Raw genomic sequence first — 57,671 nt, 5'->3', positions numbered from 1 at the left:
TGATTTTCAAGGTAAGGGTCTAGGAAATATGGCTGCTAGAGCGTCGGCTTTGCACGGACATTTTTCCTGCGATAGCTCCATTGGCAAGGGGACGACAAATTCGATTTGGTTGCCAATGGAAAATCCGCATATAACTGAGATCAGGGTCACGTTAGAATAAATGATGTGGTACTTTAGATATGTGTTGCCTCGCGCTACAACCGTTTAGCTACCGAACCGGTTCTAATCCAAATGCGTAAGCGCGAGAACAATGTCGCGGAGTTGATCCGTTTGTTCATATACCGGCATGCCTTCGTTAGTCGCTTGTTCTAACTCTTTGACTTCATAGGCCCAGCGTTTGAGTAATTCGGACTTCATTGTTTTGGGCAAGTCTGTTGCGATCAACTGGTCAGGAGTTTCGAATACGCCTTCCGGATCAAGCAATGCGGCGTTCAAATCCAAACCATTTTTTATGGCGTCCGATCGCAGAGTTTCAAGATAGATGCGCCGGTCTATATATGATTTAACCTCAAGTTCCGACGGGAAGACTTTTCCAAAGGCATAATATTCGCTGTCACTGACTCGCAAATAGCTTTCTCCATTATAGGCCCGCTGCTCGGTATCCGAAACAATGCCTAGAAATTGATCCTCGAATATTTCCTGATTTTCGGGCAAGCCATGCACATGGACATCGCTACCGGAATGGGCGGATAAAATTCGCACCGCACGTTTTTCATCGCCGTCATTCCATGTCCGAACCCACAGCAATAGACCGCCATGGTCCAGTTGGTCGGCTATATACTCGGCATGGTGTTGGCCGACGATTTTGGCAAGAATGGTCCCAATCGCTCCGCCACCGCCGCCCGCGAGTGCTACGGCAAGCGCGGCAGCGGCCAGCGTCCCGCCAGAAGCAATGACCGGGACGAGACCGGCAAATGCGCCGAGATAGATGAGGCTGCCAATTATTGCCCCTTCGGCGTCACCAATAGATTCGACCGGAATATAGGCAGTCGTTGGAACTGCCGAATTATCTTCCAGTTCTGCGACTTTTTTAAATTGGCCGCCAAGTTTTTCTTCCACTGCTGTTATCGGGGCGAGCAGGCTGATCTCGGATCTGTCAAAACCGTGGCTCAGCAGGTCATCTATTGCAGATTGCAGATTTTTTTCCGATTGAAAGACGCCGACAGCTTCCCGAATAGTTGGTGTTTCGATATGCGCCATGATTTGTCCTTCAATTATTAGGTGGCATGCAGAAGTCGCCGCAATGCGCTTGTTTTGCCGTCCGCAAACTCTAGCTTGCCTGGGTCAGGCGCAGATAGGGGCGCAGTTCGTCCCAACCTTCGGGAAATAATTTTTTAGCTTCGTCATTGTTGATCGACGGTGGAATAATGACCTTTCCGCCCGGCAGCCAGTCGGCTGGTGTTGCGATGTGCCGTTTATCTCCAAGTTGTAGCGCATCAATGACCCGTAACATTTCATCAAAATTCCGACCCACACTCATTGGATAGGTCATAGTCAGCCGGATTTTTTTATCCGGATCTATAATGAACACAGAGCGCACCGCAGCAGTGTCACTCTCGCTCGGATGGATCATGTCGTAAAGCTTAGCAATCTTGCAATCAGGGTCAGCGACGATCGGGAACTGCAGGTCCGTATTTTGTGTATCATTGACATCCGCAATCCATTTCAGGTGTTCGGCAACACTATCGGTGGACAGGCCTAACGGCTTGGTCTTGCGGTTTCGAAATTCCTCTACGAGCTGTGATGTCCGGCCCATTTCCGTTGTACAAACCGGCGTAAAGTCAGCCGGATGACTGAAGAAGAAAACCCAACTATCTCCAGCCCAATTATGAAAATCGATATGGCCTTGCGTTGTTTCAATTGAGAAATTTGGCGCGATATCGCCAATATGTAAAGACATAGCTATTACTCCTTGATGGGCGTGTTCGCGGTATTGAACCCGAAATCTGATACAGATAGTTAAATGGCCAACCGGTGTGACTAAATCAGGGATAATACTTAACTGTCAGATCTGCGTCGAAATTGTAGACCTGTGCGTAGGCAATATTAGGGAAAGCGTTCTCCCATAGCAGAAATGCTCAGATAGTTTTCAGCCGCTCGGCTGTGTACATAAAATAGGTTATCACATTTGATGTGATGAGACTCTGGACTTATCACATTATAATGTGATATTGATGTGCCATAAGTATTGTAAAAGGGCATATATATGAGCAAAATATTGATAGAACAGCTGATCGATCTGATCGATTCCGGTACAGAAACCCGTACCGGCCTAGCACGTGCTGCCGGTCTTCACCCGAATAGCTTGCGCGCCTTGGGCCAGCCTGACTGGAATCCGACGGCCGAAACTCTCGGCAAGTTAGAAAAATATCTTTCGCGTGGTGGCAGCGGTGTGATGGCGACAGCGGAAGAAATTATCAATGAAGCGCGTAACGGTCGCATGTATATTCTGGTGGATGACGAAGACCGCGAAAATGAAGGCGATCTTATCATTCCCGCCCAGATGGCGACGCCTGATGCTATTAACTTCATGGCCAAATATGGACGTGGGCTAATCTGTCTAGCGATGTCAAAGAACCGGGTCGAAGAACTAGGACTCGACATGATGAGCCAGAATAACCGAACGGCCCATGAGACCGCATTCACAATCTCCATTGAAGCGCGCGAAGGCGTAACCACCGGAATTTCGGCCGCGGATCGTGCGCGTACCGTGGCTGTCGCCATTGATGGCACCAAAGGTATGAGCGAGATTGTCACGCCCGGCCACGTGTTCCCGTTGCAAGCTCGAAATGGCGGTGTGCTCGTGCGTGCTGGTCATACGGAGGCTGCTGTTGATGTATCCCGCCTTGCGGGGCTTAATCCGTCCGGCGTGATTTGCGAGATCATGAAGGACGATGGTGAAATGGCTCGCTTGGACGACCTTATAGAGTTTGCCCAACATCACGGTATGAAAATCGGCACGATTCGGGACTTGATCGCTTATCGTTTGCGCAATGATCATCTCGCTGAGAAGCGTGCCGAGGCGACATTCCACAGCCGCTGGGGTGGAGAGTGGAAGGCAATTACATTTTACAATACCGCGACCGAATCGGAGCAGATTGTCGTGCAAAAGGGGCATATTGACCCTGATCGCCCGACCTTGGTGCGGATGCATGCCACTTCTATGTTCGATGATGTATTTGGCAAAGCAGGAGACCATTCCGGCATGTTGGCAGAATCGATGAAAATCATCGGTGAAATTGGGTCAGGGATTATTGTATTCATAAGCCCTCGGACAGCGGATTTCTATTCTAGGCAAGTGGGGCGCCTAAATGGCGAAAAGCCAGCGGATATGGATCAGATTCGTGATTATGGCGTAGGCGCGCAGATACTTACTGAATTGGGCGTAAGCGATATGGAATTGCTGTCGAACACCAGCCATGATCTGGTTGGTCTTGATGCATATGGTTTGTGCATCGTTGGCCAACGGGCGATACCCAGCGGTGAACTTATCACTGAATTGGAGGCCGCATAATGGCTAAATTTCTGATCGTTGAAGCCCGTTTTTATGACCATCTAAACGATATGCTGCTTGATGGCGCAAAGGCGGCCCTGGAATCTGCGGGCCATGCGTTTGAAACTCTTACTGTTCCTGGTGCCTTGGAAATACCAGGGGCAATCTCTTTAGCTATTGATAGTGCCCAGTTTGACGGATTTGTTGCTCTTGGTGTCGTACTTCGTGGCGAGACATATCATTTCGAAATTGTTTCCAACGAAAGTGCGCGGGGCATTATGGCGCTGACCCTAGATGGAGCGGCAATCGGGAACGGTATCATTACAGTTGAGAATGAAGCGCAGGCTTTGGCACGGGCCGATAAGGGCCAGAAAGACAAAGGCGGAGAGGCCGCAAAAGCAGCGGTCGCCATGTTTGAACTGGGGCAGCGCTTTACCTAAATCTTTAGCGGTTGCCGCTCTTGCGTTTCATATAGCGAGGGCGTATAGTTACATATGAAACTATACGCCCTCGCTTGTAAGGAACGTACTGATGGCTGATCTCTTTGAAAACCCGGCAGGTCTCGACGGCTTTGAATTTGTAGAATTTTGTGCGCCAGAAAAAGGCGTCCTCGAACCCGTGTTCGAGGTGATGGGCTTTACGCTGATCGCGCAACACCGGTCCAAGGATGTACATCTTTGGCGGCAGGGGCAAATTAACCTCATCATTAACTATGAGCCTAGATCGGCGGCCTGGTATTTTGCCCGTGAACATGGTCCATCAGCCTGCGGCATGGCATTTCGGGTCAAGGACGCTCGCAAGGCTTATGATCATTTGCTGGCCAAAGGTGCAGAGCCTGTCGCGGTACAAACCGGGCCCATGGAATTACATATTCCCGCGATACGCGGTATTGGCGGGGCGATTGTATATCTCGTCGACCGTTATGCCGATGAAGAACGCGGCGCAGTGTTATCGATCTATGATATCGACTTTGAATATCTTGACGGCGTGGATCGCAATCCGGTTGGAGCAGGTTTTAACATTATCGACCATCTAACCCATAATGTTTATGGCGGACGGATGGCTTATTGGGCGGATTATTACGAAAGCCTATTCAATTTTCGGGAAATCCGTTTCTTTGACATTAAAGGTGAATATACCGGCCTGACATCCAAAGCATTGACGGCTCCAGATGGCAAAATCCGCATTCCGCTCAACGAAGAGGGCGAGGGCGGCAAGGGCCAGATCGAAGAATTTCTTCGAGAATTTAACGGTGAAGGCATCCAGCATATTGCGCTCATCTGTGACGATCTGATCGCCTGCTGGGACCGGCTTAAGAAACTCGGCGTGCCATTTATGACCGCGCCGCCCAATAGCTATTATGAAATGCTGGATGGCCGTTTGCCCGGTCATGGCGAGGACGTCGCTGCCCTGCAATCGCGAGGGATATTGCTGGATGGCACAACCGAAGGCGGGGAACCGCGGCTGCTATTGCAGATTTTTGCTGAAGCACAGGTCGGGCCGGTATTTTTTGAATTTATCCAGCGCAAAGGCGATGATGGCTTTGGCGAGGGCAATTTCAAAGCACTTTTCGAAAGCATTGAGCGCGACCAAGTCGCGCGCGGGGTGCTTAATGTGGAAGAACCGGTCCTATGACACAGCTGCCATCTCCTAGAATTAACGGCATCCATCATGTTGCCTATCGCTGTAAAGATGCCAAAGAAACGGTGGAATTTTATCAGCGTGTTTTGGGCATGCCGTTCACGGTCGCATTCTCGGAAGACTATGTCCCGTCAACCGGGGCCTATGACCCTTATATGCATGTGTTTCTGGATGCCGGTGGCGGCAATATTCTGGCGTTTTTCGAACTGCCTGAACAGCCGGAAATGGGCAGAGATCAAAATACTCCGGAATGGGTTCAGCATATCGCGTTTCAGGCGCCTACGATGGATGACCTGATGGCGGCAAAGGCACGAGCCGAAGCCGAAGGGCTGGAAGTCATCGGGCCAACCAACCATGGTATTTTCAAATCTATTTATTTCTTTGACCCCAATGGCCACCGGCTCGAACTGGCTTGCAATACCGGAACAGCCGAAGAAATGGCCGAATTAGAACGGGTCGCGCCCGACATGCTGGAAGAATGGAGTCGCACCAAAAAGGCTCCGCAACATGCTGCATGGCTGCATGAAAAGGCCCGTGACGAACATTAAACCTGCATGTTGATTGTTCCTGCATTCCGGCGCACTATGCTCGTTCATTGGTCACTCTTCAGCAACAGGTGGGATATTTATGAAACTCGCAACGCTCAAAAATGATTCACGCGATGGCCGGTTGGTTGTGGTCTCTAAAGACCTCACCCGTTGCTGCGAGGCGAATAATATCGCACCCACTTTGCAAGCCGCCTTGGACAATTGGGACGTTTGCGCCCCCAAGCTCGAAGCCTTGTACAGGGATGTGGAGCATCAAGTCGTACCTTGCGAACGTTTTCATGAGCGGGAAGCCCATTCTCCTCTGCCCCGCGCCTATCAATGGGCGGACGGAAGCGCCTATATCAATCATGTCGAGCTTGTCCGCAAAGCGCGCGGCGCAGAAGTGCCGGAGAGTTTTTATAGCGACCCCCTGATGTATCAGGGGGGCTCCGATGCCTTTCTGGCGCCCCGTGATCCGATTCCCTTGGGTGATCCGAAATGGGGTTGTGACATGGAGGGCGAAGTGGCCGTTATCACTGGCGACGTGCCTGCGGGCGTGAGCGCGGAAGATGCAGCCGGCCACATCAAGCTGATCATGCTGTGCAACGACGTCAGCCTGCGCGGGCTTATCCCCGGCGAACTGGCCAAGGGATTTGGCTTTTTTCAGTCCAAGCCGCCTAGCGCATTTTCTCCCGTATGTGTGACGCCCGACGAGTTGGGCGATGCGTGGAAAGGGTCCGTCATTCATCTTCCACTGCAAATCGATTATAACCGCGAACCATTTGGCCGCGCCAATGCCGGTGTCGATGCAACATTTAATCTTGCACAGCTAGTGGCCCATGCGGCCAAAACGCGGCCCTTATCTGCGGGTACGATTATCGGTTCGGGCACTGTGTCTAATCAGGATGCTGACGGAGGGCCCGGCAAGCCGGTGTCCGAAGGCGGGCTGGGCTATAGCTGCATCGCAGAAATCCGGATGATCGAGACAATCAACGATGGCGCGCCCAAGACACCGTTTATGAGCGCTGGCGATACGGTGAAAATCCAGATGCTGGATACGGATGGCCATTCGATATTTGGGGCGATCCGGCAGGATGTCGTCGCGGTTTGATGGGGTTAGTTGTTGGGTGATTTTGGTATCCACACTGATAGCGGGCATTGGATTTAGTTGATCCGAGCTTTCGATAACGGCAAACTTATTGCCCACGATAAGCCGCGGGGGAGGTGAGATGAATTATTCGGAACGCATAAAGAAACTAAGCTTAACTGTAACGTATTGGCTGTGTTTTCCTGCTCTCGCTCTTACTACAGCATGCAATTCTTCGCTTGTCGAAGAAGCCAAGCAAGCGGAAAATGACGGCAGGATAATCAGCAATGAAGCGATGTCAGAGTTGTACCCACAATCATTTCGTCCTGGGTCGCCAAAGTATTTAGAAAGAGATTTCGAAGCAGGGGCGGATTTCATTTGCGATGAAATTAAAGCTCAATATCAGCGCGATATATGCACGGAGGGAAAAATTAATTGGAGAACATAAACTCCAATTTGACGAATTCATTGATCATTTTTCATCCGAAGCACGCTCAAACCGGCACAGCCGTTTCATATTTGATTCGCTGCATCGCAAAGCTGGCGGATACATTGGATAAAGGGACCGCCTTGATCAGCTTTTTATATACCCGGTCATAGTCGGCGACATCGCGGACCAGCAGCTTGAGCAGATAGTCCACTTTGCAGATCATATGGTAATCCAGAGGACCACTAACCCTAGCCACTTCCATATGAAGTTTACAAAGGACACATGGTCCTTTTAGGCTGTTTAGTGCGCGGAATTTATTCCAAAGTTCACACAAACCACACCCCCTTTTGCGCGTGCGGGGATTTGTTTGGGATCAATATTCAAAGCTGAGAAAGAGCGTGATTAGAATAGCATGGCGGCGGCCTTGTAGGAAAGCGCTTGGCTCACTCTACCCTAGTCGGGTAGCTTGTGCGGGCGAACCCCAAGTTGCTCATACAAGAACCGCGTGGTTGCGTTTTCCGTCCGACTTGATCGTCACGGTCTTGCCAATCAGGTCGGTGTTTTCCGGCGTGTTTTCCAGCAATCCGATGCACGGAATTCCGTTCTCATCTTGCAACCAAAGCGTCGCCGCGCCAGCGACTCCCTTCACATAGGGCAGGACATAGCTTTTGATGATGCTGTCTCCCGACATGAAATGGGCTGGTTTAGTGCCTTTGTCGGGCCCCATGTAATTGGGCGTGGCGATCAAGTCCGGTGTCCAGCCTGCTTTCACTGGCTGTGCGGCATAAATGCCAACCGATTCCTTGCTGATCGCGCCGCCATTGGCCGAGATCATGCCGGGCTTGCTGCCATCTTTGCGGAGGGTCTGAATCATGGCCACAATGGCATGGGTGCTGTAACTATTACCGGGACCACCGAAAAAGCTCAACCCGCCGGTCAATGTATAGCTCGAAAGCGAGCGGTCCGGCTGCTTCAGCGCCTCTATTGCCAGCGATACGGCAACAGGGAAACAGCTATAAATATCGATTGGACCGATATCACCGGCATTCAAATCGGCAAGGTCCAACGCTTTGCCCACGGCCCAGTCAATGGCAGGGGACCGCGACAGGTCTATCTGTTCGCTGATAAGGGGCGCACTTGAATCTGCGCCGCTATGGAGAAACACCAACCTATCTTCTGCAATGCCGAGATCGGCTGCATGACCGGCGGTGGTCAGGATCACCGCCCCGCCTAATGCGACAGCATCCTGCGCGACCATCCAGCGGCGATAGGGATCGTTTAACTGATAATTGCCGCCGCCATCTTGCAGCAATTCTTCCGCGCTCCAGTTTTTTGCAAATTGGGCATGCTCGCGAGAAGTCGAAACAGTGGAAAAAGCAGACCATAAAGCGGCCATATCTTTGGCATAGCTTGCGCGGTCCATATTCAGACGGTTGCGCCGCGCATTTTCTAGTAAGCCATAAGCTATGGGCATGGAGATAATGCCGTGGCGTATTTCATATTTGGTAAGGATTGAGAAATCCGTACGCTTGTCGATAAAGTCACGGTCCGAAGGCTGATTCCAGTCCATCTCATGGCCGGATTTACGGGCCCGTTTCACTGTGCCAATGGCTTCAGAACCGCAGACTATGGCGGATTTGATCTTCCCTTCATAAAGCTGGATGGCCAGTTCGTTAATATGTTTTTGCGGGCTTTGACCGCCGACATCACCATAGACGAGCTGCGCAGGATCGAGCCCCGATGCCTGCGCTATGGCATCGGGTAGATTGTCTGGTGATCCATATTGATGCATTACGCCGCTGTCCTGAAACAGGCGGGTGGCGAGCAGGCAATCGATCGAGGCTGCAAGTTTTCCGGCTGCACCACTATCTGTAAGCGCGGCCTTGACCGCTGCGGATGCCAGATCAACGGGGGATGGCCATTCGAGACCCAGAGATTGTCCGCTTGCTTCGCCAACGCCTATTAATACTGGTGCTTGCCGATCCAAAATAGCCATGCTTGTTAGTCCCTCTAAATTAAAAGTTCATTGATCAGTTAAAACTGATAACAGACAGGTTGATGGATGCACCTGGTAAATTGAGGAAATAGCGATGAGCGGATGGCCGGAACTGAAATGGGATGTGGAACCAACCGGGCCTTTAAAGGGCTTGAAAATTGTGGACATGTCTACGGTTGTCCTTGGTCCTTTTGCTACATTAAACTTTGCCGATATGGGGGCAGATGTCATCAAGATTGAGAATGATCAGGGCAAGTTTGCCGGCGATATGATGCGCCATGCCGGCGATAGTCCTACCGGTGATTTGGGGCCCATTTTTACCGCGCTCAATCGCAACAAGAAATCGATCACGATCAATGCGAAAGACGACGACGACAAGGCGGTCATCATGGAGCTGCTGAAACATGCTGATGTGTTTTTTCACAATGTCCGGATGGCAGGGATGGAGCGGCTGGGGCTTGACTATGAAGCGGTTAAGGCGATTAATCCGGGCATCGTATATGTTCATTGTGCGGGCTTTGGCCAAGGCGGGGACTATTCACACCGGCAGGCTTATGATGATCTGATCCAGTGTGCCTCCGGCTTTGCATCCCTGTTCGAGATGCGCGGCGATAACGGACGGCCGCTCTACGCACCATCGCTAATTGCAGATAAAACCATCGGCCTTTTTGCAGTCAATGCCACGCTTGCTGCCATGTACCATAAAGAGAAAACCGGCGAGGGCCAGTTCGTGGAAGTGCCGATGTTTGAAGCCTTTACCTGGTTTAACATGGTCGAAAATCTGTGGGGCGAGACATTTATTCCTGGCAATGGCCGTCTTGCCTATAGCCGATCGGTTAATCCTAATCGCAAGCCTTATCCGACCAAAGACGGATATATTGGCTTGGTTCCCTATAGTGACGGACAATGGGAAAAGTTTTTTGAGCTGGGCGGGAAACCGGGTGTTTTTGACGAACCCCGTTTTGCAACCTATTCCGAACGCACGAAGAATATTACAGCGCTCTACGCCCTGATCGAGGAAATTGCGGCGACCAAAACCACTGACGAATGGTTGGTACTGATGGATGAACATAATATCCCGGCCATGCGCTATAACCAGATTGCTGACGTGCTCTCTGATCCGCATTTGGAACAAGTTGGCTTCTGGACCGAGCGTGAGGGCAAGAAAGCCGGCAAATATCGTTCGATCAAACATCCGGTTTATTATTCAGCCAGTCCGGCCAATGTCTATGCCGATCCGCCGATATTGGGTGCGGATAATGACGAGATCAGAAATGCTATCGGACATCCTAAAAAGGCGGATTGAATCGCGCTAAAGCCAGTCCCAATCTAGTGTCATAAAAAACCCGGAGCAATTGCTTGCCCCGGGTTTTATTTTGTCATGTACGAACCGCGCTAACGGACCGTGCCGTTGATCAAGAAGAATAATACATTTCAAACTCAACCGGGCTTGGGGCTGTTTCCCAGCGGCTGACTTCTTCCCATTTCAGTTCGGCATAAGCTTCAATCTGATCCTTGGTAAAGACATCGCCTTTAAGCAGGAATTCATTATCGGCTTCCAACGCTTCGAGCGCTTCACGCAGCGAACCACAAACCGTTGGTACTTCTGCTAGCTCTGCTGGTGGCAGGTCATAGAGGTTTTTGTCCATCGCTTCACCGGGATGGATTTTATTCTGGATACCGTCAAGACCGGCCATCAACAGCGCTGCTGCTGACAGATACGGGTTGGCAAGCGGATCAGGGAACCGGAATTCAACCCGCTTCGCTTTATCGCCAGCACCATATGGAATACGGCAAGAAGCAGACCGGTTACGGCTGGAATAGGCCAGCAATACAGGGGCTTCAAAGCCGGGAACGAGGCGTTTATAGCTGTTCGTGGTCGGGTTGGAAAATGCGTTGACCGCTTTGGCATGTTTGATCACACCACCGATATAGTGGAGGCACATTTCCGACAGGCCAGCATATTCGTTTCCGGCGAAAAGCGGGCTGCCTTCCTTCCAGATCGACATGTGGGTGTGCATGCCCGAGCCATTATCTTCTTTAATTGGCTTCGGCATGAACGTCGCTGTTTTGCCATAAGCATGCGCAACTTGCTGCACGACATATTTATAAACCTGCACGCGGTCAGCGGTTTCAACCAATGTACCAAAGGTAATACCCAGTTCATGCTGCGCAGCGGCCACTTCATGGTGGTGCTTGTCCATGGGCAGGCCCATTTCCATCATGGTGGCGACCATTTCAGCGCGAATGTCCACGGCGCTGTCGACTGGAGCTACAGGAAAATAGCCGCCTTTTACGCCGGGACGGTGGCCCATATTGCCGATTTCATATTCACGGCCGCTGTTGGTTGGAAGCTCGATATCGTCGATTTGGAAACCGGAACGGTCATAGCCGGATCCGAATTTCACATCGTCAAACATGAAAAATTCAGGTTCTGGTCCGACATAGATTGTATCACCAATGCCGGTGGACTTCAGATAGGCTTCGGCACGTTTCGCGGTTGAGCGCGGGTCACGGCTATAAAGCGATCCATCACCGGGTTCGACAATATCGCAAACCAATATCATCATCGGTGTCGCGGAAAATGGATCCATATACATCGCGTCGAGATCAGGGCGCAGGATCATGTCGGATTCGTTAATCGCTTTCCAGCCTTCGATCGAAGAGCCGTCAAACATAAAGCCTTCTTCCAGCATGTCCTCGTCTACAACTTCGGCGCACATGGACAGGTGCTGCCATTTGCCACGTGGGTCGGTGAAGCGAACATCGATCCATTCGATCTCATGTTCCTTAACCAGTTTGATGATATCTGCAGCTGTATTGCCCATTTATATTGTCCTTGGTTTAGTTTTGGTTTGGTTGTTGGTTTAAATTTATTGAGAGGCGAAGATTAAATGGCATCGCTATCGCGTTCACCGGTCCGGATGCGCAGCGCTGATTCGACAGGAATGACGAATATTTTGCCATCGCCGATGCGGCCGGTTTGGGCGGCGGTCGAGATGGCCTCGACAACCCGTTCGGCCAGATTGTCATCGACAACGACTTCCAGCTTCACCTTGGGCAGGAAATCCACGACATATTCCGCGCCGCGATAAAGTTCGGTATGGCCCTTTTGGCGGCCAAAACCCTTGGCTTCAGTAACGGTGATGCCGGATACCCCAACTTCATGAAGCGCCTCTTTAACTTCGTCGAGTTTGAAAGGCTTGATGATCGCTTCGATCTTTTTCATTTTAATCGTCCCTGTCCCGTTTGCTTTTTCTCTGGCGCACGCATGCGGCACCAGAGTCGGGCGCACTTGCCCAGAACAATTCAATTACCATGCCAGATTGGAATAGGGAAAAGAATCGCTGATAAACTGCTAAAGGCAAATGAAGAGACTTTCAATGCCGTCCAAAAAACAGGCAATTTTGAACGACGCAGCCTAAATTTTAGGCAGCAATCTCCCGCCCCGTCTAACGTGCGACAGGGGCGGTATCTTCGGCGACATGGGCCTTGGTCCAGTTGGACCGGTCAATCACATAATGGCGTAACGCTTCAACCTGATTGGCCTTTAGCTGCGTCAAGAAGCTCACCATGCCATGTTGTTTCAGCGCCCCGCCGGTAATGACGGAGGCCCATGCTTCCGCGCTGGGCAATGTGCCCGAGACACGCAGGTCAGGGGTGAAGCCATTGCCCACCGCACTGTCGCCATGACAGACGAGGCAAAAGCGGCCGTATAACGCCTTACCCTCGGCCACCTGTTCCGGTGTGCCGGTTGGTTCTGGCGGGTTCCAGACAATTTCGTCTTTCTTTGGTAGCGCGGGCAGGGTGGTTTTGCCGCCTAGTTTCATCACCACCAGTCGCGGGATGTTGGGAATTTTGCGGGATGCTCCGCCCGCAACTCCCGCTACCAATGGAAAGGCGCCGCCTTTGCTGGTGAGGAACGCGATATATTGTTCGCCATCGATCATATAGGTGGAAGGTGCCGCGACAATACCGGACTGCATATCCATGCTCAAAAGCTCTTTGCCACTATCCGCGGCATAGGCTTTGAACAGCCCTAAGCTAGTGCCCTGAAACACAAGATTACCAGCGGTTGTCATAGTACCGCCATTCCAAGCGGCTGGATAATCAACCGACCATGCAACCTTACCGGCCTTGGGGTCAAAGGCTACCAGCTTGCCCGTGGTGGCAGCAATAGCAGCCTTATAGATATCCTTGTCATCGGGCAGCTGGCCAACCGCCCAGCCGATCCCGACATTAAAGCCCAGCCGGTCGCGTTTTTTATCAATATCAGAGGTCGGAACTTCATAGCCCTGCGGGATTTGCTGGGCCGGAATATAGACGAGCCCGGTGGCTGGATTATAGCTCATCGGATGCCAGTTATGGGCACCCAATGCGCCCGGAATCGCAACAAAGGGCTTACCGGTTTTGTAGAACCGCGCGTCCGGATTTTCGATCGGACGGCCGGTTTTCATATCGTAGCCTTCGGCCCAATTGATATTCTCGACATAGGGCTGCGCGCTCATCAGTCGGCCATTGGTCCGGTCGATCACAAAGAAAAAGCCGTTTTTGGGCGCATGAAACAGCACTTTGCGCTTTTCTGTTAAGGTTGATACGGGGGACTTGTCCTTCGCGCTATTTTTGATGGCAACGGGCCAATCCACTTCGGCGATGATGATATGCTGGGTCGCGGTATAATCCCACGATTCCGCCGGTGTTTCCTGATAATGCCAGAGATATTTTCCGGTATCGGGATTTACAGCGACAATCGAGGACAGGAATAAATTATCCCCTTCTCCGCCGGAACGTAGTCCATGATTCCACGGATTGCCGTTGCCTACACCGAAATAGAGCTGATCCAGTTCTTCATCATAGACGATGCTGTCCCAGACCGTTCCGCCGCCGCCTGACTCTTTCCACTCGCCATCGCCCCAGGTCTTACTGGCGGCTTTTGCAAAAACCTCGTCACTGGCTGCGCCATCGGCTTTACCCTCGGGATTGGGCACAGTGTAGAACCGCCATTTTTCGTTGCCATCGGATATGTTATAAGCAGTAACATATCCGCGCACGCCAAATTCGGCTCCGCCATTGCCAATGAGCACCATATTTTTGACTACGCGCGGCGCGCCGGTAATCGTATAGGGTTTGCTATTGTCGGTGGTCTGGGTTTCCCAAAGCCGCGCACCAGTATTGGCGTCCAGCGAGATGAGCCGGCCATCTATCGTGCCAAAAAATATTCTGCCGCGGGAAATGGCGATGCCGCGATTGACCACATCGCAACAAGCATCAACGGCCTTTGCACCTGATACTTCAGGGTCATAGGACCAGATTTCTTTGCCGGTTTTTGCATCATAGGCAAAAATTTTGGACCAGGCAGTCGAGATATAAAGCCTTCCATCCACGACCACCGGAGTTGCTTCTTGTCCGCGCGCATCGGGCAGGTCTTTGAACCAGACAATGCCAAGCTCACCTACATTATTTTCGTTTATCTGATCGAGAGGACTATGGCGTTGTTCCTTGGAATCGAAGCCGATATTGCTCCATTCAGCATCCTCATTTGCGGTCGCTGTGCTGCTCTCATTCACAGTCTGGTTTTGGCACGCGGCCAGCAGACATGTTGCAAAAAATAGTCCTAAACGACGCATCTTTACTTCTCCCGAGCGGGCCAAACCTGCTTGGATTTAACCTTGATTTAACGGACTAGCTAAATTTGGGCGCTGCGGTCAAGGCTGATGCCTGTTTATGTATAGGGCGGGCAATCCAGACCAGCAGGGCTTTTGGTGAATATTTCGCATCCGGTTTCGGTAATACCGATACTATGTTCAAATTGTGCGGTCAGCGAACGATCACGGGTCACCGCGGTCCAGCCGTCTTCGAGCATTTTTACGGCATATTTGCCGATGTTAATCATCGGCTCGATCGTGAAAAACATGCCGGGGCGCAGTTCCGGGCCGGTGCCAGGGCGTCCGGCATGGACAACTTCGGGGGCATCATGGAACATCTGACCAAGACCATGGCCGCAAAAATCGCGCACGACGCTATAGCGGTTGCCTTCCGCATGGGTCTGGATCGCATGGGCGACATCGCCCATCCGGTTACCCGGTTTGGCTTGTTCGATACCGAGCATCAAACATTCATAGGTATTTTGTACCAGCTTTGCCGCCTTTACCGGTACTTTGCCGACCAGAAACATGCGGCTGGTATCGCCGTGCCAGCCATCGACGATAACTGTGACATCGATATTGACGATATCGCCTTCTTTCAGTTTTTTATCGCCCGGAATACCGTGGCAAACGACATGGTTGATCGAGGTGCAACAGCTGTGGGTGAAACCGCGATAGCCCAGTGTGGCGGGCACAGCACCTTCACGAAAAGCATGGACGCGGACCATATCGTCGAGTGCTCCGGTCGTTATACCGGGTACCACATGCGGCACGAGCGCATCGAGAATTTCAGCAGCGAGCCGTCCGGCTTTGCGCATGCCCTCGAAACCTTCCGGCCCATGAAGTTTAATCGCGCCAGTCCGGTTGTGCGGGGTGGCTTCTTCTACAGTCAAATAATCAGTCATGGGTGATATATAGCTATTGAGGGTCAGTTTGGCGATACCTGAAATTGTAACGCTGTTTGGCCTAAATTAACCAACATAAATTAAACGTGGCCGGCTAGGCAGCGACCCCGTCTGGAAGTCGATCACGCCCCGGAATGTCGCACGGCCACCGCGCGCTGATTATACCGCAGACTTTGCCAGTAATGTCCGCCCTGCGCGCTAGCTCCCCTTGATTTCAGGATGGATGATCTTTGCTGTTCCCTATCCACGGGCATTCGCTCTATAGAGTTGGTATGACTGAAAAATCACGAATCTATACCGCAGCGCTGATCATCATTGGTGACGAAATCCTTTCTGGCCGGACGCAGGACAAAAATATCGCGCAGGTCGCAAAATGGCTGAATGTGCAAGGCATCAGGCTCGGCGAGGTACGCGTGATTGCTGATGATATGGATGCCATTGCAGAGGCTGTGAATATCCTGCGCGTGCGCAATGATTATCTGTTTACTACCGGCGGGATCGGCCCGACCCATGATGATATCACGGTCGATGCCATTTCCAAGGCGCTGGGTGTGGATGTGGTAATTCACCCGACCGCGCGCGCGATACTTGAAAATTATTATGCTGATAAAGGCGGGCTTAACGAAGGCCGCTTGCGCATGGCGAGGGTACCCTATGGGGCCGAGCTAATCGAAAACCGCATGTCTGGTGCTCCTGGAATCATGATCGGCAATTTGTTCCTGATGGCTGGTGTGCCGCATATTACTGCCGGGATGCTTGATGCGCTGACCGGAACGCTGGAAGGCGGCGCGCCTTTATTGTCTGTCACGCTGGGTGCCTGGGCTCCGGAAAGCGAGATTGCCGATATATTGCGAGTTGCGGAAAAGGCGTATGAAAGCTGCGCAATTGGAAGCTATCCGTTTTTCCGTAACGGCACGGTCGGCGCCAATTTTGTCATACGATCGACCGAGCCACATGATCTCGAAACATGCCGCGTGGCGTTGAAAGCGGGATTGGAAGAAGCTGGCTATGAAGTGACCGACGGCGGAATTTAGGGTGGGCAGGATCAGCCCCGTAATTTTTACCATCCGCTCACCGTCTATCCTCACGCTTCTGCGACAATGTTGTCTCGACGCGACGTTGATCGGTCGGTCCGATCACTCTCAGGAAATTTACTGATTATATTATCTCTTCTGATGAGCCTAAAATCAGGTTCGAAAATTCAAAGGAGAGAAATATGACCAAATCTAAAGTGTCGCTGTTCGCCTTATTGGCTGCATCGATGACGCCGGTGCTGTTCGCCAGCCCCGCCCATGCAGAGCAGACCGTGATGTCCAACAAGGACTGGTGGCCACAGAATCTCGACCTTGCAGCGCTTCGCCAGCACGAAGCCCAGTCCAATCCCTATGGCGCAGACTATGACTATGCCGCCGAATTCGCCTCGCTGGACCTTGATGCTGTCAAGGAGGACATCCGCAAGGTTCTTACCACTTCGCAGGATTGGTGGCCGGCTGACTATGGTCATTACGGTCCCTTCTTCATCCGTATGGCTTGGCATAGTGCCGGCACCTACCGCGTCGGTGACGGACGCGGCGGCTCGGATGGCGGAGAACAGCGTTTTGAACCGCTCAATAGCTGGCCCGACAATATCAGCCTCGACAAGGCGCGCCGTCTGGTCTGGCCGATCAAGCAGAAATATGGCCGCAAGCTGTCCTGGGGTGACCTGATGGTGCTGGCCGGCAATGTTTCGCTCGAAGATATGGGCTTCAAGACCATCGGCTTTGCCGGCGGCCGCGTCGACGCATGGCAGCCGGACATGGTCTACTGGGGCCCGGAAGCCAAGATGCTGACCGATAATCGCCGGGACGGCAAAGGCAATCTCAAGGGTTCGCTCGCTGCGACGCAAATGGGACTGATTTACGTCAATCCGGAAGGTCCGAACGGCAATCATGATCCGCTTTCGGCCGCTGCCGATATTCGCCGTGCCTTTGGCAATATGGCAATGAACGACGAGGAAACGCTGGCGCTGATTGCTGGTGGTCACACGTTCGGCAAAGCGCATGGTGCACATAAACCTGACGAATGCCTGGCCCCGGAACCATCCGCTGCCGGAATCGAAAAACAGGGATTGGGCTGGGAAAGCAAGTGCGGCAAGGGTAACGCCGAGGATACGATTTCCAGCGGTCTGGAAGGGGCGTGGACGTCTAACCCGATTGCTTTCACGACCCAGTATTTCGACAATCTGTTCCGTTTCGATTGGGTCAAGGCGAAGAGCCCGGCCGGAGCGACACAATGGATCCCCAGTGCTCCCTCTGCCGCCAATTTGGTCCCCGATGCCCATGTCAAGGGCAAGACCCATGCGCCGATCATGTTCACTACCGATATCGCACTGAAAGAAGATCCCGGTTTCCGCGTGATCTCCCAGCGTTTCCACGACAATCCCGAGGAGTTCAAGGATGCTTTCGCGCGTGCGTGGTTCAAGCTGACTCACCGCGACCTCGGCCCGTCGGCCCGCTATGTCGGAAAGGACTCGCCGAGCCAGACTTTCACTTGGCAGGATCCGCTGCCGGCAGCGGACTATGCCATGATCGGCGATGCGGATGTGACGCAGCTCAAGTCGAAAATCCTGGCTTCCGGCCTTGCGACGCCTGAACTGGTGCGCACTGCATGGGCCTCGGCTTCGACCTTCCGTGGCACCGATATGCGCGGTGGTGGCAATGGTGCGCGGTTGCGGCTGGCTCCGCAGCGCGACTGGTCGGTCAATGACAAAGCGGAACTGACCAAAGTGCTTGGCAAGCTGGAAGCGATCCAGAAGGATTTCAACAAGAGCGCCAAGGGTGGCAAGAAGGTCTCGCTCGCCGACCTGATCATACTCGGCGGCAATGCAGCGGTCGAGCAGGCAGCGGACAAGGCCGGCCATAAGGTCACCCTGCCGTTTACACCCGGACGTGTCGATGCCACGCAAGAACAGACTGATGCGGCATCCTTCGCTTATCTCGAGCCCAAGGCCGATGGTTTTCGCAACTATTATTCCGCGAAAGCCGACCTTGATCCGGCGGCGGCGTTGGTCGACAAGGCTGACATGCTCAACCTGACCGTGCCCGAGATGACGGTGCTGGTTGGTGGTTTACGTGCGATCGGTGCGAATGCGGGGAACTCGACCAACGGGGTATTTACCTCCCGCCGCGGCCAGCTGAGCACTGACTTTTTCGTCAACCTGCTTGATATGAAGACGCAATGGTCGAAGTCAGCGACGAAAACCGGGCTTTACGAGGGCCGCAACCGTGATAGCGGAAATCTGGTATGGACCGCGACCCCGGTCGATCTGATCTTTGGATCGAATTCCGAATTGCGCGCGGTTTCCGAAGTCTATGCAGCCGACGACGCAGGCCAGATGTTCGTCAACGACTTTGCTAAAGCCTGGACCAAAGTTATGAACGCCGACCGTTTCTAAACGGCGGCTCTGCGATGAATAATGCCCACTGGTAGCGCTGCGCGCGGCCGGTGGGCATTTCGTTTATCAGGATAGGCGAAGGGACGGACTGGGTTACTGCCGACGCTTATTCCCGAACTGCACTTAATGCTGCTCCAGCGGCAAAAGGCGTAATTGCGACCAGCAACAGGGATATCGCGGCGAGAAACAATAATGCGCTGCCGCTTTGATCCTGCAGGCTCCCCGCACCGAAAATCAACAGCGGGATGGCGAGCGGCACAAGCAGCAATCCACCCAGTGCGCCTGCGCCTTTCAGTCCAGCGGTCAGAGCGGCGATCATCACCGCCAGTCCCGCAAGAGCTGGCGTTGCGATGGCGAGGCTGGCGAGCAGGGTGATGAGCGGTTGCCCCTCAAGCCCCATTAATCCGCTGGCGAGGAAAGCCGCGAAGAGTAAAGGCGGACCAAAGGCCAGCCAATGCGAAATTAATCGGGCAAAGGCGATGAGTTCGTCCGTGAGGCCGCGCACCAGCAATTGATCGTAAAGTCCATTGTCGAGATCAGGCTGCACCAGCCGGTCGAGCGGCAACAACGTCGCAAGCAAGGCGGCGATCCATAATATTCCGCCACCGGTTTGGAGCAGCAAGTCGCGATCTGGCCCCACTGCAAAGGGGAATAAGGTTGCGGCCGAAAGATAGAAAATCACCGGCAGCCAAGTCCCGCCGCTCGTATAGCTTTGCCGGACATCGCGCCAGATCAGGGTCTTGAGCGCGCCGATCATAGCGGGGCATCCAATTGTTCCACTGCCGTCAATTCCAGTGACAGGTTAAAGGCTATCGGCAGGGCAATATGGCTCGCGGCCAATATCATGCCGCCGCGGTCCAGATGGACCTGCAAAGTTCGGCCTAACAATTCCACAGAAGCTTTGTCGAGGCCGTTGGCTGGTTCGTCCAAAAGCCACAAATTGGCACCGGTTAAAAATGTTCGGGCGAGCCGCGCGCGTTGCCGCTGACCGGTAGAGAAATAACGGATCGGGACTTCGGCGAGATGTTTCATGCCTGCAGATGCCATAGCCGCATCGCAATGATCGGCGTTCTTGCCATCGAGCCTTGCCCAAAATTGCAATGCTTTTCCAAGCGGTAGGTTTTCATCCAGAGCCATCCTGTCATCGCAAAGTGCAGTCGATTCTGGTGTTTCAATCGTTCCGGAAAAAGGGTCCAGCAACCCTGCGATAAGCCGCAGCAAGCTTGATTTGCCGACGCCATTAGGGCCGGTGATCAGCCCCGCCTGTCCCGGGGTTAAGGCAAAATTCAAATTCCGGAACAGCAATTTGTCGCCGCGTACGCAGGACAATGTTTCGGCGCGCAGGCCATTGCCTTGTATATCACGCATTTCAGTTGACACCCCAGACTTCATGGGAAAGGCTTAAGCCATGAAACGACAGTAAAGCCAAGTCAGGAGTATGGAAATATGGTTGCACAATTGAATGACGCGGAACGCGAGGCGGCGTTATCCGGATTGGCGGACTGGGAATATGACCGCCGCCGCGATGCGATTAGCCGCAAGTTTAAATTTGCCGATTTTACCGAAGCCTTTGCATTCATGACCCGTGTAGCCCTGCATGCCGAGAAAGCCGATCATCATCCCGAATGGTCCAATATTTATAACAAGGTGGACATATTGCTCACAACCCATGATGCGGGCGAGAAAGGCGGATTATCGCAGCGCGATATTGATCTGGCAAAAATTATCGAAGCCTGTCTTTAGCTTTTGGGCGGTTGGTCTGCACCCGCTAAAATCTCACCTAAGCTTGATGTCAGTGCGACAGATTGTTTGCGCAACTGGCCGGGCATCCAGCGCGCCGCAAAGGCCAGCTGCTTCGCCATTTTATTGACCGGCGTGTGGACTTTATCGCCGTGAACGGCTTTCCAGGCTTCGGGTCCGATAATGGAAATCGGGCTGACCAGGACGCCAGAGGATTCGAGCATTTCCTTGCCGCTCATGTTCGATCCTTCGGCGACTTCGGAAATGATATTCGTATCAATAAAGCCGGGCATGAGAGATCGGGATTTGATACCATATTTGCGGAATTCGATATCATGCGATTCGGCCAGACCGCGGACGGCAAATTTGGTTGCGCTGTAAATGCTGAGATCAGCAACACCGTAAATACCGGCGGCTGAGGCGGTGTAGAGGACGCAGCTATCGGGCGTGGCTTTGAGCAAATCGAAACAGGCGCGGGTACCGCTAATGACACCGGTAAAGTTGATCGCGATCATCAGATCGATATCTTCATCCGTCATTTCCTGAATTGGCCCGCCGGTGCCAATGCCGGCATTGTTGAACAACACGGTCATCTGTTCGCCGGTAATGGCCCCAAATTCCTCCACAACGGATGTCCATTGCTTCCGGTCTGTCACGTCGAGATGATGTATTGAACTCGCGCCTTCAGGCAGCATGGCGGCTGTTTCTGCGAGGCCATCATCATTAATATCGGCTAGTCCGACAAACCAGCCCCGCTCGGCAAAATAACGCGCGACTTCACGGCCCAATCCCGACGCGCCGCCGGTAATGAATATTGATTTCTGTCCGCTTTGATGTGCCATTATTGTCTTCACCCGTAATTTCTATCGTCTTATTGACATTGATGTTTATTCGAGCGGTTTTTCACCATCAGGTCAAGAGCGATTGGACATATTGCCGAAAGCTAGTCAATAGTGATCGTGATGACGTCCACCCCTGCTGCCTCCGGTCCGGCCATTAGTCTCTAAAATTTCAGCCGTCATTATGGCGCAATCCCATCTTAAGAGGCAATGCCATCAAAGCGCTTGTCAGCGCAATCACGGTGGATAATATGCGAGAGGCCAATTATAAGGTCGACCGCGAAGCGGACAAGCAATCGCCCAAACAGGCGGCACGCTGGTTGGATGAACAGATTAAAAACGGGGAAGATAAGTAAGTGACAAGACAGTTTTTTATGATGTTCCGGCTGCATGTTCTAGCCGTTCTTATCCCTCTTTTCATGGCAGCTGTTCCGGCCCAGGCGCAAGTGGCCGTGACTTTCTACTCCCATGATTTCGGTAAAAGTTTTCCGCACGCCTTCTTCGTGTTGAAGGGCAAGCTGGAGACTGGTGAGACCGTCGATACCAGCTTTGGATTCACAGCGGTCAATGTTTCTCCGGGAATCTTATGGGGGTCGGTCAAGGGCAAGGTGGAGACGCCCAAGGCCAAATATATTGCCAGCAGCAATCCCCATTTCACCGTTACCGTTGCAGATAATAAATATCGCGAGCTGTTGGATGTGATCGCCAAATGGCGCAAAATGCCTCAGAAAAGCTATAGTCTCGACAAGCGCAACTGTGTTCACTTTGCCAGCGAGGTGATTGCTATTCTGGGGTATAGGTTCAATCGCCGGACGAAATTCTGGAAAAAACCGCGGTCGTTTATGGAAGAAGTGTTGGCGCTTAATCCCGGGTTGAAAAAATAGCCTGCCTCTCCCCCAAGCGTTACATCACCATCGTATTGTAATGATGCCAAATGAAAATCGCGATTGACCCGCGATGGGGTGACCAAGGCAATGCAATTTCCCTGAGCTGTTTTTCCGATGGCCGCGTGTCGTGGCCCAATATGTCGCCGACGCCGGCTTGGATCGCCAGATCACCCGCCGGCCAAATATCGGGGCGACCCAAGGCGAAGAGCAGATAGATTTCCGCCGACCAGCGGCCGATGCCTTTAACCTGCGTGAGCAGTGCAATCGCTTCTTCATCATCTTGCGGGAGGTTGCTGAGGTCTAGTTCGCCGGTTATTATCAGCTCGGCCAGACTACGTGCATAGCCCTGTTTCTGGCGCGACAGGCCGCAGGCGCGTAATGCGTCAAAATCAGTTGCTATGAGCGCTTCTGCCGGGCAACCAGCACCCAACAGGGCTTCCAGCTTATTCCAGACAGCTGCGGCAGAAGCCACGCTGACCTGTTGACCGACAATGGTGCGCAGCAAAGTCTGATAGCCTTCGGGATTAATCCGTGGTTCGGGATAGCCAGCTGCGCCAATCGCGTCTCCTAGGCGGGGTTCGACAATGCGAATTGCATCAAGGCTAGTCTTGATCATCTCTTTTGATAGGCCCATCGCGGTGCTGCCTTGCGTTATTGACCGTTTCCGGCCTTGATTCTTTTTGATCGAGCGAACATAGCGTGCCGGATTTTAAAATAACACAACCTAAGGGGTTTATATGCCAACAATTCATGTGACCAACCGATCCGGCGAAGAAAAAACAGTAACTGTCGAAAATGGCATAAACGTCATGGAAGCGATCCGCGATAATGGATTTGACGAATTATTGGCGCTTTGTGGCGGTTGCTGTTCTTGCGCAACTTGCCATGTGCATATCGATGCTGATTGGAAAGACAAGTTGCCAGCGATGACCGAAGACGAAGATGATTTGCTGGAAAGCAGTGATCACCGTGACGAATTTTCGCGCCTCAGCTGCCAGATTGAAATGAATGATGATCTTGATGGTTTGAAAGTAAAAATCGCCGAAGAAGACTAAATTCTTCGACAATTTGATATTAAAAAGGGAGCAATAATATGCTCCCTTTTTTTGGTCGTTTTGTCTGCTATTGAGCCAGTTTGACAATGGCGCGAGGGCTTTCGCCTAAGACGCCGCCCGCGCCGACATTCCATGTCATGCTCTTGTTCGTTCCATCGCTAACATAGCCATCTGCGCTGTTATTGGTCAAAACTTCACCGTCAGTTTCGATCACAAATGTTCCTTCGATAGGCGACATTTCAGGCATTTCCTTGTCGCCGATATTTTTCATTGCCATTGCGCCGAACAGTCCGCCCGGACCCGCCATAGCGGGGGTCAGGATCTCCAGCTCTCTCCCTTTACGCCGGATAATCTGCACAAACGGGAATTGCATGGTGGCGCTGGGTATGGACGGGAAAGAGAATGTCTGGTCGAATCGGCCGCTAATGGCATATTCCACCTCGAACAGATTATTTCCGACATATTTAACCTTGTTCCAGCCGTCATATTTGGAGAGCTGTTCGGCAAATTTCTTCAGACTTTCGTCATCACCGGGAACGGCACCGCCGAACATCGAACCCATCATCGCGGCTTTTTCGTCATCCTCTTTTTTGTGCCGGGCGTTGGCGTCCTCATATTCAGCACGTCGGGCAGCAATTTCCTCTTTACTGCATTCGCGGGCTTCATTGCGATAGGGAGCCTCGGTATCATCATCGGATGAAGCATAATCTTCATAATCGAGCGGGGTGACCTCTCCGGTCGCGTTATCAATCTGGTTCGAACATTTTACACTATCGGGGTCGAACTCCGCATAGCTTCGTCCGCCAAAGCCTTTGTCATCTCCAGAAAAAATCTGCATCTCGCCATTATAGAAAAATGTATATTGGCCGTCATTCTTGAGCACCATCTTGGAATCGAATTTTCCCGGTATTAGTAAACATCCAGATAGCAATAATGGTACACATAAAGCGGCCACGAATTTGAACATGTCTTTCATCGTCTAACTCTCCCGATCTCGTGTATATTCGGCATAAAGCGCGATGGCCGCTGCATTGGAGACGTTCAGGCTCTCCATCTGCGGTGCCATAGGTAAACGTGCCAGTACGTCACAATGGCTCGCGACATTTTGGCGTAGACCTTCGCCCTCAGCGCCCATCACTAGAGCCAATTTACTTTGCCCCATGAGGCTGCCCAGCGTCTCTTCGGCATCGCCGTCCATACCGATGCGCCAGTAACCGGCTTCGGCAATTTCATCGAGCGCGCGCGCTAAATTGACAACCCGTACCCATGGTATGATTTCCAGCGCGCCAGAGGCCGATTTTGCTACGGTGCCGGATTCGGGCGGTGCATGGCGGTCTTGAGTTACAATTGCGGCAGCATCAAAGGCGGCGGCGGAACGCAATATAGCGCCGACATTATGGGGGTCTGTCACTTGATCGAGTACCAATATCGGGCGGCCCTTTTCGGCAACCTTATCGAGCAGATCGCCTAGCCAAATCTCGGGCAACGGATCAACATCCAATACCATCCCCTGATGCGGGGCTTCGCGCGGGATGACCCGGCCAAGATCGGCAACGTCGCAATATACGACGGCGAGGTCCTCAGGGACATCCAGCGTCGCGATAGCTTCGCGTGTACCCGATAGTTTTTTGACGAACCGATGCGGATTGGCCAGCGCAGCTTCCACTGCATGCCGACCCCAAAATTTCAAACCGCTACCGGTTTTCTTCACTGATCTATTTTTACGTGCCATATCGCTCCTTAGCGCTTCAGGGGCGATGGCACAGCTTTTATTTGGATAATTTTAAGACCTTTTCCACAGCAAATATACGATTTTAAAGGGGCAGGCATTGACACTGGGCAAAGCTTTCGTCATTGAGCCGCATCTTGCCGACGAACGGGCAAGATAGGCAACCAAATGGACAGGTGGCCGAGTGGTTAAAGGCAGCAGACTGTAAATCTGCCCGTGTAAGCGTACATAGGTTCGAATCCTATCCTGTCCACCAGCCTCCCATGGGAGATGGATAAAGCCAGCAAGTCACTGATTTTCCTTATCTTATCCTCGCTCAGAGGCGACATAAAAGGGTTCCCAATCAGTGGGAATTGTTTTGAAATATACTAAGTGAAATCTGAAAATTGCACGGATTGCTTACCGCAGAAAATATCCTGACGAAGTCAGGTGTTACATTCTCGGTAAAGCTTCTCAAAATCTCAAAGGGCCGTCTCGGGGGCCCTCAAGTATCTCGGCTGCCAAGTCGCCTTCAATGTTTGCCGACGATATCAGCCACATGAATAGCGCAACTCTTTAAAAGAGTCCGAAACTTGATGTGTTGGTCATTATTATCATTTCGGCGGTGCCAAATCATTGTCCATTCGATTGGCGGAAATTCAATGGGTGGTTTGAAAACGGCGATGTTAGCTGAAGCTTCCAATCTCTTGGCCAGGCTGATTGGCACCAGAGCTATGCAGTGCGTTTGTATGATTGTGGAAGGCATCGCTGCATAGCAGGAAAAACGGACGATATCGTTCTGCAACAAGCTATTACCAGCCAGGAATGCCTGTTCCATCGAGATATTTTGATTAGCGTCTATTTCAAAACTGGCATGGGGATGTTGGAGATATTCCTCAATTGACAGGTCTCTCAACAATGCGCTGTCCTCTGGGTGTCCAATCCCAACCATAGGTTCGACAAACAAGGGTTCGGAGTTTATCGACTTCAAATTATTGGCGTTGACCCCGCTGCTCAACATCACGAATTTTGGCGCGATAACATATTCAATTTCCCCGCTAACGAGCTGCTCCGCAGAGTGCCCACCAGCGCTTAGAAATTGTGGTAATATATTGATCCCATCGTGCGAGACCAAATGGCTAAGCGGGCCGCCTAATAATGCCATGACATGGTCATTAGTGGCAATTTTCAGCAGAGTTTTCGGCTTGTTCAGATCACCTTCAATGGGTTCGATTATGTCCTGAAGGGCAGCAAGCGCGTGCTCAAGTGGAGATAATATGCTTTCTGCTTTTGCTGTAAGCTTCATTACGCCCTTAGACCGAACAACTAGCTCATCATCAAATTGATGTCGGAGCTGCTTCAACGCAGCGCTCAACGCCGGCTGTGAAACGCCGAGCGCTTTTGCAGCTTTGCCGACACTGCCGTGCCTTAATATTTCGCGTAAAATAGGAAGCGTATTAAGATTAAATGCCCGAAGGCTTTTTTTTCCGTCCATGGATATCTGCTCGTTGGCGCATTCTTCTTAGCCGCAGAATGACAAATCGGTTCTTGTATATAACTAAATCAAATAAAGCATATCAGTCAATAAAATTGGACCGAACAATTACTCTGTTATATTAGCGACGGAATTCGAGGTTTCTTTCGGGTCGCAATTTGACAGCCTACATCAATTCATCAGTAATTGGGAAGTCATCGTTGATTAGCGGGGTGGCGTATTGTTAACACCCCGCTGATCTTCCACCTAGAACCGTCGCGGCGCTGAATTTCCAGCATTGGGTCAGCTTTTCAAGGCAACAGCTACGCGCATTTGCGTAGAGACGGCTTTACCCATTTTCCTTAATTGTGCGGGCCAGTCTTAAATTGCGATGGAGTCCCCAATGGAAAACCATATGAAAGCGGCGATTTTTATTGAGCCCGGCAGGATCATTCTTGGTGAAAAGCCGATTCCCGACATTGGGCCCCTTGATGCGCTTATCCGGATTACAACAACTACCATTTGTGGAACCGATATCCATATATTGAAGGGTGAATATCCGGTAGAAAGAGGCCTGACAATTGGCCATGAACCTGTTGGGATCATAGAAAAACTCGGATCCGCTGTTGAGGGTTTTGCCGAAGGTCAGCGCGTCATCGCTGGCGCAATTACGCCAACCGGCACATCTTATGCCTCGATGTGCGGTTTTCATTCTCAATGTGGCGGTCATACGGGCCATGGTTGGAAAGCCATGGGCGGATGGCGGTTCGGGAACACGATTGACGGCGCTCAGGCGGAATATCTTAAGGTGCCCGACGCGATGGCCAACCTTGCCCCGGTGCCTGACGGATTGACTGACGAACAGGTGCTGATGTGCCCTGATATCCTGTCGACCGGGTTTAGTGGTGCAGAATCGGGCAAGATTAAAATTGGCGATACGGTTGCTATCTTCGCTCAGGGCCCGATTGGGCTTTGTGCAACCGCAGGTGCGAAAATGATGGGCGCTACAACCATCATCGCAGTGGAGTCGATTCCCGAGCGGATGGAAATGTCACGCAGCATGGGTGCGGATCATGTTGTCGATTTCAGTAAGGTCGATCCGGTGGATGAGATTATGCGGATTACCGACGGCCGCGGGGTTGATGTGTCGATCGAAGCTTTGGGCAAAAAACAGACATTTGAAGGCGCCTTGCGGGTATTGCGGCCCGGCGGAACATTGTCTTCGCTCGGGGTCTATTCCGAGGACCTCACAATACCTCTGGATGCCTTCTCAGCGGGTCTGGGAGACAATAAGATTGTCACCACGCTTTGCCCGGGTGGCAAAGAACGTATGCGCAGATTAATGGATGTGATCGGGGCCGGCCGTGTCGATGCCAGTGGGCTTGTAACCCATCATTTTTCGCTCGACGATATTGAAACAGCCTATGATTTGTTCGCAAATCAACGTGACGGTGTGTTGAAAATCGCAATTCAGCCTTGATGGTATTTCAGCACTGTTACTCAGTTTTTAAGAATGCGGAGGGTTATGAAGGTTCGTTCTCAATATCCGATGTCGGGATATTGTGATCGCTATCAAGCGCCATCTTATGGCACCAAAATCGTGACAAGTTGCAACCAATTGCATAGCCGCCGCTCGCTATCTAACAACTGGCTCGCGAAAAGCTTGTTGTAAAAAAGCAATATGCACATCCGGACAGTCCTCTTGCATTCGGGTATTTCAAAGACCTATCAGCCAATGAAGTGGAGTGAGCGACTTTCCGGTTGAGCGCTTCAACATAAGGAATTAGCCTTTCTGGCTATCGAAACCTTATGTTCCGATTGGCAGGAAACCGATACTGCCCCTTGATTTTACAGCCGCGTCTGCGCATGGGTTATGAAATAAATGGAATAGCAAAAGGCCTTTTATGTCCCCTGATAAGCAAGCGCGAACTGGTACCGATTCTGCGCTACGGAATTTTCTGAGAAGCGAAGCGGCGGGTGGTATATTGCTGATGGTTGCGGCAGCTTTGGCGATGATTGTTGCGAACAGCCCGCTTTATGACATGTACCATCACATCCTGCATGAGCTGCAGGGGCCGGTATTGTCGAAAAAGCTGGGACCGATGACGCCACATCTGTGGATTAACGATGGTCTGATGGCGATATTTTTCTTGCTCGTCGGGCTGGAGATTAAGCGGGAATTTGTCGATGGCCGTCTGAATACGTGGGAACGGCGTCGCTTGCCCATATTGGCAGCAGCAGCGGGCATGGCAGTGCCAGCTCTTATATATCTGGCGGTGGTTCGGGATGTTCCCTTGCTCCTCAATGGTTGGGCCATTCCGGCGGCGACGGATATTGCGTTTGCTATTGGAGTGCTGGCGCTGCTCGGGCCGCGTGCACCGACGTCGCTTAAACTGTTTCTCGTAACGGTCGCAATTGTCGATGATATGGGCGCTGTGGCGATTATCGCACTCGTTTATACGGCGGAAATTAATGGAGCGGCCTTGCTTGCGTCGGCTGTAATCCTCGGAATTATGTACACAATGAACAAGGCGGGTGTGAAATCTCTGCCCGTCTATTTAATCTTTGCTGCTCTACTCTGGTATGCAGTTTTGCTGTCTGGTGTCCATGCGACGATAGCAGGGGTGCTTGCAGCACTGGCAATTCCGATTGTGGTGACGCCGGGCGCGCCAGATGCGACAGATTCGCCTTTGCACCGGCTGGAACACGGCATCGCGCCATGGAGTGCCTTTTTCATCGTACCGGTTTTTGGCTTCGCCAATGCTGGCGTTTCGCTGGAAGGCATCGGGATGGAGCAGATTTTTGCGCCATTGCCGATCGGCATTGCGGCAGGTCTTTTCTTTGGCAAACAGATCGGCATTTTTGCAGCAGTTTGGATAGCCGTAAAGACAGGATTTGCGGGCCGGCTAGGCGGTGCCAGTTGGTTGCAAGTCTACGGCGTCGCCATGCTTTGCGGTATCGGCTTTACCATGAGCCTGTTCATCGGTGCGCTCGCTTTTCCCGGAAACCAGCTTTTGATTGAGGAAGCGAAAATTGGTGTGTTGGGCGGATCATTCCTGTCCGCCATAGCCGGATATTGTATCCTGCGCTTTGCCCCGCAGGACAAGCATCTTAAATCGCTCGACGAGGAAGAGGCGCAGCAGCTGAAGGCGGTTCTTTGAAGGCAGTTGCTGCCCTTATTTTGGCGCTATCAACTCTTCCAGGCTGTGTTGAGCGGCCGGCACCTATCTCGGTCGCGGCCGATAACTCTGCGGAGATATCGCAAATGGATGCCATTGCTGAGGACTATGTGAAGCTGACACTCGCTATGGGTGAAAAAGAAGCGGGTTATGTCGATGCCTATTATGGTGATCCGGCATGGGCCGAAGCGGCCAAAACCGATCCGCGTTCCCTAGTGGAATTGGGCAATGATATAATTCGCCTGATGGAGCGTATTGATGTGCTTCCCATTAGTGACGACCCCATGGTTGAAGCCCGAAAACGCTTTCTGTTGGCGCAGCTCGAAGCCGCCCAGACGCGCCATGCTATGATCTCGGGTGAGACATTGCCTTTTGTCACAGAGGCTAAGGGGCTATTTGGTGTCACGCCGGTGTTTAAGCCGCTGAGTGATTATGACGCTGCGCTTGCGAAAATCACGGCGCTGGTTCCCGGTGAGGGGCCGTTGCATGAGCGCGTAGAGGCCTATCAAGAGCGTTTCACCATCGCGACCGACCGCCTGAAACCCGTTTTTGATGCGGCCATTGCGGAATGCAAAAACCGGACGGCGAAGCATATCACGCTGCCGACCGGTGAAAATTTCCAGATGGAATTTGTCACCGGAAAAAGCTGGAGCGGATATAATTATTATCAGGGCGGTTTTCAGAGCCTGATCCAGATCAACACAGATCTGCCCATTCGCATCAGCCGCGCTGTCGATCTGGGCTGTCACGAAGGCTATCCGGGCCATCATGTCTTTAATATGCTGCTCGAACAACGGCTGACGCGCGAGCGTGGCTGGCCGGAATTTTCCATCTATCCGCTCTATTCGCCGCAATCCCTGATTGCCGAAGGATCTGCGAATTATGGCATTGATCTGGCTTTCCCGGGAGAAGAGCGGCTGATATTTGAACGGGATGTTCTCTATCCATTGGCTGGTCTCGATCCGGCCAAAGCAGCAGATTATTTCGAATTACAGCAGGCCCTCGGCGAGCTCGAAGGCGCCCGCTTTACGATAGCGCAGGCCTATCTCGACAAGAATATTTCATCTGAAGAGGCACTGACGCTGATCCAGAAATATCAACTCGTCAGTCGCGAACGGGCCGGGCAATCCCTATCCTTTAACGACCAATATCGCAGCTATGTGATCAACTATGGCCTGGGTCAGGACATGGTGAAGAGCTGGGTCGAGGCGCAGGGCGATGCACCAGTGTGGCGCTGGAAAGCGATGGAGAAGCTGCTCAGTGAGCCGATGTTACCGCGGGATTTGATGCAGGGCGCCGGTCAATAATAAGTTCGATCTCAATAAAATAAATTATATAACAAAGGCTTATGGATAATTTGATCATAGGATTTTGAGCATAAACGAATTGCTATTGCGCATTTGAAAAATCGGCGTAATGGCGAAAAGTCACGGCTGAAATATAGATTTTATCATTGCCGCAGACATCGTGCTTGGATGTTTTTTCGGGGATATTGTCTTATGGCCTTCAATCTTTTCGGACGTGTGAAATCTCTCGATGCCATTTTGGCCACAGCGGAGAAAAAATCACTCACCCGGTCACTTGGTGCAGTTCAATTAACGCTGTTGGGCGTTGGCGCTGTCATCGGCACCGGTATTTTCGTGTTGACGGCAGAAGCGGCGCAAAAGGCCGGTCCGGCTATGATGTGGAGCTTTGTGATCGCGGGTCTGGTTTGCGCAGTCGCGGCGCTTTGCTATTCCGAACTGGCTTCAATGGTGCCGGTCTCCGGGTCCGCTTATACATATACCTATGCCGTGATGGGAGAACTGCTCGCCTGGATGGTCGGTTGGGCGTTGATTCTGGAATATGCGGTGGCGGCTAGCGCTGTTTCAGTAGGCTGGTCGGGCTATTTTATCGGATTGCTCGCAAATGCGGGAATATATTTGCCCACCGCGCTGACCATCGGCAGCTATGCGCCCGGTGGTTTCATCAACCTGCCAGCCTTGTTGATAGCGTTGCTGGTTACGGTCCTACTCATGGTTGGCACGAGCGAAAGCGCACGCGTCAATGCCGTGCTGGTCTCGATCAAAGTTACGGCGTTGACTGTTTTCATCGTCCTCACCATACCCATGATGCAAGGACAGAATTTCGAACCCTTCCTGCCTAATGGCTGGTTTGGAGAAAGTAGCGGTTTCGGTGCCGTCGGAGCGGCTGCATCGATTTTCTTTGCCTATGTTGGCTTCGACGCGGTTTCGACAGCAGCCGAGGAAACGAAAAATCCGCAGCGCAATGTACCAATCGGCCTGATCGGCAGTCTTGCCATTTGTACGGTATTTTATCTGCTTGTCGCCGCCGGTGCCATTGGTACCGTGGGTGCGCAGCCGCTGATCGACGTGGCTGGTAATGTGCTGGCCCCCGGCAGTTCTGAATTTGCAGCCCAGTGCCAAACTTTGCTGGCGGCAGGACATGAACCCCTCGTCTGCAGCCATGAAGCGCTGGCATTTGTCCTGCGCTCTATTGGTCATCCGGCATTTGGCAACGCCATTGGATTGGCTGCGTTTCTGGCATTGCCGTCCGTCATTCTCATCATGCTGTTCGGGCAAACGCGGATATTTTTCGTGATGGCGCGTGACGGATTGCTCCCGGAGAAGCTCGCGGCGATTCACCCCAAATGGAAAACACCGCATATCGTGACCATGATTACGGGTGTCGCCGTCTCGTTCTTTGCCGCCTTTCTGCCGGTTGGGAAGCTTGCGGACATTTCGAACAGTGGTACGCTCTTTGCTTTTTTCATGGTCGCGATTGCTGTGCTTATTCTGCGCCGGACCCAGCCGGACAGGCATCGTCCGTTTCGTACACCATTGGTTTGGATAGTGGCTCCGCTCGCAATATTGGGCTGTGTCGGGCTATATTATAATCTGCCGCTGGAAGCGAAGCTGGTCCTCCCGGTCTGGGGCGGGATCGGCCTGTTGCTATATTTCGCTTATGGGTATCGAAAGAGCCATGTTGCACGCGGATTGGTCGAAGTTCATGAAACCGATTCGGATGCCCCACCGCAGCCAATACCGCCATTACCTGAAGCATAATCTGTTTCGATTCTCGGCAAATTTACGCTTCCTGTTAACTTATCGCTAACCAATTTCGTTCACTCCGGTTTCTGAAACTTGAACTGGCGCTGTCGAGTGCCGTGTTTTTGAACAGGGATCGGATTTATGACTGAAGCGAAAGCACCCTCTAATAACCCCGTAGATGTAGCCATTATAGGCGCAGGACCAGCAGGGCTTACCGCCGCTTATCTACTCAGCAAAAAAGGGTACACCGTCAAGGTGATCGAAAAAGACCCGACCTATGTCGGCGGGATCAGCCGGACGGTGGAGCATGAAGGCTTTCGTTTCGACATTGGCGGGCACCGGTTTTTTTCAAAATCCAAGGAAGTCGTCGATCTGTGGAATGAGATCCTCCCCGATGATTTTATTCAGCGTCCGCGGATGAGCCGCATCTTTTATGAAGGTAAATTTTACAGCTATCCACTGCGGGCTTTTGAAGCTTTGTGGAATTTGGGCGTCTGGCGTTCCACGCTGTGTATGCTCAGCTATGGCAAGGCGAAGGTCTTCCCTAATAAAAATGTGAAGAGTTTCGAAGACTGGACCGTCAATCAATTCGGTTACAAGCTCTATTCAATTTTCTTTAAAACCTATACCGAGAAAGTCTGGGGCATGCCCTGCGACGAAATGTCCGCCGATTGGGCCGCACAGCGGATCAAGGGCCTCAGCCTTTGGGGCGCGGTTGTCGATGGTTTAAAACGCTCATTGGGCCTGAACAAGAAGCCCAATGATGGTATGGAAACCAAGACTTTGCTTGAAACTTTCCGCTATCCCCGCCTCGGCCCCGGCATGATGTGGGATGCGGCGCGCGATTTTGTGCAGTCTAAGGGCAACGAAGTGCTCATGGGCCACAGCTTGAAACAGCTCGCGCAGGATGCCGATGGCAACTGGCGCGTGTCGGCTTCGACCGAAGATGGCGAGACCATTATCAATGCGAAACATGTGATTAGCTCTGCGCCGATGCGCGAACTGGCCACCCGTATTCACCCGCTGCCAAAGTCTCTTCCGGAAGCGCAGGATCTTAACTATCGCGACTTCTTGACGGTGGCGCTGAAGGTAAAATCTGACGATCTTTTCCCCGATAACTGGATCTATATTCATGACGACCGCGTTCAGGTTGGCCGCGTGCAGAATTTCCGCAGCTGGTCGCCGGAAATGGTTCCGGATGAGTCCATTGCTTGTGTCGGGCTTGAATATTTTTGTTTTGAAAATGATGGCCTGTGGTCGTCTTCTGATGAAGACCTAGTTGAACTCGCCAAGAAAGAAATGGCGATCCTTGGCCTGTGTAAACCAGAAGATGTCATCGGCGGTGCGGTTGTGCGTCAGGAAAAAGCCTATCCGGTTTATGATGATAGCTATGAAGCGAATGTCGCTGTCATGCGCGACGATCTCGAAGCGCGTTTCCCGACCCTGCACATGGTTGGCCGAAACGGCATGCATCGCTATAATAACCAGGATCACGCGATGATGACAGCAATGTTGACGGTTGAAAATATCGAAGCCGGAACCCGCAAATGGAATGTGTGGAACGTCAACGAAGATGCCGAATATCATGAAGCTGGTAATGAAGGCGCAGAGACCGTGATTTCTGAAGACCGGGCGGCTGCATTGGACAGCATGCGCGATGTTCCCACTCGGATTGAAGGTGACGTACCAGAAGTTAAACCTTCCAAGGCGGCGTAAGCAAGGTGGAACGCAGCGGTCAGGATAGACGGTCTGCCGTCGGGGTCTGGGTAGGAAATCTGCCTAGGCCACTGGCTTTTCTGAACCGTTTTTCCATCACCCGCTATTTACTGGCGAGTATTGTTAGCCTCGCCTTTGATGTCGCCTTGTTCATGGTTCTGGTCGCATTTGCTTTTGATCCTGGATGGGCCTCTGCGGCGGGCTATACCGCTGGAATAATTGTTCACTGGCTGATTTCATCAAGCTTCGTCTTTCCTGGAAAAGCTAAAACCGGCTCCGCGCTGCAATTGCAACGGCTTGGCTTTATCGGCACGGCTGTGCTTGGTCTTGGAATAACTGTTAGCATTGTGAGCTGGCTGACCGATCTCGGAACACTGCCTGTCATCGCTAAGGGTGCAGCAGTTTTTGTGAGTTTCTTTGCGGTCTATCTGACCCGTAAATTTGGAGTATTCCGGTGACTGCAATTACAATGGAAGCTCCCCGAGGCAGACTGTCAGCAGAACTCATAAAGTTTCTCAACTGGGCATTGATCTGGCTGGGTCTTGCAAATATTCCTTTCATTGCTATGTGGTTCGTGGGCGCTCCGCCGCGCTATTTTGAAATTGCGGTAGCGGGCCTTGTTGGCTTGGTCGTCAAGCGCATGCCGCGTGTCATTCAGTGGGCGGCCTTTACCGCCGTCATGGCTTATTCCATTCTGTCATTTGTAGCCGGTCTGTTCAATCTGGGAATGAGTTCGCTCCTTTACTCCATGCAGTTTTTTGCAGAAATTAAGCCATCGAATTCGACAGAATATATTGCGGCCGCCGGTGTAATATTGGCGATATTAATCGCCAGCTGGTTCCTGCTTAAGCGGGACACAAATTTTGCGAAGCCATATTATATTCTGCTGGGCGGCGCCTTGATATTCGGGCTCGCCGGAACCGATTATGCCATGGGTCAAAGTATGCGCGGCCACTATTTCCGTGAGGCGCCGGCAGGTGCCGATTTTGAATCAGCCACACAAAAATCCGGTTTTGCCACACGGGCTGACGGCAAGCGTCATCTGGTATTGATCATCGTTGAATCTCTGGGTGTGCCCCATCACAATAAAGCCATGTCAGACAAATTATTCGCCTATTATAATAATAGCGCGATTCAGGCCCGCTATGATGTGAGTAAAGGAACGAGCCTCTATTATAACAGCACGACGTCCGGCGAATTTCGAGAGATGTGCGGGCAATGGGGCGATTATTACGAACTGCTTGAGCCAGCCGATGCAGCAAAATTAAACTGTCTGCCAGCGATGCTGGCCACAAAAGGTTATGCCACTCATGCTATGCACAGCTTTAAGGGGGAGTTCTTCAAGCGTGCCGAATGGTATCCGAATATCGGCTTCCAAAAACGCGAATTTTGGGCAGAGCTTCATGCAAAAGGTGCGGAATGGTGCGGCGGTGTGTTTGCCGGCGCTTGTGACCGGCAGATCCCCGCAATGCTCGCGGAGAACCTGAAGCAGGCGAAAAAGCCTACGTTTCTGTATTGGTTGACGGTCAATACCCATTTGCCTGTGCCGACAGGCCTTAATCTAGATGTCGATGATTGTTCAAAAGTCTCACTGCAACTGGCGAAAGAATTTCCGATGATTTGCCGCCAATTTGCGATATTTGATGATATTGACAAAGCCTTGGTGAATGAAATTACCGCCAGTGATTTTCCTGAATCGGACATATTGATCGTCGGTGACCATATGCCGCCCTATTATGACCGGCATAACCGCTCGCAATTTGATCCGGAACGGGTGCCATGGCTTTATCTAAAGGCTAAAGGAAAGTCAGAAACCGGGATATGACCGTGACCGAGCGTTTGCGTGACAATCTTCCAATATTGCTAATCTGGCTCGCCGTGTGTGCGGTACTGATTTTCGTATCCTTCGACCAGATTGTTTCCGGCAGTGGCTGGGGACCGGATGATCAATTGCGGCAGGTACAATTGCGCGATTGGCTAGGCGGTCAAAGCTGGTTTGATACGACCCAATACCGTATTGCCGAACCGGATAGCCAACCGATGCATTGGCCGCGGCTGATTGAGTTGCCATTGGCGTTTGTTGTGGTGATGTTTCGGCCGCTCATCGGCCCCGCTGCTGCTGAAATTGCAGCCATGGTGATCGTTCCTCTGGTGGGTCTTGGTATCTCCATGTGGCTGGTTGCGAAAATCACCGAGGAGCTTTTTGATCGGAACGTTGCGCTGCTGTCTGCCGCTTTGACTGCGACTGCCGTTCCCGTTGTCGCTCAACTCCGCCCCATGCTGATCGATCATCATGGGTGGCAAATTGTGCTGGCACTGGTTGTTTTGTGGACCATGTTCTGGCCGGATAAGCGCAAGGCGGGCGTCCTCATGGGCTCTGCGTTGGCGCTGTGGCTCGCGATCTCGCTCGAAGGTCTTCCCCTGTCGGTCGCTTTTATTGCATTATTAGCTTGGCGCTGGATCATTTCGTTGGACGAAGGTGTCCGACTGTTCTGGACTCTCACCGGATTTCTCGGCGGCAGCACATTGCTCTACCTAGGTAACCATGGCCAGTTCGATGTGGCGCTTAACTATTGTGATGCGATATCGCCTGCCCATTTAATGGCATGTGCCGCTGGCGCGATTGTCATTTTGCCCGCAATAAAATTTGCGCCCGGTTCATGGTTGGTGCGCTTGATTGCTTTAGTTGTCGCTGGAATAGCTGCTCTGAGCGTATTTTATGTCAGCGCGCCGCAATGTATTGGTAGCGCCTTTGGACAGTTAGACCCGTTGGTGCGGGACTATTGGCTGGTTAACGTGCGCGAGGGATTGCCGATCTGGGATCAGCCGGTGAGAGAGGCTGTCTCTCTATTTGGAGGTTCGATCGTCGTTGGTCTTGGCTGTCTGGTGTTTATCAAATGGCGACGACCCGATGCGGCTGACAATGATAAGCTGTTTCTATTAGCTTATGCTTTGATTTGGGCATTTATCATGTCCTTGTTGGTGCTGCGCGCTTCAGCCGTTGCAGCAGCTTATGCGCTGCCGTTCTTAGGTTGGGGAGTCCATCACGCTTTTATGGGCGCTCGCCAGATAAAGCGCCCGGTCAGCCGGATATTGGCGACGGCGGCGGTGGTTTTTTTGATCTTGCCCGGCCCGCTATTTCTGGGTCTGGTCGCCGGCATTAGCGGTGATGAAGATGGCGATGACGCAGCTATGTTGACCTTGGAAGGCAAGCCGGCATGTGATTCGACGGAATCACTGGAGCGCCTCAATGCGTTGCCGCGGTCCAACATTATCGCACCTTTTGATTATGGTCCCGAGATTTTGGTGCTGACGCCGCATAATATATTAGCGACCAGTCATCACCGCAATGATACCGCTATGGCCGATCAAATCCGCATTTTTACATCCGCACCCGACATAGCCCGCGATCTTATCGAAGCGCGGAATATCCGCTATGTTGTGGCCTGTCCGGATACATCAGAGCTCAACTTATATGGTAATAGGCATCCTGATGGTCTGTGGGCAAAACTATCCAAAAAGGAAAAGTTCGTATGGTTAAAATCTGTCCATTTACGGGACAGTGGCTTAATTGTCTGGCGGGTCGTCCCAAAAGATTTGCGTAACGGCGTGTAAAATATAATAACGGCGCGCGCATTGTCGGAATGTGGGTTTCGGAGAAGGAAATGGCAGGAATAACCGGTTTGGGCGGTATCTTTCATATGGTAGAGGACCCGGCCGCAACGCGGAAATGGTACAAGGAATATCTGGGCTTGGACGGCGAATATGGTCCGATGCTCAGCTGGTCTGACGAAAAGGGGCATAATCCCTATAGTCTCATCAGTCATTTTCCTTTGGACAGCGACTATCTGGCGCCAAGCACGGCGAAATTCATGATTAATTTGCGCGTTGATGATCTGGACGCCTATGTCGAACAGCTTAGGGAAAAAGGGCTGGAAATTCTTGGTCAAGTGGATGAAGGCTATGGAAAATTTGCCTGGACCCTCGATTGTGATGGGATCAAGCTGGAATTCTGGCAACAGATAGAAGTGCCAGAAGCAGGCAGTTAAAACAAATCGCTATCAGGCGGGGATGAATTTTAGAGCAAGTCCGTTGATACAGTGACGTTTGCCGGTTGGTCTTGGACCGTCGTTGAAAATATGCCCCAGATGACCACCACAGCGGCTGCAATGTACTTCGGTGCGCTGATAACCGATTTTATAATCCGTCGATGTTCCCACGCGTCCCTTTATCGGCGCCCAGAAACTCGGCCAGCCGGTGCCGCTATCAAATTTCATTTTGGAGGAATAAAGCCCTAAATTGCAACCGGCACAGGCAAATATGCCTGAACGCTTTTCTTTGTCCAACGGGCTGGAATAGGCGCGTTCAGTGCCTTCCTCACGCAAGATACGATAGCGCGCGGGGCCAAGACGTTTTTTCCATTCTTCGTCTGTGCGTGTAATCTTGAATTTCTGCCCGGACGGGCTGCCAGCCTTGGCAATGGCGCCACCGCCGAAAATGCCGCTTAGGCTGGCGACGCCATAGGCGCCCACACCGATCAATCCGGTTGTCATCATCTTGCGTCTGTTAAGAATTGCCATGCCGTGCCTTCCCGTGTCGTTCACACTTAGTTCGGTGCGACTTACCAGATGGTTACACTTTGGGGCCTGAACGCAAACTGATCAATATTTGGAAAGCGTTACTTGCATCTTTCTGAAACCATGCACGAAACAGGCGTGGACGCGCTTCGTTTCGCCCGTCACATTGACCTGCATACGCCGTTTTGCCATTTCTTCGAGCAGGATGCGGATCTGTAATTCGGCTAGACGCGCCCCGACACAGCGGTGAATGCCATAGCCAAAGGCCAGATGACGGCGGGCATTTTCACGGTCGATAATCAACTTGTCAGCATCAGGAAAAACAGTCTCGTCACGGTTCGCGGAGATATACCACAAGATGATCTTGTCGCCCTTCTTGATTGCATGACCGAACAGGTCCGTATCTTGGGTTGCCGTGCGGCGCATGTGGGCAAGGGGTGTCTGCCAGCGGATTATTTCCTGCACGGCATTGGGAATCAGTTCCTCATTTTCTTGAAGTTTTTTGCGCTGATCTGGAAATTGATCCAGACCATAAGCAAGGCCCGACATGGTATTACGCGTGGTGTCGTTGCCGCCGACGATCAGCAGCACCAGATTGCCCATAAATTCCATCGGATCCATGTCCTTCATGGCTTCGCTGTGGATCATCATCGATATCAGGTCGGGCGTGGGTTCTGCATTTACGCGTTCGTTCCAGAGGTTCTGGAAATAGGCTCCCATTTCGTATAAAATTTTCTGGCGCTGTTGATCCAGTTCCGGTGCATTCGATAATTCCACATCACCGGCCCAATCCGACCAATAGGTCAGCATCCATCGATCTTCCCAAGGGAAACCAAACAATATGGCAAGCATGCCGGTGGTCAGCTCGATTGAAACCTTATCGACCCAGTCAAATTCCCTGTCCCATGGCAGACTGTCCAGCACTTCGGCGGTCCGGTGCCGGATTTCCTTCTCCATTCGCTTCATTTCTGTCGGCGTGAAAGCAGGGGCGACTGTGCGGCGTTGGCCCGTATGTTTGGGCCGGTCCATGGCGATGAACATCGGTAATTGAAAATCCGAATCCATGCGGTTGTCGGCAATGGTAATGCCGCCATATTCTACATCGGACGAATAGATTTCAGGCAGCGCCTCGACATGCTGAATCGTTTTATGATCGCATATATTCCAATACGGCCCGTAAGTCGATTTTTCGACTTTATTGATCGGTGCATTGGCCCGCATCTCGGCAAATGGCGCTCGCCATAAGTCTTTGCTGTACAGAGCGGCACGGCTGACATCCCGTGGATTAGCATCGGCATCGGCATGCGGGGGATTGTCTTTATACCAAGCCTCCAGCGCATCTGCTGCTGCGGGGGACGTGGTGAGGGTCGACGCGTTTATTACCGGGTTAGTGGCCATGATTCTCTCCTGCCGTTGCACTTTTGTACAATCGGTTGCGTTCCAAAAACCCGTTTAGTCTGCCTTTATTGACAGTAATGTCAATGATATTTCGTTGAGCCGCTAGAGTCTCATGATATTGAGATGCCGAAATTCAGCCGCGCATCCGGGCAAACAGATTTTTTTTACGGGCGCTATTGCCCGTTTTCATGACATTGCGGCGAAACAGCATCACGCTGAAGCGGATGATTATCAACGTGAACATTGCTTGCCAGATCAGCGCTAGTCCATGTTGCCAGATATTGTCCATCTGCGCGGCTCGGGCAATCATCGCAAAGGGCGAACTGAACGGAAACAGCACAGCGAACCATTCAATGGGTTCACCTAATTTGGTCACGGTATAGGCGGCGAGGAAGAAGACCAAAAGCTGCCCCATGGTGACGGGCATCGAAAGCGTCTGGACTTCGCGCACTGTGGTCGCCATCGCGCCAATGCCCAGAAATAACGAACCCAAGAGCAAATAGGCCATGGAGAAATAGAGCACCAATAGAATGCAGAATAGCGGCCAGCCAACGGCCGGCGCCGCAAGGTTGGGGATACCGGCATTAATGACTGTAACGCCGATAAATCCTAATGTCGTCCAGACGGTAATGCCGACCAAGGCCATGCCCAGCATCGCAAAAAGCTTGCCCAGAAAGATGGCGTCCATCGGGATGGCTGCTGCGAGTATTTCGATAATCTTGTTGGTCTTTTCTTCCACCAGATTGGACAATACCATGCCTGCCAAGATCATAGTGAGCAGGATCAATATGATCTGGCCGCCTTGCGCCGTTGCAATTTGGGTGCGTTTCTTGGAGCTGCCGGTTGTACCGACAAAGTCGGCCTTTACCGTGATCGGATTTGAACCGGACAAGGCTGTTTCGGATAAAAGCGCAATTTTGCCGCTCCACCTTTTGACATCCGGTGCTGACCCTGTGAGCACGGGAGCTTCCAGTGACCCTGAAACAATGGCCGTCAGGGGTTTGGAAGCTTTATTGAGCTTCGCCTTTATTTCGGGATCTGTCGGATGGACGTTGGGCAATAGCAGCAGTTCTGGGAAAGCCCCATTGCCCAGATTTTTTGACAATGTGGTCCGTGCCTCAACCAGTTTTGCTGACTGGCTCGCTTCTAATGCGACCCCGATAACCGGCCGGTCAATATCGTCTCGAACCTGTTGACCCAAACCGCCGGCGGCAACGCCGATGATCAGCGGGAAAAGAGGTCCCAATAAAAAGAAGAAGAAGGATTTGGAAAATATGATGGCGCTAAAATCGCGGCGGGCGATGACAAAAGCGGCTCTGATGGTCTCGATCATGCGGATTCTCCCTGCAATCCGGCCTCAGTGGCATTATCTTCTTCCATTTTCTTTGCAGCCGCTTCACCGGCAATATGGACGAAAGCGTCATGTAGCCCGGGGCGTTCAATGGACAGGGACTCAATACCGGCATCACCCTCTATCAGGGCGCGGAGCAATGGCTCGACCCCGCTTTCCGGCAATGTGAAGTGCCAGTTATGCCCGAGCGGCAGGCAATCGGCCGGAATGGCGGCGCGCCAAGGTCCGTCCAGATTGCGGGTTTCCAGATGCACTTGCGGGCGCAGCCGGTCGCGAGCGGCGGACACTTTTCCGGTAAAAGGAATTTTGCCATTGGCAATAATTGCAATATCTTCGCACAGTCGTTCAGCATGGGCGATGACATGGGTGGAGAAAATAACCGTCACACCCTTGTCCGCCTGTCCACGGATAAGCCGTTCCAACTTGCCTTGGTTCAGCGCATCAAGGCCGGAAAACGGCTCGTCCAATATGATGAGATCAGGATCGTGTACAATCGTTCCCAACAATTGCACGGTTTGCGCCATGCCTTTGGACAATTGCCGTATTTGTTTGTCTACCGCGTCACCCAGTCCATGATCTATCATCATCTGGCGGCCGCGTTTTCGTCCTTCGGCTAGAGGCAGTCCCCGCAATGCGCCCATGAAAGCGATCGCATCATAGGCTTTCATGGACTGATAGAGACCGCGTTCTTCCGGAAGATAACCGACCTGATGCGCTTTGCTGATAGGATCGGCAGAACCGAGCAGGAAACGCTCGCCCTCATCTGGATCGATTATTCCGAGCAGCATCCGTAATGTCGTGGTTTTGCCTGCGCCATTTGGGCCCAATATGCCGAAAATACTGCCTTTTTTAATCGTTAGATCAATCCCGTCGACAGCGGTTTCACCATCGAATCTTTTAACGATCTGGCGGGCTTCGATAGCATTGGCGGGGATAGGCTTGAGTGCGCTGGAAGTCATTTACGGCTTTCCTATTGGGACGCTGTGATTGATAGTGGCCTCTTATGGCGGATGACAAGTTAAGATTAACCAAAAATTTGGAGAATATGGCGCGGGAGCAAGGGTTCGCTGCCTTTGGCATTGCGCCTGCCGTTTTGGCACCCGTTACGGCGCAGCGATTGCAGGACTGGCTTGCGGGTGGTCAGCATGGTGACATGATCTGGATGGAGGGCCGCGCAGACGAACGCGCAAGCCCGCAAAATCTATGGCCAGACGTCCGTTCTGTGATCATGCTGGGGATGAGCTATGCGCCCGCGCATGATCCGTTTTCGCTCGAAAAAGTTCCTGATCATGGCCGGATATCCGTTTATGCGCAGGGCAAGGATTATCATGATGTCGTCAAACGTGCGCTCAAACATACGGCGCGTTGGCTGGTGGAAAATTCCGATTGTGAGGTAAAGGTTTTTGTCGACACCGCACCTGTGATGGAAAAACCGCTGGCCGAAGCAGCTGGTCTCGGCTGGCAAGGCAAGCATACCAATTTGGTGAGCCGCGACCATGGCAGTTGGCTGTTTCTGGGGGCTATTTACACGACCCTTGATCTGGAGCCATCGATGGGCGGTAAAGACCGCTGTGGCAGTTGTTCTGCTTGTCAGGATATTTGCCCGACCAACGCCTTTATCGAACCCTATCGGCTCGATGCGCAGGCCTGTATTTCCTATCTGACGATTGAAAATAAGGGGCCGATACCGACAAAATATCGCAAGGCGATGGGCAATCACATCTATGGCTGTGATGACTGTCTTGCGGTATGCCCGTGGAATAAATTTGCCGACCAAGCGGCGGCAAACAAGGCTTTCTTACCCCGGGCAGAATTGGCTGCGCCAGCTTTGGCGGATTTGCTCGCGATGGATGATGCTGGTTTCCGGACGATATTTTCCGGATCTCCGATCAAACGGTCAGGCCGCAACCGGATAGTGCGCAACAGTTTGATTGCCGCAGGTAATAGCGCAGATGCCACTTTGGTTCCGGCGGTTACGGCATTGTTGGATGATGAGAATGTAGTCGTGCGTGGCGCGGCCGTCTGGGCTTTATTGCAGCTTGATCGCAACCAATTCGATCACGAGAAAGAAGTGCGCCTGTCAAAGGAGCCTGATCCCGACGTGCTACTGGAATGGCGATCAACCGAAACTAGCGTTGCCGCAGCGCATTGACGCAAGATACCCGATCAACTTCTGCGCCATCACTGCGGCGGGTATCAATATGGGTAACATGGCCTTCGCCGCCGCTTTTCTGCGGGTAGAGATAGGCATCCAATATACAGGCGCCGCTGGAAAATTGTAGCTTTCGTGCAGGAGGTTCGGCAACATCCGCCTGAGGATTTCCGAATAATCGCTTCAACTGGTCAGCTGTTTTGCCCATAACGAGTTCTAGGCCATGGATATTATTGAGCGGTGACGCGTTAGTAGCGGGCAGCGCCGGGGATTTTACGGCGCCGGTCGATACACAGGCTGCAAGAGACGACAGGGCGGATAATATGATAAGCTTGCGGATCATGTCAGTTGCTTTCTTCTGGGCCAGCATCCCGTTTCTTGTGAATGAGATGGGTAGCCATAGCGGCTCCCAAAACCGGTGCAAGAAAATTGACAAATGGGACGGCGAGCAACAGCGCAGTGGTCAGACCGAGGCCAAAACGGGTTAATTTGCTCAGCCGCCAGTTTTCATCGATCCGCGCGGGATCATCAACATGACGTGCAGCCACCATATCCTGTAAATCGCGTCCGATCAGTATGGCGTTGACCGCGAAAAAGGCAAGGGGCGCGCCAATGCCTGTAACGAGCAGCAAGATATATAGGGGCGCCGCAAGCAGATTATAGCCGATGGCGCGGCCCACCGAAGCCAGCCCCATTTTCACCCCCAGAATATAGCCCGGCGGCTTAGCCAGTTCCGCACGCCCGGGATAATGGCGCGCCTCGACTGCATCGACAATATCGTCGGAGAATATATTGAGCACGAATATCGCGATGACGCGGAACAGAAAAATGGCCGTCAATATCGTTATAATGGCAGCGGTTGCTGCGGCTGCGAACCCACCACCTCCCCAATCGGCTACAGAAAACAACCAGACCAGCAGGAAATAAGCGCCCACCCCGAATACCGCCAATAATAGCAGGCTAATCAGGAAGGTTTTCAGAAGCAGCCACAATATGCGCCGGTCCGATAGCTGGGTAATGGATAATAGAAATGCGCTGATCATTACTAACCCATGTCACGGAAACGCGGTTCGGGTCAATTCTGCTTGAACCGACCGCACCTAACCCGTAACGAACGGCGCTATCCGCTCCCAATATTAAGGACCTTTTATGACTACCGAAGCCCGTTATGATATTGTTGCCGTTGGTAATGCGATTGTTGATGTGATCGCACAGGCAGACGACGCGTTTCTGGAAGAGGAGCAGCTGAATAAAGGGGCGATGACGCTGATCGATGCGGAACGCGCTAAACAGCTCTATCGTGATATGGGCGTTGCCCGGGAAATTAGTGGTGGTTCAGGAGCCAACACTTTGGCCGGTGCGTCTACTTTGGGCCGTCAATGCGCGCTGATCGCGCAGGTTGCTGATGACCAACTGGGTGAAGTGTTTACCCACGACATTCGGGCCACGGGAATCGATTTCGATGTGCCGCCACTCGGTAAAGAGCCGCCAACCGCACGCTGCCTGATTTTGGTGACGCCAGACGCGCAGCGTACGATGAATACATTTTTGGGAGCGTCCCAGTTTCTTCCGCCTGCAGCTGTGGATGTTGACCTGATCGCCAGTGGTGCAATTTTATATCTGGAAGGTTATTTGTGGGATGCCGAAGAGCCGAAAGCGGCCATGGCATTGGCAATTGATATAGCCCGTCAGAATGAGCGCAAAGTTGCTTTCACCCTGTCAGACGGCTTTTGCATTGAGCGTCACCGCGATGATTTTACCCGATTGATCAAAGACGGAATGATCGACATACTTTTTGCCAATGAAGCAGAAATTAAATCTCTGTGTGAAACCGAAGATTTTGATGCGGCTGTCGCTCAAACCGCAGCACAAGTCGAAACGCTGGTGGTGACACGCAGCGAACAAGGCGCAATCGCGGTTCAGGGCGGCAAGACATATGCTGTGGCTGCAGAGCCGGTTGAAAAAATTGTCGATACCACTGGCGCGGGTGATTTATTCGCGGCCGGTTTCCTCAGCGGATATATTGAAGAGCGGTCTATGGAAGATTGCTTGACCATTGGCGCTGTCGCCGCCGCCGAAGTGATTTCGCATTATGGCGCACGTCCAGAGGCGGATTTGAGGGAATTGGTCAAGCAGCGTTTGGGCTAAGAAACGTGCTCAGAGTGAGGGCCTTGCAGGGCGGTGTTCTCAACTCTTCATCTTGAATAATTTACGGTCTTCCGGTCCGAAGCCCCATTTCCAGATGATCCAGGCATAGCTGCCCAATATCATCGGGATACCGACAATCAGCTCGGCCCATTCCGGTAAATAGGTCGCGAGATAACCGACGGCCGTGGCGACCACTACCGCTATGATTAGCGACCAGCGCCAACCATTTACAGGCGCCTCGAGCAGTTTCGATAGAAAGACCGCTTTGACGACTGAGGCATAAGCCAGCGCGACCATCAGGGCGGCTGCGACTGCGGCCGCCTGAAATAGCGGTGGCCATCCCAATCGGATGCAGATCTGGATGAAAGCGACACTTAAGGCGGCTTGCAGAATCAGCATTGATAGCGAGATGAGTAGGTTCCGGTGCCGGGCAATATAGACCAATGCCGCTTCACTCACCACGGCCGTCGCTGCAACGGCCTCTGCCGCCAATAGAAACGCCAGTGCACCAGTACCACCAACAAATCCGGGACCAACCAAGCCCATGACGGCTTCGCCCGGTATCGCCAAAGCCAGCGCGATGCCGACTTGCGCTGCAATTATCCAGAAACCGACCTGACTAACTTGGTTGGCAATGGCTTTCATATTGCCCGCTTCCAAATTGCGGGTAATGACTGGACCCAGAATCGGATCAAAACTGGTTTTGAGTTTCTGCGGCAGGCTGGCGACCTGCTGCGCAATATAATAAATGCCAACAATGGCAGGGGAAGCAAACAGGCCGAGAATGGCAAGATCCAGTCGCCGCGATCCCCACTCTGCGGCGTCGGCTGCTGCCAATGGCATATTGTGGCGGGCTAGCTTGGCAATGGCGAGCGGTTTGGGCCGCCAGCCCCAAGGGAAACCATAGCTTTTGAACAATGGCCAGAGCGATGCGACGGATGCCGCCAGCATGGAGACGACATAGGATAATATTAATCCATCCCGCAGTGAGTAATAGGAGAAGAGAAAGGCTGCGATGCTGATTGTCCAAGGTTCGATAATGGAACGCGCGCGCACGGTAGAGGCAATATCATAGCGATAGGCGAGCGCCGCCAGCGCAATATCGGCGCCCGCTATTGCAAAAATCACGAGCGGCAAAAACCGGTCGAAACCGTTGATGTCGCTGTTTGGAAACATGATTTGTGGGATGAATATTAATAATAAGGCAGCCAGCATCGATGCAAACATACTGACGAGTAGGCCATCCCACACGACATGGACATGCGGTCGGTCGGTGCCGCTGAGTTGTTCGGCAAGTCCACGTTTTAGACCTAGTGTTGCGAGCTGTGCTGCAAATTCGACGATCAGTATCGCATATGCAAAGCGGCCCAGAGCATCGGCGCCGTAAATGCGCCCTGCAATGAATAAAAAGGGCAGGCGCGCCGCCAGTCGTAGTAAAAATCCAAAAATATTGGTCCGGCCGCCTTTGGCAAGCGCGGCAATATCCTCTTGGCCGTCTTCTTGATCCGCAGGTCGGGACGCCTCGCCCATCGCAGATCCCTTGTCGGGAAATTGTCCTGCTGAGGCACCTGAAGATTCCGGGCTAGTCAAAAATATTCTCTCCGGCTGGTAAGGCGATTTATAAATAGGGGTATATAATCCAACGTCGGGCTTTACCGCACTCAATCCGGCTTGTCATCTTTTGTGCTAGCGGTGCTCTGACACCAGCGGGCGTCCCATAAGTTGTCCGACAATGGTCCGGGAATCGCTTTCCCCGGCAAGCAGCGCGCAAACCGCGTCAACAATGGGCATGTCAATGGCCCGCGCTTTTGCATCACGCTGCAGCACTGGTGCGGTAAAGGCACCTTCGGCTACAGTCGTGCGGTCCGATAAAAGTATATCCGCTGATTTGCCTTCGCCGAGCCCTTTTCCCAGCGAAAAATTGCGCGAACTGGTTGATGAACAGGTTAATACAAGATCACCCAACCCGCAAAGCCCGGACAAAGTTTCTGCGCGAGCGCCGCGCGCTGCTCCATAGCGAAGCATTTCGGCAAAGCCGCGGCTGATAATCGAAGCGCGGGCATTTTGGCCAAGGCCAGCCCCCTCAACCACACCGCAACCAATGGCGAGAACATTTTTAACCGCACCGCCAATTTCCGCACCGGCAATATCGTCTGAAAAATAGGGCCGGAATGAGGGTTTGGAGATGAGCGGATTAAGCCGCTCCCATAGCGCCCGACTGTCACAGGCCAAGGTCAAGGCGGTGGGAAGCCCTTGTGCCACTTCATGCGCAAATGTCGGGCCGGAGAGGACAGCCAAGGGGCTATCGGGACGCAACTCGTTAATAACTTCGCTCATCAGCTTCTGGCTGTCTTCTTCAATGCCTTTGCTGCATAAGATGATTGCTGCGTCGTTATCGGGCAATGCTTTTAAACTCGCTCGTAAGTGCTGGGCAGGTGTGACGATCAGCAAGGCTTCACATGCTGTCAGCTCGCCCATATCCGTGGTGGCACGAATATTTTTCCGCAGCGGATGGCCGGGTAAAAAAGCCTGATTTTCATGGCTGTCATTAATTTGCGAAACAACCTCCGGCTCGCGCGCCCAAAGCAGCAGTTCGTCCTGCCCTTCTGATAATATCTGGGCCAGTGCAGTACCCCAGGCACCCGCGCCAACAACACCAATTTTTGCTTTTGTCATATTCATGCCTTCACTCCTGCCCCGCGGGCTTTTTCAGCATTTGGATCGAGAGGCCAGCGCGGCCGCGCAACAAAATCAAGGGGATCGGTTAGGCCTGATGCAAAGCGTTCGGCACCAGCCCATGCAATCATCGCTGCATTGTCCGTACATAGCCACAAAGGCGGCGCGGTAAATTGCATGTCATATTCGCTGGCAAGCTGTTCGAGCATAGACCGAATCGCGCTGTTCGCTGCGACGCCGCCGGCAACCACCAGATAGGGTGCGGTGCCATGATCGCGAATCGCTTTTTCCAAACGGTCTTTCAGGCAATCGACGGTTGCTTGCTGAAAGGCGGCGGCAATATCTTCCGGCTTATACGTACCGCTCTGATGGGCCCGAACGACCGCGCTTTTCAGGCCAGCGAAAGAAAAATGCGGTTCTTTCGAACCTTTAAGCGGGCGAGGGAGGGGAACCGCATCAGCATCACCGCTTTTTGCCAGTTCTTCTACCTTTGGCCCGCCGGGATAGCCCAGACCCAATATTTTTGCGGTTTTGTCAAAAGCTTCGCCAGCGGCATCATCAATGGTTGTCGCTAATCTACGATATTGTCCAACGCCCTCGACCAGCAATATCTGACAATGACCGCCAGAGACCAGCAATAGTAAATAGGGATAAGTCAGATCGGGATTGGCAAGACGGGGGGAAAGTGCATGGCCTTCCAGATGATTGACCGCCACCAGCGGCTTTCCCGCAGCCATGGCAAGTGCTTTGCCTGTCACTAATCCGACCATCACGCCGCCGATCAGGCCGGGTCCAGCAGTGGCGGCAATCGCATCCACTTGGTCGAGTGTTAATTCAGCTTCGGCCAGAGCGGCTTCGACAAGCGGGGTCAATATCTCAGCGTGGGCACGGGCCGCGATTTCGGGTACGACACCGCCAAATGGCGCGTGGGCCGCTTCCTGACCCGCAAGCTTATGGGCCAAAATCTTCCGGTTTGACGTGACCAATGCCGCTGCCGTTTCATCGCAGCTTGATTCTATTCCCAAAATTATACTCATAATTCTTTCACTTAAGCCATGGTGGGATTAGGACAAGGGTCATGACACGAAATGCTGATAGTAAACAGGAAATCCTTGCCGGAATAGATCGGCCGTTGCGGATCGGTACACGTCAATCGCCGCTTGCGATGGCGCAGGCTGAAATGGCAGCCAAGGCGATATTATCTGCCCATGGCTGGCGACCGGAACAGGTCGAACTGGTGCCGATGATCGCAAGTGGCGACAAAATTCAAGATCGCGCGCTGGCCGATGTCGGCGGCAAAGCGCTTTGGACCAAGGAACTCGACCGGGCCTTGCATGACGGTGATATTGATTGCGCTGTGCATAGCATGAAAGATGTGGAAACATTGCGGCCCGATGGTTTTACCATCGCCGCAATGTTAGAGCGCGCCGATGTTCACGACCGGCTCATTGGTGCAGATAGTTTGGATGCATTGCCGCAGGGCGCGATCGTGGGCAGTGCCTCGCCGCGCCGCAAAGCGCAATTATTGCGCCAGCGCAGCGATCTCGACATCCGTCTTATTCGCGGGAATGTCCAGACGCGGCTGAAAAGGATTGCCGAAGGCGAATTTGCCGCGACCTTATTGGCCGCTGCCGGGCTTGAGCGGCTCGACATGGGTGATATTGGACGAGAGATTCCCGACAACATCATGCTCCCCGCCCCCGCACAAGGCGCTATTGGTATCGAGACTTTGTCTGCGGCCCATGATGTCCGCAGCTTGTTGAAAGCTATATCCCATACCCAAACTTACCGGGCGGTCGTGGCGGAGAGATTATTCCTCAAAGAACTGACGGCGGATTGCCACAGTCCGGTAGCCGCATTGGCGACGATTGACGGCGTCATAATCCATTTGCGCGCGGAGATATTGTTGCCGGACGGCAGCGAACATGTCGCGGGATATTCGGATTTTGATAGCGGTGATGTTACTGCTCCGGGACGGCTGGCCGCGACTTTATTGGGTAAGGCAGGCGCAGAGTTGCAAGCCATCTTTGGGCGATGACGCTCTCTGTTCTGATTTTACGGCCGATCACGGGTGGGCAGGAAACTGCACGGCGCGCAAAAGATCATGGGCTGCATCCTATTGTCGATCCATTATTTGTGATTGAACCTATGGCTTGGACAGCGCCGCCAGCTTCGGACTTTGATGCTTTGATGCTCACCAGTGCCAATGCTGTCCAATATGCCGGTTCCGTCCTAGGTCAATATCAGCATTTGCCCGTGCTGGCCGTTGGTGAAGCGACCGCGCAGGCTGCTCGGAATGCCGGACTTGACGTTATAATGTCTGGCAATGGCGGAGCAGAGGAACTGCTGCGTTCAGTTGCGACAGACCGATATCCGAATATTTTGCGTTTGATGGGTAAGGATCACATTAAACTGGTGCAAACGGAGCACAGCATCAAGCAGTGCTGCGTTTATCAATCCCGCGCTTTACCGTTGGGAGAAATGGCGCAGGCCGCGTTACAGCAGGGCCATGTGGTAGTGCTTCATTCCGCCAGAGCCGGGAAAACTGTGATGGAGGAGATGGAACGGTTGGGGCTTGACCGATCTATCAATCATATCGCGGCCCTGTCTCCCAAAATCGCGAAAGCAGCTGGAACCGGTTGGAAAAGCGTGCAGGCGGCGGAGCAGCCCACGGACGATGCTTTACTGTCTTTGGCAGGGCGACTATGTCTGTCATAGAGACATGGGTAAGCGCGCAGATCCTGCACGACCTATTTAAGGAAGTTGAATGAGCCGGGACTATGAAAAAATCGCATCTTCGGATGCTAAAAGCAATTTGACCCGGAATATACTGGTCCTGATGATCGTCGCTTTTATCGGTGGCGCGATTCTGACGGGTTGGCTGTTGTCGCGCTATAATTTGTTTGGCAGCGACGAAGAAACCGCTGTCGCAGTGGCAAGCGAAAATTCTGCATCAGTTGATCCGGCAACGGCTTTGGCGAAAAGAATCGATGCCGACGGCAGGGTGCTTCCTCCAGCAACAGTCAAAGCGCCATTAGCGGATGGGAGTGTCATAACTTCGGTTAAGGAACGCGCCTTGGCAGCGCGGGTTGCTGGTCTGGAGGACCGGTTGTCGCGAATCGACGTTCAGGCGCAAGCTGCATCTGGCAATGCGGCACGAGCGGAAGGCTTGTTGATTGCATTTGCCGCCCGCCGCGCGCTCGATCGTGGATCACCGCTCGGTTATATTGAAGCGCAGCTTCGCTTGCGTTTCGGCGATGCACAGCCAAAGGCTGTGACGACTATTGTTAATGCATCGAGAGAGCCCGTGACACATGAAGAATTGTCGGCGGGATTGGACGATATCGGCCCTGCACTGACGAGTGGATCAAGCGGTGAAGGTTTCTGGTCAGATTTTAAGCGTGAATTATCTGAACTTTTCGTCATCCGCCGGGATGGAACGCCTTCTCCTGCGCCGCAACAACGCCTCGATCGTGCCAAACGCTATGTTGAAAATGGCAATGTCGATGCCGCTATTGCAGAGATCGACAAGTTGCCAGGCATTGACGGCGGCGATGAGTTGGTAGCGAAATGGATGGAAAAGGCACGGCGTTATAATGAAGCAAGGCGGGCTTTGGACGTGATTGAAACGGCGGCCATATTGGAGCCTCAACAATTGCGTGCAGCAGATGGAGCGCGTGTTGATCAACCGTCACCGCTCGCTCCGGTAACGCCGATACCGGCGCCTTAAACCTTCAGTTTTTTGACAAGAACAGATCGGCAAGTTCCTGAGGGACACGGACGGGCCTGCCGCTTTGCTGATCGATAATCGCCCAATTGGTTTTGGCGGAGACCTTTAATTTGCCATCTGGGCCGGTGAAGCTGACATTGCGCCAGAAACGCGCCCCTTTAGGCGGATCGGATATCCATGTCCGGCCCGTCACAGTCTCGCCAGCGATGACATTGCCGCGATAGTCAATCTCATGCCGGCTGACGACCCAGGTATAGCGTTCCACATATTCCGGTGGGGCAATGGCGTTCCAATGCGCTGTAGCCATTTCCTGAATCCAGCGCACCCAGACGGCGTTATTGACATGACCTAGCTCGTCAATATCGTCCGGCTGCGCTAATATTTCGAGGAAAAAGTCGCTCATTTTTTGGAATCTGTCACACCCATTTGCCAAAGGATGAAGGCAAATTCTTCTGCAGTTTCTTCAATCCGGTTCCAGCGGCCTGATTTTCCGCCATGGCCAGCACCCATATTGGTTTTCAGCAATAGGATATTATCATCCGTTTTGGTCGCGCGCAGCTTGGCAGCCCATTTTGCGGGTTCCCAATAGGTTACACGGGGATCATTTAATCCGCCGGTAATCAGCATTGGCGGATAATCGTGCGCACTGACCCGATCATAAGGCGAATAGCTGTGGATATATTCAAAGGCCGTTTTATCGGTAATCGGATTGCCCCATTCCGGCCACTCACCGGGGGTGAGCGGCAGGCTTTCATCCTGCATCGTATTGAGCACATCGACAAAGGGCACATGGGCGACAATCGCGCCCCACAGGTTAGGATCGCTATTGACGATTGCGCCCATCAACTCACCGCCAGCCGAACCGCCCGAAGCGCTGATCCGTCCCTCGGCAGTATAGCCTTTGTCGGCCAGTCCCTTGGCGACATCGACAAAATCGTTGAACGTATTGGTCCGCTGCATCAGTTTGCCCTGCAGATACCAGTTGCGACCCAGATCATCGCCGCCGCGAATATGGGCAATGGCATAGACAAAACCGCGGTCAACGAGCGATAGCCGCGTCGTCGAAAAGCTTGGCGGGACCGCATAGCCATAAGCACCATAGGAATAAAGGTGCAGCGGCGCAGAGCCGTCCATCTTGGTGCCATTTTTGTAAACCAGTGATACCGGCACCATGGTGCCGTCGCGCGCCTTGATGGTCAGGCGTTCTGTTACATATTGGCTGGCGTTATAGCCGGACGGAATTTCCTGCACCTTCAGGGTTTCAAGTTTTTTGTCGGCGAGATGATAATCAAAAACCGTATCGGGTGTGACCATCGATTCATAGCCAAGCCGCAACTTGCTCACAGCATATTCCGGATTATCGTCTAACCCAGCGCTATAACTGGCTTCGGGAAAAGCAATCCGTTCCACTTTGGCTGGCTCAGCATAGGAGCGGATTTCGACTTGATCGAGGCCATTCTCGCGGCCCTCGGTGACATAAAAATCCTTGAAAGGCGTCATATCGGTGAGGTAGAAATCATCCGATCCAGCAATTAATGTTGTCCATTTGGCAGGCTTATCCAAAGTCGCCGTCGCCAACCGGAAATTCACGTGATTGTCATTGGTCAGGATATAGAGTTTTCCGTCATGCTCCTCGACCGAATATTCACGGCCCTTTTTGCGGGGAGAAATCAGCAACTGTTCCGCTGTCGGGTTGTCCGTGGGAACCAGCCGTACTTCACTGGTTTCATTGTCGCCGGTCGCTATGACAATATATTTTTCCGAGTTGGTAAGACCAATGCCAACCGTAAAACCGTCCTGTTCTTCCTTATATAGTTCGATATCATCTTCCGGATCACTACCGATGACATGCATGCGGGCATTGTCGGTCCGCCAATTGGCGTTGGCCAAGCCGTAAAGCAGTTTTGTCGAATCTGCCGACCAGACCAGACTGGAAAGGGTGCCGGGAATAATATCCGGCAACAGTTTTCCTGTTTCGAGATTTTTGATCCGCACATCAAACCGTTCCCCGCCGGTATCATCAACGGAAAACGCCATTAATTTTCCATCGGGAGAGACGGACATGGCGCCTAACCGGAAATATTCTTTGTCCTTGGCCAGCTCATTTTCATCGAGCATCAGCTGGTCAGCACCACCGGCGGCGGGCTTTCGGTAATGCTGCTTATACTGCATACCTTCTTCAAATTTGGCCCAATAAATCCAGTCACCGTCTTTTTGCGGGACCGAGCTTTCATCTTCTTTGATCCGTGCCTTCATTTCGGTGAACAAAGCCTTGGTCAGCGCCTTTTGGCCTTCCATATTCTGTTCAAACCACTGATTCTCTGCTTTCAGATAGTCGAGCACATCCTTGTCATCCACCGTGGGATAGCTTTGGTCTTTGAGCCAGTGATAGGGGTCATTGATGATATGGCCATGGCGTTCGTAACTATGAGGCCGCTGTTCGGCAACCGGAGGTTTTTCAAGTTTTTTTGTCATGGTCTCTTCTGTTGTTCCAGATTCTGCGAAAGCGGGAGATGCGGCCAGACTCGCGGCCAATAAAAGCAGTGAAAATAGCTGTTTCATAACGCCTCTTATCAGTGAAAGCGGTGGCGGAAATCGTCTGAAACACCTATGTGTTTGCTAACAAGCTAATTCAAGGAGTTTCGCAGCCAATGTTGATGTCCACCTATGAAGCAAGGCTTGTCGCCCTGCGCGAGCAAATGGCGAAAGATGGTCTCGACGGATTTGTCGTGCCAATATGTGACGAGCATATGAGCGAATATGTCGGCGATTATGCCCAGCGTCTGACGTGGTTGACCGGTTTTGGTGGATCAGCAGGCTCGGCAATTGTGTTGAAAGACAAGGCCGCCATGTTCGTTGATGGGCGCTATACCATTCAGGTTCGCGATCAGGTTGATGGTAATCTATATGAATATGTGGGCACCAGCGATCAAACGATGATCGACTGGCTGGGCGCGAACGCCCCTGAAGGCTCGTCTATCGGCTATGACGCATGGCTGCATACGCAGGATTGGGCGAAATCAGCAGAAGCGACGCTGGCGAAGAAGAAGGCTAAATTGGTCGCTGTAAAGGCCAACCCCATTGATGCCGTTTGGGAAGACCAGCCACAACCATCGCTGGCCAAGCTCGATGTGCAGCCAGATGAATTTTCCGGCAAAAGCGCAACTGACAAGCGGGCGGATATTGCTGCGTGGCTGAAAGACGAAGGACTGGACGCAACGGTTATCGCTGCGCTCGATTCTGTCGCATGGGCGTTTAATATTCGCGGGAAAGATATATCCAACACGCCGGTTCCGCGCGGCTATGCAATTGTTAAAGCGGATGGCAGTGCGGAATTGTTCGTTGCGCCGGAAAAACTAACCGATGATGTGCGCGTACATTTGGGCAATGCGGTGGCTTTGCGGGATTATAGCGAATTTCCCGATGCGCTGACGGAATATAAGGGCCAGAAAATCGGCGTTGACCCAGAGCGATCGGTGGCGGCTATATTCGGACAGCTCGAAGGCGCCGGTGCCCAAATTGTCAAGAAACGCGACCCGACAATATTGGCCAAAGCGATCAAGAATGAAACTGAAGTCAATGGCCATAAAGCAGCACAGGCACGCGATGGCGCTGCGCTGAGCCAGTTTCTCCATTGGTTTTCACAGGAAGCGCCTAAGGGCGGTCAGGACGAATTATCCGTTGCGGCGAAGCTCGCGGAATTTCGTGGGCAATCGGACAAGCTTAAGGATTTGTCATTCCGTACTATCTCGGGCGCCGGTCCCAATGGCGCGCTATGCCACTATAGCGTGAATGAGGAAACCAATCGCAAGATTGAAAACGGCACGCTTTATCTGGTCGATAGCGGCGGACAATATCGTGATGGCACTACCGACGTGACCCGCACAATGGCGGTCGGTGAACCCACGGGGGAGATGATCAAACGTTACACGCAAGTTTTGCAAGGGCATATTGCGCTCGCACAGGCGGTTTTCCCCAAAGGGACTTCGGGCGGACAGCTCGATATATTGGCGCGGCAATATCTATGGGCCGACGGCGTTGATTATGCGCATGGGACCGGTCATGGTGTAGGTGCTTATCTGTCGGTGCATGAGGGGCCTCAGCGCATCGCACCCTTTGGCGGCTTTGCCGAGCCGCTCGTCGAGGGTATGATCTGCTCTAACGAACCGGGTTATTATAAGGATAATAGTTTTGGCATCCGCATCGAGAATCTGATCCTTGTCGAGCAGCGCGAGGTTGCCGGTGCTGAGCAAGACATGCTTGGTTTCGAAACATTGACCTTTGCGCCGCTGGACCGGCGATTGATCGACGTCGCTATGTTGTCGGATAGCCAACGCCAATGGGTCGATGATTATCATGCACAGGTGATGGCCGTTGTGGGACCGCAGATTAACGGTGACGCGCTTGATTGGCTCAAGGAGCAATGCGCGCCCTTGTAACTGACTGCCTAATATAAATGGTCCTTCACCCTGAAATTGATTCGGAATCGGGCTGCTATGTTTCAGGATGACGGACGAAAGAATGAACCTAGAAAATCAAGATCCCCGCACCGGCTTTCGCCTGATCACACCGGTCCGTGTGCGCTATTCCGAAGCGGACATGCAGGGCATTGTATTTAATGCCAATTATCTCGCCCTTGCCGATGTCGGTGTCACCGAATATTTTCGGGCGTTGGTCGGTGCTACGGGCAACGAAGATTCGCTAGGCAAGTTTAATGAGCTTTTCGGCGGCGATAATTGGGTGCGCCATGCCGATGTGGAGTTTCTTGCCCCGGCCAAGGCGGACGATCTTATCGATGTGTGTATCCGGATTAGCCGATTCGGCCGGACCAGCT

The 57,671-nt window shown here is 52.5% G+C and carries 55 protein-coding genes and 1 tRNA gene (2 of these 56 only partly in view); 30 read left to right on the top strand and 26 right to left on the bottom strand.

Going from position 1 to position 57,671, the window contains the following annotated elements; genetic code table 11:
- Positions 1-160, top strand: the final stretch of a protein-coding gene (locus V7676_RS11610; protein WP_335659868.1) for a sensor histidine kinase. The gene continues 1,775 nt to the left of window position 1, outside the view; the window shows 160 of its 1,935 coding nt (coding positions 1,776-1,935); the start codon falls outside the window, past its left edge; the stop codon is at positions 158-160.
- 62 nt (positions 161-222) lie between these two features.
- Here V7676_RS11610 and V7676_RS11605 read toward each other — a convergent pair whose 3' ends face one another.
- Positions 223-1,200 (bottom strand): hypothetical protein, encoded by a 978-nt coding sequence (locus V7676_RS11605; protein ID WP_335659867.1) that lies wholly within the window; start codon positions 1,198-1,200, stop codon positions 223-225.
- A gap of 70 nt (positions 1,201-1,270) precedes the next feature.
- Entirely contained in the window at positions 1,271-1,900 is a 630-nt protein-coding gene (locus V7676_RS11600; protein ID WP_335659866.1) for a peroxiredoxin, read from the bottom strand.
- 306 nt (positions 1,901-2,206) lie between these two features.
- Between V7676_RS11600 and ribB the strand changes: the two genes are divergently transcribed.
- From ribB to V7676_RS11570, 6 genes are all read left to right on the top strand, one after another.
- Positions 2,207-3,514, top strand: coding sequence for a 3,4-dihydroxy-2-butanone-4-phosphate synthase (ribB, locus tag V7676_RS11595; protein WP_335659865.1), 1,308 nt, complete (start codon positions 2,207-2,209; stop codon positions 3,512-3,514).
- Positions 3,514-3,933, top strand: coding sequence for a 6,7-dimethyl-8-ribityllumazine synthase (ribH, locus tag V7676_RS11590; protein WP_335659864.1), 420 nt, complete (start codon positions 3,514-3,516; stop codon positions 3,931-3,933). The genes ribB and ribH overlap by 1 nt, the downstream gene beginning before the upstream one ends.
- Positions 3,934-4,024: 91 nt before the next feature.
- Positions 4,025-5,128: a 4-hydroxyphenylpyruvate dioxygenase gene (gene hppD / locus V7676_RS11585; RefSeq protein WP_335659863.1), complete on the top strand. Its 1,104-nt coding sequence runs from the start codon at positions 4,025-4,027 to the stop codon at positions 5,126-5,128.
- Entirely contained in the window at positions 5,125-5,682 is a 558-nt protein-coding gene (locus V7676_RS11580) for a VOC family protein (protein WP_335659862.1), read from the top strand. Before hppD ends, V7676_RS11580 begins: the two co-directional genes overlap by 4 nt.
- 79 nt (positions 5,683-5,761) lie before the next feature.
- On the top strand, positions 5,762-6,772 hold the full coding sequence (locus V7676_RS11575) for a fumarylacetoacetate hydrolase family protein (RefSeq protein ID WP_335659861.1): 1,011 nt from the start codon (positions 5,762-5,764) through the stop codon (positions 6,770-6,772).
- A 118-nt stretch (positions 6,773-6,890) separates the two neighbouring features.
- On the top strand, positions 6,891-7,196 hold the full coding sequence (locus V7676_RS11570) for a hypothetical protein (protein ID WP_335659860.1): 306 nt from the start codon (positions 6,891-6,893) through the stop codon (positions 7,194-7,196).
- Positions 7,197-7,242: 46 nt separating this feature from the next.
- Here V7676_RS11570 and V7676_RS11565 read toward each other — a convergent pair whose 3' ends face one another.
- Both V7676_RS11565 and V7676_RS11560 read right to left on the bottom strand, forming a co-directional pair.
- Positions 7,243-7,401 (bottom strand): Lrp/AsnC ligand binding domain-containing protein, encoded by a 159-nt coding sequence (locus V7676_RS11565; RefSeq protein ID WP_335659859.1) that lies wholly within the window; start codon positions 7,399-7,401, stop codon positions 7,243-7,245.
- A gap of 267 nt (positions 7,402-7,668) precedes the next feature.
- Positions 7,669-9,174 (bottom strand): hypothetical protein, encoded by a 1,506-nt coding sequence (locus V7676_RS11560; protein WP_335659858.1) that lies wholly within the window; start codon positions 9,172-9,174, stop codon positions 7,669-7,671.
- Between the two features lie 94 nt (positions 9,175-9,268).
- On the opposite strand from V7676_RS11560, the gene V7676_RS11555 reads away from it, so the two are divergent.
- Entirely contained in the window at positions 9,269-10,480 is a 1,212-nt protein-coding gene (locus V7676_RS11555) for a CaiB/BaiF CoA transferase family protein (protein WP_335659857.1), read from the top strand.
- 109 nt (positions 10,481-10,589) lie between these two features.
- Here the strand turns inward: V7676_RS11555 and glnA are convergent, their stop codons facing one another.
- The 4 genes from glnA to map form a co-directional block, all read right to left on the bottom strand.
- Positions 10,590-12,002, bottom strand: coding sequence for a type I glutamate--ammonia ligase (gene glnA, locus V7676_RS11550; RefSeq protein WP_335659856.1), 1,413 nt, complete (start codon positions 12,000-12,002; stop codon positions 10,590-10,592).
- Positions 12,003-12,064: 62 nt separating this feature from the next.
- Complete coding sequence (locus tag V7676_RS11545) at positions 12,065-12,403, bottom strand: P-II family nitrogen regulator (RefSeq protein WP_108811770.1); 339 nt, start codon at positions 12,401-12,403, stop codon at positions 12,065-12,067.
- A 223-nt stretch (positions 12,404-12,626) separates the two neighbouring features.
- The gene (locus V7676_RS11540) at positions 12,627-14,801 is read right to left on the bottom strand and encodes a PQQ-dependent dehydrogenase, methanol/ethanol family (protein WP_335659855.1); all 2,175 of its coding nucleotides are present in this window, start codon (positions 14,799-14,801) and stop codon (positions 12,627-12,629) included.
- A gap of 95 nt (positions 14,802-14,896) precedes the next feature.
- A complete protein-coding gene (map, locus tag V7676_RS11535) occupies positions 14,897-15,724 on the bottom strand; it encodes a type I methionyl aminopeptidase (RefSeq protein ID WP_335659854.1) in 828 nt (275 codons plus the stop codon).
- 272 nt (positions 15,725-15,996) lie between these two features.
- On the opposite strand from map, the gene V7676_RS11530 reads away from it, so the two are divergent.
- Positions 15,997-16,758 (top strand): competence/damage-inducible protein A, encoded by a 762-nt coding sequence (locus V7676_RS11530; protein WP_335659853.1) that lies wholly within the window; start codon positions 15,997-15,999, stop codon positions 16,756-16,758.
- Positions 16,759-16,940: 182 nt separating this feature from the next.
- The gene (katG, locus tag V7676_RS11525) at positions 16,941-19,157 is read left to right on the top strand and encodes a catalase/peroxidase HPI (RefSeq protein WP_335659852.1); all 2,217 of its coding nucleotides are present in this window, start codon (positions 16,941-16,943) and stop codon (positions 19,155-19,157) included.
- A 106-nt stretch (positions 19,158-19,263) separates the two neighbouring features.
- Here the strand turns inward: katG and V7676_RS11520 are convergent, their stop codons facing one another.
- Both V7676_RS11520 and ccmA read right to left on the bottom strand, forming a co-directional pair.
- A complete protein-coding gene (locus V7676_RS11520; RefSeq protein WP_442955436.1) occupies positions 19,264-19,911 on the bottom strand; it encodes a heme exporter protein CcmB in 648 nt (215 codons plus the stop codon).
- Positions 19,911-20,525 carry a heme ABC exporter ATP-binding protein CcmA gene (gene ccmA / locus V7676_RS11515; RefSeq protein ID WP_335659850.1) on the bottom strand — a complete coding sequence of 205 codons (615 nt, stop codon included), beginning with the start codon at positions 20,523-20,525 and terminating at the stop codon, positions 19,911-19,913. The genes V7676_RS11520 and ccmA overlap by 1 nt, the downstream gene beginning before the upstream one ends.
- Positions 20,526-20,603: 78 nt before the next feature.
- Here ccmA and V7676_RS11510 point away from each other — a divergent pair, with 78 nt between their 5' ends.
- Positions 20,604-20,900, top strand: a complete 297-nt coding sequence (locus V7676_RS11510; RefSeq protein ID WP_335659849.1) for a 4a-hydroxytetrahydrobiopterin dehydratase — start codon at positions 20,604-20,606, stop codon at positions 20,898-20,900.
- Here the strand turns inward: V7676_RS11510 and V7676_RS11505 are convergent.
- Positions 20,897-21,739 (bottom strand): SDR family oxidoreductase, encoded by an 843-nt coding sequence (locus V7676_RS11505; protein ID WP_335659848.1) that lies wholly within the window; start codon positions 21,737-21,739, stop codon positions 20,897-20,899. The two genes, V7676_RS11510 and V7676_RS11505, sit on opposite strands and share 4 nt — an antisense overlap.
- A 353-nt stretch (positions 21,740-22,092) precedes the next feature.
- On the opposite strand from V7676_RS11505, the gene V7676_RS11500 reads away from it, so the two are divergent.
- Positions 22,093-22,620: a hypothetical protein gene (locus tag V7676_RS11500; RefSeq protein WP_335659847.1), complete on the top strand. Its 528-nt coding sequence runs from the start codon at positions 22,093-22,095 to the stop codon at positions 22,618-22,620.
- Between the two features lie 19 nt (positions 22,621-22,639).
- Here the strand turns inward: V7676_RS11500 and V7676_RS11495 are convergent, their stop codons facing one another.
- On the bottom strand, positions 22,640-23,257 hold the full coding sequence (locus V7676_RS11495; RefSeq protein ID WP_335659846.1) for a DNA-3-methyladenine glycosylase family protein: 618 nt from the start codon (positions 23,255-23,257) through the stop codon (positions 22,640-22,642).
- A 103-nt stretch (positions 23,258-23,360) separates the two neighbouring features.
- Here V7676_RS11495 and V7676_RS11490 point away from each other — a divergent pair, with 103 nt between their 5' ends.
- Entirely contained in the window at positions 23,361-23,678 is a 318-nt protein-coding gene (locus V7676_RS11490; protein WP_335659845.1) for a 2Fe-2S iron-sulfur cluster-binding protein, read from the top strand.
- Positions 23,679-23,745: 67 nt separating this feature from the next.
- On the opposite strand, the gene V7676_RS11485 is transcribed toward V7676_RS11490, so the two are convergent.
- Positions 23,746-24,654 (bottom strand): hypothetical protein, encoded by a 909-nt coding sequence (locus V7676_RS11485; RefSeq protein ID WP_335659844.1) that lies wholly within the window; start codon positions 24,652-24,654, stop codon positions 23,746-23,748.
- Positions 24,655-24,657: 3 nt separating this feature from the next.
- The gene (rlmB, locus tag V7676_RS11480; RefSeq protein ID WP_335659843.1) at positions 24,658-25,410 is read right to left on the bottom strand and encodes a 23S rRNA (guanosine(2251)-2'-O)-methyltransferase RlmB; all 753 of its coding nucleotides are present in this window, start codon (positions 25,408-25,410) and stop codon (positions 24,658-24,660) included.
- A gap of 167 nt (positions 25,411-25,577) precedes the next feature.
- Here rlmB and V7676_RS11475 point away from each other — a divergent pair.
- Positions 25,578-25,663 (top strand) — tRNA-Tyr (locus V7676_RS11475).
- A 255-nt stretch (positions 25,664-25,918) separates the two neighbouring features.
- Here V7676_RS11475 and V7676_RS11470 read toward each other — a convergent pair.
- Positions 25,919-26,881: a LysR family transcriptional regulator gene (locus tag V7676_RS11470; RefSeq protein ID WP_335659842.1), complete on the bottom strand. Its 963-nt coding sequence runs from the start codon at positions 26,879-26,881 to the stop codon at positions 25,919-25,921.
- 382 nt (positions 26,882-27,263) lie between these two features.
- Between V7676_RS11470 and V7676_RS11465 the strand changes: the two genes are divergently transcribed.
- The 9 genes from V7676_RS11465 (at position 27,264) to V7676_RS11425 (ending at position 38,854) form a co-directional block, all read left to right on the top strand.
- The gene (locus V7676_RS11465; protein ID WP_335659841.1) at positions 27,264-28,340 is read left to right on the top strand and encodes an NAD(P)-dependent alcohol dehydrogenase; all 1,077 of its coding nucleotides are present in this window, start codon (positions 27,264-27,266) and stop codon (positions 28,338-28,340) included.
- Positions 28,341-28,764: 424 nt separating this feature from the next.
- Positions 28,765-30,021, top strand: coding sequence for a Na+/H+ antiporter NhaA (gene nhaA, locus V7676_RS11460; RefSeq protein ID WP_335659840.1), 1,257 nt, complete (start codon positions 28,765-28,767; stop codon positions 30,019-30,021).
- Positions 30,022-30,125: 104 nt separating this feature from the next.
- Entirely contained in the window at positions 30,126-31,346 is a 1,221-nt protein-coding gene (locus V7676_RS11455; RefSeq protein WP_335659839.1) for a hypothetical protein, read from the top strand.
- Between the two features lie 192 nt (positions 31,347-31,538).
- Positions 31,539-33,104, top strand: a complete 1,566-nt coding sequence (locus tag V7676_RS11450) for an amino acid permease (protein ID WP_335659838.1) — start codon at positions 31,539-31,541, stop codon at positions 33,102-33,104.
- Between the two features lie 126 nt (positions 33,105-33,230).
- The gene (locus V7676_RS11445) at positions 33,231-34,805 is read left to right on the top strand and encodes an NAD(P)/FAD-dependent oxidoreductase (RefSeq protein ID WP_335659837.1); all 1,575 of its coding nucleotides are present in this window, start codon (positions 33,231-33,233) and stop codon (positions 34,803-34,805) included.
- Positions 34,806-34,810: 5 nt separating this feature from the next.
- Positions 34,811-35,263 (top strand): GtrA family protein, encoded by a 453-nt coding sequence (locus V7676_RS11440; protein WP_335659836.1) that lies wholly within the window; start codon positions 34,811-34,813, stop codon positions 35,261-35,263.
- Complete coding sequence (locus V7676_RS11435; RefSeq protein ID WP_335659835.1) at positions 35,260-36,630, top strand: sulfatase-like hydrolase/transferase; 1,371 nt, start codon at positions 35,260-35,262, stop codon at positions 36,628-36,630. The genes V7676_RS11440 and V7676_RS11435 overlap by 4 nt, the downstream gene beginning before the upstream one ends.
- 2 nt (positions 36,631-36,632) lie before the next feature.
- Complete coding sequence (locus tag V7676_RS11430) at positions 36,633-38,420, top strand: hypothetical protein (protein WP_335659834.1); 1,788 nt, start codon at positions 36,633-36,635, stop codon at positions 38,418-38,420.
- A gap of 50 nt (positions 38,421-38,470) precedes the next feature.
- Positions 38,471-38,854 carry a VOC family protein gene (locus V7676_RS11425; protein WP_335659833.1) on the top strand — a complete coding sequence of 128 codons (384 nt, stop codon included), beginning with the start codon at positions 38,471-38,473 and terminating at the stop codon, positions 38,852-38,854.
- 12 nt (positions 38,855-38,866) lie between these two features.
- On the opposite strand, the gene msrB is transcribed toward V7676_RS11425, so the two are convergent.
- From msrB to V7676_RS11405, 4 genes are all read right to left on the bottom strand, one after another.
- Complete coding sequence (gene msrB, locus V7676_RS11420; RefSeq protein ID WP_335659832.1) at positions 38,867-39,385, bottom strand: peptide-methionine (R)-S-oxide reductase MsrB; 519 nt, start codon at positions 39,383-39,385, stop codon at positions 38,867-38,869.
- Positions 39,386-39,466: 81 nt separating this feature from the next.
- Positions 39,467-40,780 (bottom strand): cytochrome P450, encoded by a 1,314-nt coding sequence (locus V7676_RS11415; protein ID WP_335659831.1) that lies wholly within the window; start codon positions 40,778-40,780, stop codon positions 39,467-39,469.
- 133 nt (positions 40,781-40,913) lie between these two features.
- Entirely contained in the window at positions 40,914-42,113 is a 1,200-nt protein-coding gene (locus tag V7676_RS11410; RefSeq protein WP_335659830.1) for an ABC transporter permease, read from the bottom strand.
- Positions 42,110-43,090 carry an ABC transporter ATP-binding protein gene (locus V7676_RS11405; RefSeq protein WP_335659829.1) on the bottom strand — a complete coding sequence of 327 codons (981 nt, stop codon included), beginning with the start codon at positions 43,088-43,090 and terminating at the stop codon, positions 42,110-42,112. Before V7676_RS11405 ends, V7676_RS11410 begins: the two co-directional genes overlap by 4 nt.
- 44 nt (positions 43,091-43,134) lie before the next feature.
- Here V7676_RS11405 and queG point away from each other — a divergent pair, with 44 nt between their 5' ends.
- Positions 43,135-44,283 carry a tRNA epoxyqueuosine(34) reductase QueG gene (gene queG, locus V7676_RS11400; RefSeq protein ID WP_335659828.1) on the top strand — a complete coding sequence of 383 codons (1,149 nt, stop codon included), beginning with the start codon at positions 43,135-43,137 and terminating at the stop codon, positions 44,281-44,283.
- Here queG and V7676_RS11395 read toward each other — a convergent pair.
- Both V7676_RS11395 and V7676_RS11390 read right to left on the bottom strand, forming a co-directional pair.
- On the bottom strand, positions 44,261-44,626 hold the full coding sequence (locus V7676_RS11395) for a hypothetical protein (RefSeq protein ID WP_335659827.1): 366 nt from the start codon (positions 44,624-44,626) through the stop codon (positions 44,261-44,263). The two genes, queG and V7676_RS11395, sit on opposite strands and share 23 nt — an antisense overlap.
- Position 44,627: 1 nt before the next feature.
- Positions 44,628-45,326, bottom strand: a complete 699-nt coding sequence (locus tag V7676_RS11390) for an EI24 domain-containing protein (RefSeq protein WP_335659826.1) — start codon at positions 45,324-45,326, stop codon at positions 44,628-44,630.
- A 106-nt stretch (positions 45,327-45,432) separates the two neighbouring features.
- On the opposite strand from V7676_RS11390, the gene V7676_RS11385 reads away from it, so the two are divergent.
- Positions 45,433-46,431, top strand: coding sequence for an adenosine kinase (locus V7676_RS11385; RefSeq protein WP_335659825.1), 999 nt, complete (start codon positions 45,433-45,435; stop codon positions 46,429-46,431).
- 39 nt (positions 46,432-46,470) lie between these two features.
- Here V7676_RS11385 and V7676_RS11380 read toward each other — a convergent pair whose 3' ends face one another.
- The 3 genes from V7676_RS11380 to tsaD form a co-directional block, all read right to left on the bottom strand.
- Positions 46,471-47,961 (bottom strand): lipopolysaccharide biosynthesis protein, encoded by a 1,491-nt coding sequence (locus tag V7676_RS11380; protein WP_335659890.1) that lies wholly within the window; start codon positions 47,959-47,961, stop codon positions 46,471-46,473.
- Between the two features lie 156 nt (positions 47,962-48,117).
- A complete protein-coding gene (locus tag V7676_RS11375) occupies positions 48,118-49,113 on the bottom strand; it encodes an NAD(P)H-dependent glycerol-3-phosphate dehydrogenase (RefSeq protein WP_335659824.1) in 996 nt (331 codons plus the stop codon).
- A complete protein-coding gene (gene tsaD, locus V7676_RS11370) occupies positions 49,110-50,144 on the bottom strand; it encodes a tRNA (adenosine(37)-N6)-threonylcarbamoyltransferase complex transferase subunit TsaD (protein ID WP_335659823.1) in 1,035 nt (344 codons plus the stop codon). The genes V7676_RS11375 and tsaD overlap by 4 nt, the downstream gene beginning before the upstream one ends.
- A 41-nt stretch (positions 50,145-50,185) precedes the next feature.
- Here tsaD and hemC point away from each other — a divergent pair, with 41 nt between their 5' ends.
- Genes hemC through V7676_RS11355 form a run of 3 tightly spaced genes read left to right on the top strand, consistent with a single transcriptional unit; the run spans position 50,186 to position 52,837 of the window.
- Positions 50,186-51,145 (top strand): hydroxymethylbilane synthase, encoded by a 960-nt coding sequence (gene hemC, locus V7676_RS11365; protein ID WP_335659822.1) that lies wholly within the window; start codon positions 50,186-50,188, stop codon positions 51,143-51,145.
- A complete protein-coding gene (locus V7676_RS11360) occupies positions 51,142-51,825 on the top strand; it encodes a uroporphyrinogen-III synthase (RefSeq protein ID WP_335659821.1) in 684 nt (227 codons plus the stop codon). Before hemC ends, V7676_RS11360 begins: the two co-directional genes overlap by 4 nt.
- 49 nt (positions 51,826-51,874) lie before the next feature.
- Positions 51,875-52,837, top strand: a complete 963-nt coding sequence (locus V7676_RS11355; protein ID WP_335659820.1) for a mitofilin family membrane protein — start codon at positions 51,875-51,877, stop codon at positions 52,835-52,837.
- Positions 52,838-52,841: 4 nt separating this feature from the next.
- On the opposite strand, the gene V7676_RS11350 is transcribed toward V7676_RS11355, so the two are convergent.
- Together V7676_RS11350 and V7676_RS11345 are read right to left on the bottom strand one after the other, a co-directional pair.
- Positions 52,842-53,240: an acyl-CoA thioesterase gene (locus V7676_RS11350; RefSeq protein WP_335659819.1), complete on the bottom strand. Its 399-nt coding sequence runs from the start codon at positions 53,238-53,240 to the stop codon at positions 52,842-52,844.
- On the bottom strand, positions 53,237-55,312 hold the full coding sequence (locus tag V7676_RS11345; protein WP_335659889.1) for a S9 family peptidase: 2,076 nt from the start codon (positions 55,310-55,312) through the stop codon (positions 53,237-53,239). The genes V7676_RS11350 and V7676_RS11345 overlap by 4 nt, the downstream gene beginning before the upstream one ends.
- Positions 55,313-55,494: 182 nt before the next feature.
- Between V7676_RS11345 and V7676_RS11340 the strand changes: the two genes are divergently transcribed.
- Positions 55,495-57,276 carry an aminopeptidase P family protein gene (locus tag V7676_RS11340; protein ID WP_335659888.1) on the top strand — a complete coding sequence of 594 codons (1,782 nt, stop codon included), beginning with the start codon at positions 55,495-55,497 and terminating at the stop codon, positions 57,274-57,276.
- 82 nt (positions 57,277-57,358) lie between these two features.
- Positions 57,359-57,671: the 5' portion of an acyl-CoA thioesterase gene (locus tag V7676_RS11335; protein ID WP_335659818.1), read on the top strand. It continues 173 nt past the right edge of the window; the window shows 313 of its 486 coding nt (coding positions 1-313); the start codon lies at positions 57,359-57,361; the stop codon falls past the right edge of the window.

Source organism: Parasphingorhabdus sp. (genome assembly GCF_036963805.1).
Lineage (GTDB): Bacteria > Pseudomonadota > Alphaproteobacteria > Sphingomonadales > Sphingomonadaceae > Parasphingorhabdus.
This window is presented reverse-complemented; position numbering and strand designations above follow the sequence as displayed.

Coding starts and splice junctions, on each gene's coding strand:
- V7676_RS11605 (WP_335659867.1), bottom strand. CDS start 1,200: ATGGCGCATATCGAAACACCAACTATTCGGGAAGCTGTCGGCGTCTTT.
- V7676_RS11600 (WP_335659866.1), bottom strand. CDS start 1,900: ATGTCTTTACATATTGGCGATATCGCGCCAAATTTCTCAATTGAAACA.
- ribB (WP_335659865.1), top strand. CDS start 2,207: ATGAGCAAAATATTGATAGAACAGCTGATCGATCTGATCGATTCCGGT.
- ribH (WP_335659864.1), top strand. CDS start 3,514: ATGGCTAAATTTCTGATCGTTGAAGCCCGTTTTTATGACCATCTAAAC.
- hppD (WP_335659863.1), top strand. CDS start 4,025: ATGGCTGATCTCTTTGAAAACCCGGCAGGTCTCGACGGCTTTGAATTT.
- V7676_RS11580 (WP_335659862.1), top strand. CDS start 5,125: ATGACACAGCTGCCATCTCCTAGAATTAACGGCATCCATCATGTTGCC.
- V7676_RS11575 (WP_335659861.1), top strand. CDS start 5,762: ATGAAACTCGCAACGCTCAAAAATGATTCACGCGATGGCCGGTTGGTT.
- V7676_RS11570 (WP_335659860.1), top strand. CDS start 6,891: ATGAATTATTCGGAACGCATAAAGAAACTAAGCTTAACTGTAACGTAT.
- V7676_RS11565 (WP_335659859.1), bottom strand. CDS start 7,401: ATGATCTGCAAAGTGGACTATCTGCTCAAGCTGCTGGTCCGCGATGTC.
- V7676_RS11560 (WP_335659858.1), bottom strand. CDS start 9,174: ATGGCTATTTTGGATCGGCAAGCACCAGTATTAATAGGCGTTGGCGAA.
- V7676_RS11555 (WP_335659857.1), top strand. CDS start 9,269: ATGAGCGGATGGCCGGAACTGAAATGGGATGTGGAACCAACCGGGCCT.
- glnA (WP_335659856.1), bottom strand. CDS start 12,002: ATGGGCAATACAGCTGCAGATATCATCAAACTGGTTAAGGAACATGAG.
- V7676_RS11545 (WP_108811770.1), bottom strand. CDS start 12,403: ATGAAAAAGATCGAAGCGATCATCAAGCCTTTCAAACTCGACGAAGTT.
- V7676_RS11540 (WP_335659855.1), bottom strand. CDS start 14,801: ATGCGTCGTTTAGGACTATTTTTTGCAACATGTCTGCTGGCCGCGTGC.
- map (WP_335659854.1), bottom strand. CDS start 15,724: ATGACTGATTATTTGACTGTAGAAGAAGCCACCCCGCACAACCGGACT.
- V7676_RS11530 (WP_335659853.1), top strand. CDS start 15,997: ATGACTGAAAAATCACGAATCTATACCGCAGCGCTGATCATCATTGGT.
- katG (WP_335659852.1), top strand. CDS start 16,941: ATGACCAAATCTAAAGTGTCGCTGTTCGCCTTATTGGCTGCATCGATG.
- ccmA (WP_335659850.1), bottom strand. CDS start 20,525: ATGCGTGATATACAAGGCAATGGCCTGCGCGCCGAAACATTGTCCTGC.
- V7676_RS11510 (WP_335659849.1), top strand. CDS start 20,604: ATGGTTGCACAATTGAATGACGCGGAACGCGAGGCGGCGTTATCCGGA.
- V7676_RS11505 (WP_335659848.1), bottom strand. CDS start 21,739: ATGGCACATCAAAGCGGACAGAAATCAATATTCATTACCGGCGGCGCG.
- V7676_RS11495 (WP_335659846.1), bottom strand. CDS start 23,257: ATGGGCCTATCAAAAGAGATGATCAAGACTAGCCTTGATGCAATTCGC.
- V7676_RS11490 (WP_335659845.1), top strand. CDS start 23,361: ATGCCAACAATTCATGTGACCAACCGATCCGGCGAAGAAAAAACAGTA.
- V7676_RS11485 (WP_335659844.1), bottom strand. CDS start 24,654: ATGAAAGACATGTTCAAATTCGTGGCCGCTTTATGTGTACCATTATTG.
- rlmB (WP_335659843.1), bottom strand. CDS start 25,410: ATGGCACGTAAAAATAGATCAGTGAAGAAAACCGGTAGCGGTTTGAAA.
- V7676_RS11470 (WP_335659842.1), bottom strand. CDS start 26,881: ATGGACGGAAAAAAAAGCCTTCGGGCATTTAATCTTAATACGCTTCCT.
- V7676_RS11465 (WP_335659841.1), top strand. CDS start 27,264: ATGGAAAACCATATGAAAGCGGCGATTTTTATTGAGCCCGGCAGGATC.
- nhaA (WP_335659840.1), top strand. CDS start 28,765: ATGTCCCCTGATAAGCAAGCGCGAACTGGTACCGATTCTGCGCTACGG.
- V7676_RS11455 (WP_335659839.1), top strand. CDS start 30,126: ATGGATGCCATTGCTGAGGACTATGTGAAGCTGACACTCGCTATGGGT.
- V7676_RS11450 (WP_335659838.1), top strand. CDS start 31,539: ATGGCCTTCAATCTTTTCGGACGTGTGAAATCTCTCGATGCCATTTTG.
- V7676_RS11445 (WP_335659837.1), top strand. CDS start 33,231: ATGACTGAAGCGAAAGCACCCTCTAATAACCCCGTAGATGTAGCCATT.
- V7676_RS11425 (WP_335659833.1), top strand. CDS start 38,471: ATGGCAGGAATAACCGGTTTGGGCGGTATCTTTCATATGGTAGAGGAC.
- msrB (WP_335659832.1), bottom strand. CDS start 39,385: ATGGCAATTCTTAACAGACGCAAGATGATGACAACCGGATTGATCGGT.
- V7676_RS11415 (WP_335659831.1), bottom strand. CDS start 40,780: ATGGCCACTAACCCGGTAATAAACGCGTCGACCCTCACCACGTCCCCC.
- V7676_RS11410 (WP_335659830.1), bottom strand. CDS start 42,113: ATGATCGAGACCATCAGAGCCGCTTTTGTCATCGCCCGCCGCGATTTT.
- V7676_RS11405 (WP_335659829.1), bottom strand. CDS start 43,090: ATGACTTCCAGCGCACTCAAGCCTATCCCCGCCAATGCTATCGAAGCC.
- queG (WP_335659828.1), top strand. CDS start 43,135: ATGGCGGATGACAAGTTAAGATTAACCAAAAATTTGGAGAATATGGCG.
- V7676_RS11395 (WP_335659827.1), bottom strand. CDS start 44,626: ATGATCCGCAAGCTTATCATATTATCCGCCCTGTCGTCTCTTGCAGCC.
- V7676_RS11390 (WP_335659826.1), bottom strand. CDS start 45,326: ATGATCAGCGCATTTCTATTATCCATTACCCAGCTATCGGACCGGCGC.
- V7676_RS11385 (WP_335659825.1), top strand. CDS start 45,433: ATGACTACCGAAGCCCGTTATGATATTGTTGCCGTTGGTAATGCGATT.
- V7676_RS11380 (WP_335659890.1), bottom strand. CDS start 47,961: ATGGGCGAGGCGTCCCGACCTGCGGATCAAGAAGACGGCCAAGAGGAT.
- V7676_RS11375 (WP_335659824.1), bottom strand. CDS start 49,113: ATGAATATGACAAAAGCAAAAATTGGTGTTGTTGGCGCGGGTGCCTGG.
- tsaD (WP_335659823.1), bottom strand. CDS start 50,144: ATGAGTATAATTTTGGGAATAGAATCAAGCTGCGATGAAACGGCAGCG.
- hemC (WP_335659822.1), top strand. CDS start 50,186: ATGACACGAAATGCTGATAGTAAACAGGAAATCCTTGCCGGAATAGAT.
- V7676_RS11360 (WP_335659821.1), top strand. CDS start 51,142: ATGACGCTCTCTGTTCTGATTTTACGGCCGATCACGGGTGGGCAGGAA.
- V7676_RS11355 (WP_335659820.1), top strand. CDS start 51,875: ATGAGCCGGGACTATGAAAAAATCGCATCTTCGGATGCTAAAAGCAAT.
- V7676_RS11350 (WP_335659819.1), bottom strand. CDS start 53,240: ATGAGCGACTTTTTCCTCGAAATATTAGCGCAGCCGGACGATATTGAC.
- V7676_RS11345 (WP_335659889.1), bottom strand. CDS start 55,312: ATGACAAAAAAACTTGAAAAACCTCCGGTTGCCGAACAGCGGCCTCAT.
- V7676_RS11340 (WP_335659888.1), top strand. CDS start 55,495: ATGTCCACCTATGAAGCAAGGCTTGTCGCCCTGCGCGAGCAAATGGCG.